Here is a 43,436-nt window from a genome sequence, read left to right as displayed (position 1 = left end):
TCATGGAATCGGTCGTCTAGCCCGATATCTCGCGCCAGAGGATCGGGCGCGCATGCAGCTGAGCCTCGCCGGGCTCAACGTCACCTCTCAGGAGCCGCGCGAACTCGCGCCGATAAAGCCGCAGCCAGCCGGTTTTCAGGCTGGCGAGGAAATCGAGCTCCCGTTGCGTCAATGTGCACATCATGAACCCGGTCAGGTTGCGAGAAGCGCCGTCAGCCGACGAGGCTCCCCATCGTTTTGACGTCCGCGCTACCAGGGAAGACCATCTCGGCGAGAACCTTCTCTTCGACGCGCAGATGATCCCTCAGCAAGCCTTTCAGCACCGCGCGCAGATCCGTGGTCGGCTTGAGGTCGCGATCCTCGAAGAGCTGAGCGGGCTTCAGTCCCGGCCAGTCCGCGATCACGCGGCCGCCAGCGAGCGCACCACCGATGAGGAAGGCGACCGTACCCGTGCCGTGGTCCGTGCCTTGCGTTCCGTTGATACGCGCAGTGCGGCCAAACTCGGTTACGACGGCAACCACAGTCTCGTGCCAGACCTCGCTCAGGTTGCTCTCGATCGCGGCAAAAGCACCGTCGAGAGCTCCGAGCAAATTGTAGAGCTGGCCCGAGGCCGCGCCTTCCGCGATATGCGTGTCCCAGCCGACGAAACCCATGGCGCCGACCCGCGGGCCGTCGGGCTTGGCGAGATAGCGGGCGGCGGTGCCGGCAGCCTCAGCGAAGTAGGCGCGTACGCGCGCGATGCCGGGCGGCGGCAGCGTTGGATCGTCCGACATAGGATCCCCGCTAGCCATCGCGCCGTCGAGCGAGGCGAGCTTCATCCGCGCCTGAAGCACGGTCGCGAGCTTCGGATCGGTGTGCTGGTAGAGATCGAGCAGGCGGCTCTGCGTGTCCGCGCTCGCTGGCAGCAGTTTCTGCGGCGCCCACGTCATCACCGGCGCCGAGCCGCGCACGACGAGCGGGGTGACCGAGCCGATGCCGAGCGCGCGGCTGCCGCGCGGATCGACGCGCCCGCCCGCCTCCAGCGCGACCAGCGCGCGGTTGAGCCATCCCGAACCGGTCATGCCGGGCTTGGCGAGCCCGCTCTCCAGCACGTCCTGGCCGTCGAAATGCGAGCGCTCGCGATAAGGCGTCGCGGTGGCGTGGACGATCGAAGCCTTGCCGGTCTTGTAGAGCCGGTGCAGGTTCGGCATCGCCGGATTGAGCGCGAAAAAGGAATCGAGCGGCAGCGCCGGCGTCTTGCCGTCCAGCACCAGCGCACGATCGCCGCGCAGCGAGCTCCAGTCGGGATCGCCGACCGGCGCGACTGCGCCGAGGCCGTCGAGCGCGCCGCGCAGGACGATCACGAGCAGGCGCGGATCGCGTCCTTCCGCGCGCGCGAGCCGCGGCATCTGGCTCCATGCGAACAGTGCACCGGAAGAGACCAGAAGCTCGCGCCGCGTGGGCCAATGATCGACGAGCCCCATGCTCACCTCCTCTGAAAATCAGCCGACATGAACAACAGCGCCAGCGCCTGCGGCCGGCTCTCGGCGCGACCGACCGCTTGCTTCACCTCGGGCGCGATCTCGGAGGCGAAGACGTCCTCGATGATGACTTGCGGATCGGCCATGCCCGTGATGCGCTCGGCAAAATTGTTGGCGACGTCGAGCCGCCGGCCAACACCGTCGATCCAGCTCGCCTCATCGTCCGGATAGCCCTTGGGCGCGGGCGGACGCCAGAGCGCCTCGCCGAGCAGCTCCTGGCCTCCGGTGTAGCGCACGGGATCAACCTGCGTGATGCCGGTCGCACGCGCCATGCCGACGACCCATTCGCCGGGACGCTTGAGCTTCGAAGGTGGTCCGCGCCACGCCTCGTCCGACGACACCATCGCGATCGCAACCTGCTTGAGATCGCCCTCCGTGTCGCGGAAGGTCTTCGCCATTTGCTCGACAAGGACCGGCGGCGGCTCGTCGGCAACGAAATGGCGCGCGAGCTTGGTCGCGACATGGGTCGCGGTCGCCGGATGCGCCGCGAGGTCGCGCAACACGGCGCGTCCCTGCTCGACGTCCTCCTGCTCGTAGCGCTTGCCGAGCACGGTCTGCCCGCCGGGCTCGTGCAGCCGCGGATTGAAGGTGAACTCGCCGCCATGCTGGGGATCGGCCCCCGGCGGCACCAGCGTCCAGCCGGTCAGGACGTTGGCGAAGCTGATGACGTCATCCTGGGTGTAGCCGGTGCGCACACCGAGCGTGTGCAGCTCCATGATCTCGCGCGCGAAATTCTCGTTGAGACCGCGGCTGCGGTTGATGCCGGCCGTCGAGTTGGCGCCCATCGACTCCAGATTGTCGAGATAGAACAGAATCGCAGGATGGCCTTCGACGGCCAGCAGGAGATCGACGAAGTGGCCGAGCGCGTGAGCGCGAACGGCTTCGCGCTCATAGGCACCGGACATGCTCTGAATCCTGTTGGCCGAGACGCAGAAATGGTTGGACCAGAACCAGACCAGCCGCTCGGCGAAGCCGATATCGGCGGCGAGCGCGGCTTCCGTGCGCAGCTTGGCCTCCTGCAGGTAGATCGGGCGTCCGGGATCGGGTACCGCTTCGGCGGCCTGCTTGGCCGCCATCTCGACTGCGTCCTTCTCGGCGCCCTGGCCCTCCGCTTGCCCTTGTGCCTGCCCTTGCGCCTGGTCATTCGACGCAGCGGGAACGGCGGCCATCTGCTGCTTCTTCGCCTGCTGCTGCGCCTGCCTGGCGCGTGCCGTGCGCCGCGCGTTGGCATCGGCCACGGTGCGATAGGCTTTTGCACTGGAAGGAAGGCTGGCAGCAGCAGTCAACGCGAGCGGCCGGTCGAGTTCGGCGATCAGCGCGCCGCGCGGATCAGTCCCGACCACGGCGATAGATCCCGGTCGCGGCCCCATCCCGAAACGATGAAGCGCCAGCACGGCCTCGGCCCTTGCGGAATTGCTCATGACGAACGCCCAACTCTCCAAGCCCGCCCGACACGCCGCAATGCGCGGTGGCAAGTTACGAATTGTAATGCTACGTAGCGTAACATTAGAGGTGAGCTGGTGCAAGCTGAGATTGAGCGCCGCCGCGCTCTAGCGACGGGGCGAGCACACACCCGCCAGACAGCGGACCCGGGCGAGGAGTCTAGAAATTCGGCCCAAGCGCGATCTTGGTGATCGTGCCATTCCTGACGCCGATGCGCCATTCCGCCGAACCATTGGCGAACTGGGCGATGTAGATGTCGCTGTCGAGCGCGGTGACGCCGCGGAACGAGACCGCGCGTAACGCGCCGAGCCGCGCCAGGATCGCCTGATCGAATGCAAGCTGCTGGCGCGTGATGTCAGCGACCTCTGACGTCATGCGGTCGTAGTCCGGCTGCCCCTTGCCGACACTTTCGATATAGCGGCGCAGCATCTCCTCGCCATTGGCGATCGGAACGGCGCGGCGAGCGGCGCGCCCGGGCCGCGCGCCGAGGTTCGAAGCCTCGACATTATGAAAGCGCGTCTGCCGGCCCGGCACCAGGATCTCGAGACACCGTCCCGACTTGTCGGCGATCATCCAGGGATTGTTCACGGTGGTCGTGGAGGCCCACGTTATGTTGGGTCTGACGAGGCTCTGCGTCTTGCGGCTGCCATCGGCCTCGATATTGAAGACTTGGATGTCGTCGGCCAGCTCATTGTAGACCATGATCCTGATCGGCGAGGTGCCGGCATGGCCGCGCACACTCGCCTCCTCTGAACAAGGCACGATGCCGCCGAGTTCGTCGTTGCCGTCGGGCCGGAACAGCACGTCGCCGGCCTTGCCGTCGGGCTCGAGCATCAGGCGGAATTCGGCCGTGCCGTTCTCGAACTTCGCGCCATAGATGTCATAGCCGCCGGGGCCGACGCCACGGAAGAAGAGCGATTCCACCGCACCGAGCGCCACGAACGACGCGCGCATTTCATTGAGCTGCCTGTGGACCTTGGCCGCCAGCGGCGCGCTCATGCGCTCGTAGTTGGGCGTGCCGCGGCGCAGATCTTCGATCCCGCGCAGGATCATCTCCTTGCCGCCGTCAGCCGGCACCTGCTCCCTGAATCGGTCAGGCACTTCCGCGAGGCGGCGCGCGAAGTCGGCCTCGACCGCCTGCGCCACTGCCGCGTCGATCCGCGGCGCCAGGCGCGCGCCGAAAACTGCGTTCTGGACCAGAACGCGCGCGACTTTGGCCTGCTCGTCACGCAGGAAGATCAGCAGATTCTCGCCATGGATCGAGAAGACGTCGGCACCTTCGGCGAGAAGCGTCGCCCGGCCCTGCACGGTTTCCTGTACCTGGAGCCGATCGCCATCGCGCCGCACCGCCAGCACACGGTTCGGCGCAATCCGGTACCAGCCGACATACTGATCGAGCGAGGCGGGTTCGGCAGCCGCCATTGGCATCTCGGCGACGCGAAGGGCACGCACGTCGCGGCCGTTCATGCGCAGGATCAGCTCGGAAGAGCGGCGCTCGGGATCAAGCGGGAACGTGATCTCGCCGGACGAGGCCACGTAGGACGCGGTGCCGTCATTGCCAACCGTCAGGCGCAGCCTGCGCTGCCCGGTGAGCTGGCCGTAGAGGTCGTCGCCCTCGCGGAAGACCGCGAACACCGAGGCCGGGCCCATGGCATAGAAATTGACGAAGGGGTGATAGTGCGGGGCCGGCGCCTCGCCGAGGTCTGCAGCGAAAGGCGCAGGGTCCGGCGTCCGATAGGCGATCATGCCCGCCGATACGATCACGGCCGGCACAATTGCAGCCGCGATCCACAGCCGTTTGCGCCAGCCGACCGCAACGGGCATGGCTGCAGCTGCGATGATGCGCTCGACACGGGCACGGACGGTGGAGACCCGCGCCATCGCGAGCTCCATTGGCCGCGGGTTTACAGAGGTCGCGACGTCCAGCAGGATCTCCGCATAGGACAGCCGGTCGTCGATGACTTCGATCGCCTGGGCGTCGCTGATGATCTCGGCAAGCTCGGCAAGGCGCGCCAGCTGCCACCACGAAAACGGGCTGAACCAGAACACCGCGCGGTTGAGGGAAGCAAGCAGCAGGACGTAGAAGTCGCGATTGGCGACATGGGCGCCCTCATGCGCGAGCACTGCGAGGCGCTTCTTCGCGTCCCAGCCCGCGAATTGCGGCGGCACCAGAATGGTTGAGCCGAAGGTGACGGGACCGCCGACGTCGCGGCTGATGCGCACGTCGGCATCGATCATTATTGAGTCGCGCATCGGCTGCGCGGCCCGCACAAGGCGCCAGGTCAGGCAGAGGCCGATGGCGAGCCGCAACAGCAGCAGGCCGGCGACGCCAGCATAGACGATCGTGATCGCCAGCCGCCAATCGATCGACACAGTACTCACGGCCGGCGACTCGATGGTAGCGCCGGGCGTGATCGGCAAAGCCGGCTGCGGCGTCTCGAGCATCGAGATATCGGCCGGCCAAAGCTCGTCCGGCACTGGCACGGAGAGAGGCAGCCGGGCGATGGTGAGCGTCGGCCAATGCATCACGAAGGGCATCGCCAGCGATACCAGCAGTACGATGACCCAGGCCGTCATGTGGACGTGCGGATTGCGCACGCGAAACAGGTTGAGACCGAACCAGACGACGCCTCCCAGCACAAAGGAGCGTAGCGCCGCCTCCGCCAGAGTTGCGATCATTCTTTCTTCACTCCCCTCGCCTTCTTTGCCTTGGCCACCTGATCCGCCAGCGTGCGCAGCTGCTGCTGGTCGAGCATCGCATTGTCCACCATGCCGACGAGGACTTCCTCCATCGAGCCGTTGCAGAACCAATCGACGATGCGCTGCACCGCCTTGGCCGCGACGCGAGCGCGGGGCTCGGCGGCGTGGTAGACGTAGGTTCGTCCGTCCACCGTGTGGTTGGCGTAGCCCTTTTCTTCCAGCCGACGCAGCACCGTGCGTACCGTCGATTCCTTCAGACGCCGCGACAGCCGTTCGCGCACGACTTCGGCCGTCACCGGACCATGGGCCCAAACCAATTGCATGACCTCATGCTCGAGGTCGCCCAATTCGGGCAAACGATCGTCCATGGCATCTGACCTTGCGACTTGAGAGCTTGTAACGCTACAGAACGTCGCATATACGGCCGCGCCGCGCAACGGCGATTCTACCTGAAATGGTGTCGCCGAGCTGGCCTAACCGCCATCGGGCTGGAGTCTCGGCTCAGTACCGCGGCTCGTACATCTGCGATTGGACCAGCGCTTTCACGTCGTTGGGCGCGGGTCCATCCGCCAGCCCGCGCTGATAGGCGACGTCTGCGACCGCGGCAGCGATACGGACCGAGACCTCGCGGATGCGGGGCAGCGCCGGATAGAGGCTGCCCTGCCCCAGGTCCTCCTTGCCGACGCAATCGGCGAGCGTATGGGCCGCCGCCATGAACATCTCGTTCGTCACGAGGCGCGAGCAGCTGGCAATGACACCAAGACCGACGCCGGGGAAGATGTAGGAGTTGTTGCCCTGGCGCGGCACAAAGGTGCGTCCGTTGAGCGTGACCGGGTCATAGGGGCTGCCGCAAGCGAACAGCGCGCGACCCCCGGTGTAGCGGTAGGCATCTTCCGCCGAGCATTCGGCCTTCGAGGTCGGGTTGGAGAGCGCGAACACGATCGGATGCTCGTTGAGCGCGGCCATCGCCTTGAGCACGTCGGGCGTGAAGGCGCCGCCGACCGCGGCGACGCCGATGATCGCCGTCGGCTTCAACGTGTTGATCGCGGTCAGGAAATCGGCAATCGGCGCCTGATCGTTATGAGCATAACGGAGCTTGTGGCCGGAGAGACTCGCCCGGCCACCAACGACGAGGCCGCGGGAATCCACCAGCCAGTTGCGGCGGAGCGCTTCGGCCTCGGAGGCGCCCTCCGCCATCATGGCGGAGACCACCAGATCGGCAATGCCGGTCGCCGCCTCGCCGGCGCCCAGGAACAGGATGCGTTGATCCCGGAGCTTGCCGCCGCTGATGCGCAGCGCCGAGAACAGGCCGGCAAGCGCCACCGCCGCCGTGCCCTGGATGTCGTCGTTGAAGACGCAGGCCTCGTCGCGATATTTGTGCAGCAGCTTGAACGCCGAGTGATTGGCGAAATCCTCGAACTGGATCAGCACACCCGGAAACGTCTTTCGCGCGGCGACCATGAATTCGTCGACGAAGCCGTCATAGGCCTCACCCGTGAGCCGCCGTTCGCGCAGACCGAGGTAATAGGGATCGTTCAAGAGCTCTTCATTGTTGGTGCCAACGTCGAGCAGGATCGGCAGGCACAGCTCGGGATGCACGCCGGCACAGGCCGAATAGAGCGAGAGCTTTCCGACCGGAATGCCCATGCCGTTGGCGCCGAGATCGCCGAGGCCGAGGATGCGTTCACCGTCGGTGACAACAATGAGTTTTGCAGGATAAGGCCAGTTCTTCAAAATTTCCGCGATCTGGCCGCGGTCACGCGAGGAGATGAACATGCCGCGCGGCCGCTGGAAGATCAGCCCGTATTTCTGGCAGGCGAGTCCGACGGTCGGGGTGTAGATGATCGGCTGGATCTCGTCGATATTGTCGACAACGACGCGAAAGAACAGCGCCTCGTTGCGATCATGCAGCGCATTCAGCGCGACATATTTTTCGAGGTCCGTCGGCAGCATCCGCAGATTGGTGAGCACGCGCTCGACCTGCGTCTCCATCGTCAGCAGGCAAGGCGGCAACAGGCCGCGCAAGCCGAGCGTGTCACGCTCCGCTTCCGTGAAGGCAGTACCTTTGTTGAGCAAGGGATCGCGCAGCAGCGTCATGCCATGCTGCGGATTCGACGATGTCGATTGGGCAACGACGCGGGCAGGTCTATTCACGAATCCCCCAAGGAATTTCTTTTTGAACCGACAAACATTGTCGGCCAGCGCTCCCTGGAGATCAAGGACGTAGAGCTCGTACTTCGATTGTGATCTCGCACCGCAGCGAGATTGTCGGGCAGATCGCAGGCCGCGCGCGGCGCAAAAGTTAACGGCGGCAACGTTATTCCGGCTTGATATCGGCGGCCTTCACGATTGGCCATCTACCCAGCTGCACGTCGCGGCGCCGTATTGGCGGTGTCATCAGCCGGCGGCGCGATCTGCATCAAGATGGTCTGGACGGGGGATGCGACCTCGATCCCGCTCTGCTGGAAGCGCAGCTTCATACGCCGGTTGAATTCGCGCTGCACCGGCCAGCGACCTGCCTCGGTACAGCGGATCTGGCCGACGATCGACACCATGGCGCCGTCGACCTTGTCGATACCCCAGAGCTCGAGGTCCCCCCGGATCACGCCACGGAATTCGGGCTCGCGGCGCATCTCCTCGACGATGTCCTTGAGGATCTGACCTGCGCGGTCGGTATCTTCCTTGTAGGCGACGCTGACGCTGACGGAGGCGTTGCCGGCGCCGCGGCTGGAATTGGTAATGGTCGTCACCGCGCTGAACGGCACGATGTGCACCGCGCCGTCGCCGGCGCGCAGGCGGATGGTCCGGATCGAGACGTTCTCGACAACCCCGGAGAGTCCCGAGACGCTGACGTTGTCGCCAACCTGCACCGTGTTCTCCAAAAGCAGGAACAGGCCGGTGATGAGATCCTGCACCAGCTTCTGCGAGCCGAAGCCGATGGCGATGCCGACGATGCCCGCGCCAGCCAGCAGCGGCGCGACATTGACGCCGATCTCGCTCAGCGCCGTGAGGCCGACGATGGTGGCGATCAGGCACAGCAGCGCCGTCCGCAGCATCGGCTGGAAGGTGCGCAGCCGCGCGGCACGGGCATAGTGTCCGTCCCGCGACAGCGTATTGATCTGGCGATCCAGCAGCGCGTTGCTGGCTTCCCAGATCGCGGCAGCGATGCCTGCGGCGAGCGCGATCGTCACCACGGCCGAAAGCAGGCGGCTACCGATCTGGCCGCCATAGAACCAGACGATGGCGTCGACACCCCAGACTTCGAGCACGGCCACGAAACCGACGAAGGCAATGACGCCCGAGACGATTTTGCGCAGCAGCGGCAGATAGCGGTTCGCACGGATTTCTAGGCCCGGAAAGCGCTGCAGGATCTCCGGCTTGATACGGAAACCGCGGTCGATCAAGCTCAGCGTCACCATGATGGCGACGCGCGTAATCAGCACCACCACGATGGTGCCGACGAAATATTGCAGCAGCAGCGAATAGCCGTTGCGGATGTTCAGCGCCCAGACCGCCCACAGCGCGACGACGAGGGCGATTGCAAGATAGTGCCAGCCGCCCGCGATGCGGGTGCGCAGGCGCGCCGCAATCCCCTGCTGGCCAGCAGGCGCGCGAATGGCCTCGGCGACCTGGCGGCGGCATTGCAGGATGATGACCGCGATGAAGAGGTGCACCACCAGCATTACCATGCGCAGCAACGCCGCATACCCGGCGCGATGCAGGCCGAGCAGCAGCGCCACATTGGCGAAGGCGATGCCTGTTACGCCGACGCCGACGATACGGCGCGCCCAGATCTCGATATAGGCCGCTGTCTCAGCGCGCACCGGAATCAGGCCGAACGGCCCCGCCAGCGCGCGGACGACGCAGATCAGCCCGCGCGAGAACACATAGGCGTTGACGACAGCGAGGATCACGAGGCGGACGGTGACGGGATCGCCGATCTCCGTTCCGAGCAGCGCCATCGCCGCGCCGACGAAGGCGAACACGGGCAGAAGTTCGAGTACGAGACGACCGAGCACGAAGGGCAGCCGGAGCAACATCTGCCAAGCCCGCGCCAGGCTCTTGCGGCGTTTGTGCAATTCCGGCTCGGGGGTGACATCGGCCACGGATAATGGCGGGTCGGCAACGGGCAGCGCCTGCGGCGGTAGGCCCGCAGTCTGCGGCACGCGCGCTTCAAGGAACAGGACCGGACGCCGGATCAGCCGGAAGATCACCCACTCCGCGCAGAGCGCGCAGCCAAACACCAGCGCCAGCTTCCAGGCAATCTCGATCAGGAGATTGTAGGCCGCGGGATCATTGGCGGTCCGCACAAACCAGTAATAGAAGGCCGGAAAGTGCGTGAGCGTCCGCGCCATGCCCGCGATCTCGCGCGAGATCTCGCCAATCTCCTCCGACACGGTAAGCAGAAGCTGCGCGCCGAGCCCGTCGGCCGAGAGCGGGATGGGCGATTTCTGCTCTGGCGGCGGCGTAGGCTGCTGACCAGACGCATTTGCGATCGCGCGCAACGTGTCGATCATCTGCGCGCGCTTCTGATCGTCCTGGAGGGTTTCGAGCGCGCGCCTTGCCTCGTCCGGGGACAGCGCGGCAGCATGGCTGGTGGCCGGCGCAGGCGGCTCGGCACGGGCGCCGCAGAGAGATGAGATTGCGAGGAAGATGGCAGCGAGAAGCGCCGGGGCAAGCTTATGCGACACGAGGATTCCTTGGAAAAAGAAGATGCGCCGGCGGAATCGGAATCGTCACCACCGAAACGCATGCGTCATGTCGGATGCGGCTATTCGCCCGGGTGCTGTGTCGGAAGTTTGCCGATGCGGCGACATTCTCTTGGCATTTGCCGCGCGATGCGGATCGGGAACTGGGAGGATGTTCAGTCAAAGTGTTATGGAGAAGAGCGAATTGGGTTGCGGTGCGCGCACAGACATCTCCGTCACTCCTGGAGTCGGTCCGGAATGACGGCGATGAGGAGCAGAGGGAAAGCGGATATCACGGCATTCATGCCCCCGTCAGGGCATCCCGGACGATAAGCGCGTTGCAAAAAAACAGCGCCGGGCAGGTAGGGGCTCTGCCTGACTGATGCAGCCCTCTAAACCTTGACCCGGCGTGCCGTTCGCGGTTTTTTGCCGCTATGCGATAGTCCGAACGAGCTCCATCGCAATTAACGCGGCTGGATTTGCGGAGGTGGCGTCATAGACCTCCCCTTGCTCATGAAGTGGACGTTGCGCGTCGCTTAGTTGCGACCACCCGGATGGTCCTCCCGTGACACAAAACTGTCAAGCGGGATCAATGGCGCCGAAATCACATTTGAACATTCCATCCCTCCAGCGACAGATTGGCCATCGCGGAAGGTTCCCCTCACCCGGATGCTTCGCAATCCTATCTCCCCGCAAGTGGGGCGAAGTGAAGCGCCGGCGATCAAGCCAATGCACCGTCCCGCCTCATCACCGCTTTCCGCTCGCCTTCCCTTCCCGCTCCAGCGCCTTGCGCACTTCCTTGAACTCCTCCAGCGAGGCGTTGTCCGCGCGCGGAAAGCGCAGATCGAGCCGCTCGAGCGCCGCGACAATCACCGAGCCGATTACGACGCGCGCGAACCATTTGTGGTCGGCGGGCACGACATACCACGGTGCCTGAGGCGTGGCTGTGTGGCGCACGATGTCCTGGTACACCGCCTGATAGCGCGGCCACAGCGCGCGCTCCTTGATGTCGCCCAGGGAGAACTTCCACTGCTTGGACGGATCTTCCAGCCGGCCGAGGAAACGCTCGCGCTGCTCCTCCTTGGAGAGATTGAGGAAGAACTTCAGCACCACGGTGCCGTTGCGCGCGAGATAGCGCTCGAACGCGGAGATGTCCTCGAACCGCTCTTTCCAGATGTTCTTTGTCACGAGCTTTTGCGGCAGCTTCTCTTTGGCGAGGATCTCCGGGTGCACGCGCGTCACCAGGCATTCCTCGTAATGGGAGCGGTTGAAGATGCCGATATGGCCGCGCTCGGGCAGTGCGAGCACATGGCGCCAGAGGAAATCGTGATCGAGCTCCTTGCTGCTCGGCTGCTTGAATGCGTGGACCTCGCATCCCTGCGGGTTGATGCCCTCGAAGATCGCTTTGATCGCGGAGTCCTTGCCGCCCGCATCCATGCCCTGGAGCACGATCAGCAGCGACCAGCGATCCTGGGCGTACAGCTTCTCCTGAAACTCCGCGAGGCGCTTCTTGTTGGCCTCGAGAATCTCCTGCGCCTCTTCCTTGTCGAGATCGCCCTTCGCGTCGGTCTTGTGCGCCTTGAGATGAAACTTGCCGGATCCATCGTAGCGGAATGGCGTGATGTAACGGTCAAGCTCCTGGGCGAGCGATTTGGACGGCTTCTTGCTCATGAGCGCGGGGCACCTTGCGTTGCGGCTTCAATCGGTCGAGCACGCTACCAAGGATGCCCTTGGGAAGGAATATGATGAAAAGGACGAGCAACACGCCATAGACGAGGTTGTCCCAGCCGACCGCCCTGGTGCCGAAGCCGATCCGCAAGGTCTCAGCCAGCAAGATGGTGATGACCGCCCCAACAGTCGGCCCCAGCGAAACGAACAGGCCGCCGACAATGGCGGCGAACACCATCTGAAGCGACACGGCGATGCCGCTGACGGTGTCCGGCGTGATGAACATCTGGTACTGGCAGTAGATCGCGCCCGCCAGCGCCGTCATCAGCGCGCTGATCAGCGTGATCTTCAGCTTCTCCGCGGTGACGTTGACGCCGGCGGCCGCCGCAGCGTCCTCATCCTCCGAGATCGCTTCCAGCGCGTAACGGCTCATGCTGCGGTCGATCAAGTGCCAGACAATGATGCCCACGAGCCATACACCAAGCGCGATCAGGTACCAGGTCGTCTTGTCGTCGAATTGCAGCGCTAGCAGCTTGTTGCCCAACGTGCGGCTTGGCGTGTAGCCGAGCGAGCCGCCGGTATAGTCGCGCGTCGCCGTGATGACCTGGAGCACGATGCCGGAGAGCGCCAGCGTCACCAGCACGAAATAGTGCCCGGTGATGCGGAAGCGGAAGCAGGGATAGCCGACGATCAGCGCCAGCACGCCGGCGGCAGCCATGCTGATCGGGATGCCGATCCAGGGCGACAAGCCCACGTGGTTCCACAGCAGCGCGGTGACATAGGCACCGATCCCCATGAAGCCGCCATGGCCGAGCGAGACGAGGCCGAACCGTCCCATCATCGACCACGATGTATAGGCGAACGACCAGATCAGGATCAGCACCAGGATGTGCAGGTGATAGGGGTCGCGATAAACGAAAGGCAGCGCGACGAGTGCCGCCAATCCCACCGTCCACGCCGCAAGCCGGCCCTGCCCCATCATCGGCGCCTCGCAAACAGGCCCGCGGGCCGGATGAACATCATGACGATGAAGAAGGCGAAGGCGAGCACGTAGCCCCATTCGAGGTCGGAGAACAGGCCGCCGAGCGAGATGATCTCGGCAAAGACGAACGCGGCGATGAAGCCGCCGATGAAATTGCCGAGCCCGCCGAGCACACAAATCAGGAAGGTGATCGGGCCAAAGGAGAGGCCGACGAAGGGATGCACGTCATATTGCAGCACGAGCAGGCACGCTGCGAGCCCGGCGAGCGCGCCGCCGAGCGCGGACGTGACGAGATAAATGCGCCTGGTGTCGACGCCCATCAGCGCCATGATCTGCCGGTCCTGAGAAATGGCGCGGATCGCGGTGCCGGTGAAGGTGCGGGTCATGAACAGATAGACCGCGATCATGCCGACCAGCGCGGCCAGAAAGGACAGCAGCCGTGCGTAGCTGAAATTCATCTCGCCGAAGGCCAGCACCGGCAGGCGGATGCCGAGATTGCGGAAGTCGATGCCGAAGGCGACGGTGGCAAAGCTCTGGAGCACGAACAGCACCCCACCCGTCGCGAGCAACTGATTGATCGGCGGCGCGGTCAGCAATGGTGCGATCACGAGGTAGTGCAGCGCGGCGCCGAGGATCGCGACGAGCATGATGGTGAACGGCGCCGCAATGAAATAGCTGAGGCCGTAATACTGCACCATGAAATACATGGCGTACATGCCGATCATGACGAGCTCGGCATAGCAGATCCAGGTCACGTCGATGACGCCGAAGATCAGATTGAGCCCGAGCGCGAGCAGCGCCAGCACGCCGCCGAGCAGGATGCCGTTGATCACGGCCTCCAGCAAGTAGACGTCGAAAATGTCCAGGAATGCCTGCATGCTCGCGTCCGTTCCCTCACACCCCGAGATAAGCTTCCTTGACGGTGTCGCTTGCCAGCATCTCGGCCGAGGTGCCGGTCGCCCTGATCGTGCCGGCCTCGATCAGATAGGCGCGATCAACGACGCGCAGCACCTGCTGCACGTTCTGCTCGACGATCAGCACCGTCAGCCCGCGCGCGCGGATCCGCTTGACGAGCTCGAACACCTGCTGCACCACCACCGGCGCCAGCCCTGCGGATGGCTCGTCGAGCAGCAAGAGCTTTGGATTCGACATCAGGGCACGGCCGATCGCGCACATCTGCTGCTCGCCCCCGGACATGGTGCCGGCCATCTGCTGGCGGCGCTCCTTCAGGCGCGGGAACAGATCGAACACGACCTCCAGCCGCTCGACATAGTGGTCGCGCGCCTCCTTCATGAAGGCGCCCATCTTCAGATTGTCGTCGACGGAGAGCTTCGGAAACAACCGGCGGTTCTCCGGCACATGCGCGATGCCCAGGCTGACGATCTTGTGCGGTGGTGCTGCGACGACGTCGACGCCTTCCATGGCGATCGACCCGCGCGATGGACGAATCAGGCCGGAAATGACGCGCATCAGGGTTGTCTTGCCGGCGCCGTTCGGACCGATGACGCCAACGGCCTCGCCGGCCTTCACGTCGAGATCGACGTTGAACAGCGCCTGGAATGTGCCGTAACCGGCGTTGATGGACCGAAGCTCCAGCATCGCTAGCCTCCGGCGCGGCGGCGCGCTTCGGCGGCCGCGGCCTGGGTGGTCTCGGCATCGGTGCCGAGATAAACCTCGATGACGCGCGGATCGCCGGCGACCACGCTCGGCAGCCCCTCGGAGATCTTCTCGCCGTGATCGAGCACCATGACGCGATCGACGACGCGCATCAACACGCCCATGATGTGCTCGACCCAGATGATGGTAATGCCGAGCTGGTCGCGGATGTTACGCAGCATGTCGGCCGCCTGGTCCATTTCGGCGTCGTCGAGGCCGCCTAGGCTCTCGTCGGCGAGCAATAGTTTCGGCGCGGTCGCAAGCGCCTTTGCCAGTTCGAGCTTCTTCAGGCCGGCCGCGCCCAGGCCATCGACGCTGGCATGGCGATCTGTCGGCAAGCCCACCATCGCCAGCGACCGCTCGGCGGCCTCCTCGGCTTTGGCGCGGCTGTGGCGGCCCTGACCGTAGAATCCGGCGAGCGCGACGTTCTCGAAGATGGTCAGGCGGCGGAACGGCCGCGGAATCTGGAAGGTGCGGCCGATGCCGCGGTTGATGATTCGGTGCGGCCCGAGACCCGCGATCTCGTGCCCGGCGAACAGGATCGATCCGGACGTCGGCACCAGCGTGCCGGAGAGCATGTTGAAGATCGTGCTCTTGCCCGAACCATTCGGCCCGATCAGGCCGAGGATCTCACCCTGATCGACCTTGAACGACACATTGTTGACGGCGGTGAAGCCGCCGAATCGCTTCACCAGACCGCTGACTTCCAACACCAAAGCTCTCCGCCGCTACTGGTTGCTGTAAGTGGTGCCCTTCGGCAGCGGCAGCACGGCCTCGCGCTGCGCCTGGCTCTTGGGCCACACCACATGGGACTTGTCATCGAGATACTGGATCACCACCGGGAACGAGCGCTCGTTCTGGCCCGCCATCGGCGTGCCCTCGCCGTAGAACTTGACGCCGAAGCCGAGCATGGTGCCGCCCTCGGGAATGTCGGTGTCGAGCGCGGCCTTGCGCAGCGCGTCGGGATCGACCCCGCCATATTTCTTGATCGCGCGCGGCAGTACGTCGGCCATGAAGACGTAGGTATTGGACGCGCCGATGCCGACATGGGCCGAGCGGATGGCGACACCCGGTCTGATCTTGTCGAACTCCTCGCCGACCATCTTGATCACGGCCGGAAGCTTCGGATCCATGGTCTTCTGGTTGGCGAGCCAGATCGAGATCGGGTCGGCGTTAAAGATGTAGGTAGCGTCCGCGCCCATGCCCTCCTTCAGCTTCTCGTAGACACCGTAACCCGCGCCATGCCCCATCAGTGCGCCGAACTTCAGTCCCTGCTCGCGGGCTTGGCGCAACAATAGCGTGATGTCGGGATTGTAACCGGTGTGGAAGATCACGTCGGGCTTGGCGCGCTTCAGCTTGGTGACCAGCGCCGATAGATCCGGCGCGGTGGCCGAATAGCCTTCCTTCATCACCACATTGAAGCCAGCCTTCTTCGCGCCGGCCTCGTTGCCCTTAGAGACGTCGACTCCATAGGCGCCGTCCTCGTGGATGATGGCGACGCGCAGATCCTTCGGCTCCTTGCCGAACTTCGCCTTGGCGTTCTGCGCGATGAAATCCATCGTCATCATGCCGAATTGGTCGCCGCTCGCCTGCGGTCGGAACACGTATTTGTAACCCTTCTCGTTGAACACGGCCGACGAGATGCAGGTCGTCATCCACATGAACTTCTTGAGCTGCTCGACGCGGGCCGCGACCGGCACGCATTGCGCCGAGGAGAAGAAGCCGAGCACCATGTCGACCTTCTCCTGTTCGAGCAGGCGGACGGATTCGTTGATGGCGATGTCGGGCTTGCTCTGCGCATCGGCGTAGACCGCCTCGATCTTGTAGCCCTCGACGCCGGTCTTGGCGAAATGGTCGAGGATGATCTTTGCACCGACATAGTTGAGCTCGGACCCGCCGCCTGCGAGCGGTCCGGTCAGGTCGAACACCACGCCAATCTTGATCTTCTTCTCCTGAGCCTGTGCCGAAGCCATCAAGCCCGTCGCGGCAATCGCGACCAACAGCCCACGTACCAATCGGGCAGCCATGCGCAGGCGCATCAAAACCTCCCTGGACGATTGTGCATTGCATTCGTCTTGCTTTTGGTTTTTGCCCATCACATGGGCTGAGCGAAGCGATGTCAAGCCTCGCGCGTCAGCGCGAGTCGAACTGCTGTGCGACGAAGGCCGTGACAAATCGCGGCATGGACGGCGTCAGATCATTCATCTCGCGCACGAGATGAATGGCCGACAGTTCCGGCTCGGCCTCGCGCGCGAGACTGGCTTCGATCCGGGCCCGAGCGGCCTCGCCCGGCACATCCAGGTTGAGAACCTGGATCATTGCAATCGTGGGGCCGGTAACCACGCAGTGCCAGTCCGGTTGAGCCCGGTAGTCGCCGGCGGTCAGGCCGGTCTCCTCCGTGATCTCGCGGACGACGCTGCCGGGAATGTCGAGCGCGTCGTTCTTGACGTCGTCGAGATCCGGCGTGCCAGAGGGGAAGTAGATGCGGCCCGCGTTGGCGGTGTGCTGCCCCATCTCGCCCATCACGAAGGCGCCGTCCGAGGCAAGCAGCGCGCCCATGCCAAAGCCGTTGAACACGGCAGGATCAGGAAAGCCCCAGTCGCGCCAGGCAAGAAAACTCGCGAAATCGGTCTCGAAATAGGTCGCGGAAAGATGGCCGCTCGTGAAAACGGCATCGCGCCCGAGCAGGATGCGGCCGTTCCATATCTTCGGCCGCTCGCGCTGCTTCTCGGCGAAATGCGCCGCGATCTCGGCCCGACGCTCCTCGGCGAACGGCCAGACGATCGGCCTCACGGCAAGATCAAGCGTCGTGACGCGATGGATGACCGGTGACGTCATGACGCCTGGCTACAATGCCAAAGCGTCGGTTATTTGGCGCTCCCCGTGGTCTTCTTGGCCTGCTCGACATATTTGTTGGTGAAGGTCTTGCTGACGTCGATCTTGGCGTTCGCGACCTCCGGCGAGCCGACGCTGAACACCGCGAGCACGGCGTCGGCGCCCTTCGGGTCCATCTTGCCGGTTTCGGAGTACATCGGGATCGTGTTCTTCAGCGCGGCCAGATAGAGATCCTTGTTCTTGCCGACCGTCTCCTCCGGCATCTTCGCCATGATCTCCTCGGGCGAGTGCGAGTGGATCCAGGCGAGCGTGCCCAGGATCGCATTGGTGAGCGCCTGCACCTCTTTCTCGTGGCCGTTGACCCAGGCCGCGGTCGAGTACAGTGCACCGCCCGGATATTCGCCGCCGAACGTCTCGAGCGTGTCCTTCTGCGTGCGGGTGTCGCTGAGGATGCGCAGGTCCTTGTGGCTGCCCTGGAGCACGGTGACGGAGGGGTCGAGCATGACGGCTGCGTCGATCTGCCCCTGCTCCATCGCGGCGACCGCAGTGGCGCCGAGGCCGACGCCGATCACCGCAGTGCCGGCGGGATCAAGGCCGTTCTTCTTGAGCATGTATTTGAGGAAGAAGTCGGTGGAGGAGCCGGGCGCACTGACACCGACCTTCTTGCCGGCAAGGTCCTTGATCGACTTGATTTCGTTGGTGTGCGCCGGCGAGACCACCAACACGAGGCCGGGATAGCGGTCATAGACCACGAAGGCCTGGAGCTCCTGCTTCTTGGCGGCCAGATTGACGCAATGATCGAAATAGCCGGAGACGACGTCAGCGCTGCCGCCGAGCACGGCCTTCAGCGCATCCGAGCCGCCCTTGAGGTCGACCAATTCGACACTGAGGCCGGCCTTGTCGTACTCGCCGAGCTGCTTGGCCAGCACCGTCGGCAGATAGCACAGGCAGGAGCCGCCGCCGACTGCGATGGTGATCTTGCTTTGCGCTGCGGCAAGGCTGGCGGTGAGCGTCAGCGCGAGCAGCGCGCCGGCGAGCCTGGCAAACGTGTTCTTCATTGGTTTCCTCCGTTCGGCTGGCGGCACCATAGAGCAGCGGGACTGGGTTGAGAAGCATGGCTTAAGGCACCGGCCATCGGCCCTTCGGCGCAATAGCATGGGGGCACCACAACAATTCTCGATAGAGAGGGGGAGGGAGCGCACCTTGCGTGTGGCTCGCAATCAGAAGCCAATTTCATCGTGCTCAGCCGCGTCCATCCGGCGCGGTCGGCCGCCACACCAGCAAACGCCGCTCCACCAGCGTGACCCCGAAATCGATCAGGATGACGAAGGCCGACAGCACGAACATGCCGGCGAACACGCCGGCGACGTCGAACACGCCTTCGGCCTGCTGGATCAGATAGCCGAGACCTGCGGCCGATCCCAGATACTCGCCGACGACCGCGCCGACCACGGCAAACCCGACCGAGGTATGCAGCGAGGAGAACATCCACGACAGCGCCGAGGGCCAATAGACGTGCTGCATCAGCTGCCGCTCGCTCATCCCGAGCATGCGGCCATTATCCAGGATGGTGCGGCTGACCTCCTTGACGCCCTGATAGACGTTGAAGAACACGATGAAGAAGACCAGCGTCACGCCGAGCGCGACCTTGGACCAGATGCCGAGGCCCAGCCACAGCGCGAAGATCGGCGCCAGCACGACCCGCGGCAGCGCGTTGACCATCTTCACGTAGGGATCGAACACCGCAGCGACCAGCGGCTGGCGTGCGAACCAGAAGCCGATCAGCACGCCGCCGAGCGATCCGATCACGAAGGCCAAAATCGATTCCACCAAGGTGATCCACAGGTGCTTCCAGATCACGCCGGAAGAAAACCATTTGACGATCTGGCTGAATACGTCGACCGGGTTCGAGAAGAAGAACGGCGGCAGCAAGACCTTGCCGAACACCGGGACGGTGGAAAGCAATTGCCACAGCACGAGACAGACGACCGCGACCAGCACTTGCAGCGAGAGCAACGTCACGCGCGTCATCAGACCACCTCTGCCGCTTGCGTGGATTGCGCGTAGCCCTTCATCACCTCATCCTTGAGCACACTCCAGATCTCGCGATGGAGCGAATGGAATTCCCTGTCGAGCCGCACCTCGAAGATGTCGCGCGGGCGCGGCAGCATCACGGACCAGTCGCCGATGATGCGCGAGGAGGGTCCCGCCGACATGATCACGACGCGGTCGGCGAGCGCGATTGCCTCTTCCAGATCATGGGTCACGAACAGCACGGCCTTGCGGTCGGCGTTCCAGAGATCGAGCAGCAGATTGCCCATCACCTGACGCGTCTGCGCATCGAGCGGCCCGAACGGCTCGTCCATCAAGAGGATCTTTGGATCGCGGATCAGCACCTGCGCCAGCGCTACGCGCTTGCGCTGGCCGCCCGAGAGCATGTGCGGATAGCGATTGGCAAACGCCCCGAGACCCACCGAAGTCAGCCATTTCTGCGCGCGCGGAAGCGCCTCGGCGCGCGGGGTGCCCCTGACTTCCAGCCCGATCGCGACGTTGTCGAGCGCAGTTTTCCAGGGGAACAGTGCATCCGCCTGGAATAGATAGCCGGCATCCCGGTTCAACTCTGCGAGCGGCCGGTCGAACACCTTGACGCTGCCGGCGGCGGGCCTCAATAGGCCGGCCGCAACGTTGAGCAGCGTCGATTTTCCACAGCCGGTCGGCCCGACGATGGCGACGAACTCGCCCTGCGCCACCGTGAGATGGGCCTTCTCCACCGCGGTGTAGACCCGCCCGTCCCCCAGCCGGAACGCGACTTTGGCATCTTCAAGGGCCACTGCCGTGGGCATTGTCATGTGTTTCCTCCGAACCCGGATGATGCCTTAGCCTCTGGCGCGGGCAAGTTCAATCAACCGGCCAAGCGTGCTATGCATGGGGTCTTGCCATCCCCGCCCTCCATAGGCGGATCAGCGAAGTGAGCCCCGCCCGATGCATTCCAGGCCGATGATTGGCTATGCGCGTGTCAGCAAGAGCTTCGGCCCCACCAAGGCTGTGGACGACGTGTCGCTGGACATCGCCGAGGGCGAGTTTGTGGCCGTCGTCGGCAGCTCGGGCTCGGGGAAGACGACACTGCTGCGGCTCGCCAATCGGCTGATCGAGGTCGATGGGGGCACGATCACGGTCGAGGGCGAGGACGTGCACAACATCGATCCTGTCGCGCTGCGGCGGCGGATCGGTTACGTCTTCCAGAGCGGCGGACTATTCCCGCATCTGAGCGTCGCCGACAATATCGGGATCACGCCAAAGCTGCTCGGCGCGCCCGCGGCCGACATCGTGACGCGCGTCGACGAGCTGCTCGAGCTCGTGCAGCTCGACCGCAGCGCGCATCGCGACCGTCTGCCCGAGACACTCTCCGGCGGCCAGCGCCAGCGCGTCGGCGTCGCGCGGGCGCTTGCGGCACGCCCCCGCATCGTGCTGATGGACGAGCCATTCGGCGCGCTGGATCCCCTCACCCGCGACGCGCTCGGCGAAGATTTTCGCGAACTGCATCGCAAGCTCGGTCTGACCACCGTGATGATCACCCATGACATGACGGAAGCCATTTTGCTTGCCGACCGAATCGCCGTGATGCGCAGCGGGACGCTGCTTGCGCAGGGCACCCCGGCGGAACTCACGGAGAGCGGCGACGATTACGTGCTGGAGCTGTTGCGGACGCCACGGCGCCAGGTCGAGCGATTGAATGCTCTGTTGCCACGGAGCGGTGCGGCATGAGCTTCATCGGCGATCCGCGTTGGGGCGAGGCGCTGTCGCATCTGCCCGACTATCTCGGCAACCACGTGCGCGTGAGTCTCGCCGCGCTCGCACTCGGCTTGATCGTCAGCCTGCCGCTAGCAATCCTGACGCGCAACCGCCCCGCGCCGCGGGGCATCCTGCTCGCACTCGCCAGCATCGTGCAGACCGTGCCGGGACTGGCGCTGCTCGCGCTGTTCTACCCGCTGCTGCTGGCGGCGGCGTCCGTGTCGCTCGCCTTGTTCGGCGCCTCCTTCTCGGCGTTCGGCTTCCTGCCCGCGATGCTGGCGCTCGCGCTCTATTCGATGCTGCCGGTGCTGCGCAACGGCATCACCGGCTTGAACGGCATCGACCCGGCGCTGATCGAAGCCACCAAAGGCGTCGGCATGACCGCACGACAATCTCTGGTCATGGTCGAGCTGCCGCTGGCGCTGCCGGTGATGATGGCCGGCATCCGCACCGCCGCGGTCTGGGTGATCGGCACCGCGACACTGTCGACACCGATCGGGCAGACCAGCCTCGGCAACTACATCTTCGCCGGGCTCCAGACCCAGAACTGGGTGTTCGTGCTGTCCGGCTGCGTCGCCTCGGCGCTGCTGGCGCTCGCCGTCGATCAACTGCTCGGCCTGATCGAGAATGGACTGCGCCTGCGCAGCCGCCTGCGCTCCGGGCTCGGTGCCGCGGGCATCCTGGCGTTGGTAGCAGCAACGCTGGTGCCGTGGATGGCACGTTCATCGCCGGGATACGTGGTCGGCGCCAAGACCTTTGCCGAGCAATATGTGCTCTCGGCCCTGCTCAGGGAGCGCCTGCAGGCGTCCGGTCTCCCCGCCACTGCGCGCTCCGGCCTCGGTTCGAGCGTCATCTTCCAGGCGCTGAAGGCCGGCGACATCGATCTTTACGTCGATTATTCCGGCACGCTCTGGGCCAACCAGCTGCACCGCACGGATATCAAGCCACGCGCGGAGCTGCTCGCGGAGCTGAAGGCCTCACTCGCCAAGGAAAACGTCACCTTGCTCGGTGAGCTCGGTTTCGAGAATGCCTATGCGCTGGTGATGCCGAAGCAGCGCGCCGAGGCACTCGGCATCCATAGCATTGCCGACCTCGTCGGGCATGCATCGACGATGTCGATCGCCGGGGACTACGAGTTCTTCTCGCGGCCCGAATGGGCGGCGCTGCAGAAGGCTTATGGCCTTCAGTTCCGCGCCCAGCGCCAAATGCAGCCGGACTTCATGTATGCAGCGGTCGCCAGCGGCGAAATCGACGTGATCGCCGGCTACACCAGCGACGGGCTGATCGCGAAATACGATCTCGTGGTGCTCGACGATCCCAGGAACGCCATTCCGCCTTACGATGCAATCCTGTTACTGGCGCCGAAGCGCACCGGGGACGAGCAATTGCAAGCGGCACTCAAGCCGCTGCTCGGCAAGATCGACATCGCCACGATGCGCGAGGCGAATCTGCGCGCGGCCGGCAATGACGCGACTTCATCGCCGGATGTGGTGGCGAAGTGGCTGTGGGAGAAAATCGGCAAGCGGTAGGGACGTGCCGTTCATTCAGTGTCGTCCTGGCGAAGCGCGTCAGTGCGCTAAAGTCCCCGGATCATCCCCGCATTGATCAGCAGCCGGTTGAGCCGCTTCGCCTCGGCGCCGTCCTTGCAGCCGTAGAAAATACCCCTGCAGCGGAGCATGATCTCCTTCTGCTCGGCGAAGGACGGGTCGAGCGGGATGCCGGCGGCTTCCTGGATCACCAGCGGCAGATAGGGACCGTCGACCGTGTCCATCACCGCATCGCTTCTGACCGGCTCGAAATTGACGGCATCGATCGCGTAATAAGTCCCATAGAGGCGCGGATCGTATGCATCGAGCTTCCTGCCGAGGCCGCCTTCGTCGAGCCCGGGCTCGAGGATCTGCGGCGCGAACTCCGGCTGATGGTCGCCGTAGCGCACGATCAGGAAGGGCTCCCCTGGAAAGGTCTTTTTCAGGCCGGCGATGAAGGTCCTGTACTGCTCCGCGCTCATGGCTTGCCGGCGCAGATATTCGTCGATGGAGGGCGTATTTCCGGGCGCGCGCCAGTTCGGCATCAGCTCGGGGCGGAAGCGCGTTTCCCAAGGAAAATGATTGGCGCCGAGATAGATGAAGGTGAACAGCGGCTTGTTCGGCGACCGCGTTCCCATCAACTGCAGCGCTTTGTCGTAGAAGAAGCCGTCGGGCTCGACATCCTTTGCGCCGAGATCCTTGGCGTCATAGAAGCGCTCGATGCCGGTGGTGAGCTGAAAACTGCGTGCGCTCATGAAGGCGCCGTAGGCGGGATAGAGCGACATGGTGTCATAGCCGCAGCGGCGTAGCGCCAGCGGCAGGCCGCGCTCGACGCGGCCCGTCGCGATGCGCGTCACGAAATAGGCGAAGCGGCCGAACGAGCGCGACGAGAGGCCGGCGAGCACGTTGTACTCGGTGAACCAGCTCGGCCCGCCATTGCTCTCGGCCAAGAACGTGCGCTGCTTGCCGTCATAGGATTTGAAATGGCTGCCATAGCCCGGCGGCACCTTGATGCCTTGAGCAGCGCGGATGTCGAAACTCGACTCATCATGGATCATGATGATGTTCGGCCGACGGCCCGCGGGATGACAGGCATCAACCAGCGGCATGTTGAGCCGCTCGTTGGTCGGCGCCGCCGATTCCATGAAGCCATATTGCGCGAAGTCGGAGACCGCACTGACACCGGAGCGGAAGAACTTCGAGAGATAGCCGTCGTCGTAATAGCCGCGCCAGGCCTCGTCCGGATGGTAGAGCGAATAGCCAACCAGTGCAGCGACACAGGCGAGCATGGAGGCAAGCGCCGGCAGGCGACGGATGCGGAACGGATCGAGCCACCACAGCGCATACATCAGCGGCAGCGTGACGAGGCCGGTCAGGATCACCGACCAGCGCAGGTTCGGGAAGATCGTGAACAGGAATGCAACGGTGTCGCGGTCGATCATCATCAGGTCGATGAAGTTGACCGTCATCTGCACGACGTCGTGTTTGAGGCGCGACAGCAGCACCAGCACCACGACCATGGTCAGCGACAGCGCGCCCGAAAGCGCAGGCCGCCGCAGCAGCGTGATCCAGAAGAAGTTGAGGATGCCCCAGGCCAGCACGAAGGACAGCCGCGCGCCGAAATCGGTCTCGGTCTCGTACATCAGGGCCAGGGCTGCGAGATGCGGCGCGGCAACCGCAAGCAGGCGCCAGATGCCGAGCGCGGCAACGCTCGCCAGAACGGCGGTGGCGGCAGAGGGACCTGGATTGGGCGCGGACGCCATCGACAACACGCAACAGCTGGTCCGGCGGGGTAATGCCGAGCCTGTCAGACCGGCCTGGGCGTTCGGCGCAGCCGGAAGCCTGCACCGTGTCATAAAACTGTAATTGAACGGTCATCGACAAGCAACGCAGGTCGCGGTCCGACCTTCGCTTAATGTTAGTGACGAGCGAATGGGCCGTACAGGCACGGCCTCTAGCGCTTGGTGATCCCCGCAATGAACAGATCGATCACCCCTTCCGCCATCCGCTCGATCTCGCCCTCCTCCACGCCCCAGCGCTGAAAGTGGCCATCGAGCTTCATCCTAGCAAAACCGTACACCAGGGCACGGCCGGCAATCTGGATGCGCTTGAGGTCGTCCGACCGCAGCAGGCCCTGCTCCGCCGCGTCAGTCAGCATTCGCTCCGTCAGCGCGATCAATTCGGAATTGTCGCGCGTCAGTTCGGCCGAACTGCCATGGGCGAAGTAGCTCCCGGTCGAGATGATCTCGAAATGCGCGGGATTGCGCATCGCCCAGCGCAAGTATGCGAGGCCGAAGGCGCGGAAGCGAGCCAGTGGCTCTGCCGGCGACGCCTGGCCCAGCGCCGCCTCGATCTCGGTGCGGAAGCGCCTCTGCGCTTCCTCGGCCGCCGCCGCCATTAGCGCATCGCGGGTGGGGAAGTGCCGGAACGGCGCCCCAGGCGACACCGCAGCGCGGCGCGCCGCCTCGCGGACCGAGACCTTGGCGCCCTCGGCCGCCAGTTGCAGCGCAGCGTCGATCAGGACGCGGCGGAGGTCTCCGTGGTGGTAGGGCCGGGCCTCGGCCGCGCTGCGGCCGCGGGGAAGCTTGGGTGTGGGGCCGGTGGGCATAAAGCTTTCTAGCATCACCCGAACGTGAATGTAATCAGCGATTACACCGTTGACGACCACACGACCCCGTTATGTAATCGATGATTACATAACGGGGAGACATCGCCATGCCGCAACGTCAAAGCTGGTTCGAGGGCTGGCGGCTGCTTGCCGCCCTCGCCTTGAGCCTCATCGCCTTGAGCCTGTGGATTGCATCGATGCGGCAGTTCGAGATCGACGGCGTGCGCATGGTGATCCGGTTTACGGCACGAAGCTCGCTCATTCTGTTCTGCCTCGCCTTCGGCGCCGCTTCGCTGGCGCGGCTTTGGCCCAATGGCTGGACACGCTGGCAGTGCCGCAACCGCCGCTATCTGGGCCTGAGCTTCGCGGCCTCCCATGCCATCCACGCGGTTGCGATCGTCGCATTCGCCAAAATGGATCCTGCTGGCTTCGCGGAGGCCACCTCGGCCGCCTCCTACATCTTCGGCGGCATCGGCTATGCCTTCATCATCGCCATGAGCACGACCTCATTCGACCGCACGGCCGCACTGATCGGGCCACGCGCCTGGCGCGCGCTGCATCTTGCAGGCGGCTACTATCTCTGGTTCCAGTTCATGGTGTCGTTCGGCAAGCGCGTCCCGGCGATGCCGCTCTATGCCGCGTTCCTCATTCCGCTGCTCGCCGTGATGGCCCTGCGCCTGATCGCGATGGCCGCCCATCCGCGCGGACGGACGGCCGAGGCAAGCTGAGCGCCAGGCTCAGCCCTGCGGCAGCAGCCCGAGCCGCTTGGCGATGATGCGGTCCAGCGTCCGCTTCGGCAACACAGCCCCGATCAGATAGCGCAGCCGGTCCGGCGTGATCTGGTAGCGCACCTTGGGACTCGAGGCCGTCAACGCCTCGAACACGATTTCGGCGATCCGCTCGGCGGGCAGGCCCTTTGCGCCGAGCTCCATCATGAAGGCCATGACCTTGTTGAGGGCAGGCAGATAGGGCGAGTTCTGGTAGACCGAGAGATCGATCTGCTCGGCCTTGCTCCAGATCGGCGTCTTCACCGCTCCGGGGGCGACGATGATGACGTCGATACCGAACAGCATCAGCTCGCGCCGCAGGCTCTCCGACAATCCCTCGATGGCATGCTTGGAGGTGCAGTAGGGCGCCGACAGCGGGTTGCCGTTCTTGCCCGCGACCGAGCTGATCATCACGATCCGCCCCTTCGGTCCGTTCAGCGACGGGTCGGCGCCGAGCAGCGGCCCGAACGCCTGCGTGGCGATGACGGGGCCGATGACGTTGATGTCCATCTGGCGGCGGAAATCGTCGGCCGATAGTTCGAGGACGGGACCGGCGACTGCGATGCCGGCATTGTTGACGAGACCGGCCAGCGTCTCGCCACCCAGCGCCTCACGCACCTGGCGCGCAGCGGCCAGCACGGCCGCCTCGTCGGTGACGTCGAACAGCAACGGCGTGAAATTGGTGCCGAACTCCTCGTTGAGCCGATCGGCGTCGACCTGTTGGCGGACGCTGCCGAAGACACGATAGCCGCGCCCGATCAGGAATTTTGCAGTGGCCCAGCCAATGCCGGTGGACGCGCCGGTGATAACGACAGATCGCATGTTTCTTCCCCCAACAGTTCCCGTGATCATGTAGGAGGAAGGCGCTGTCGCGCAATGCTGTCCAATTCTCAGGCCGCGCAACCAGGACGATTTCTGCGTAGCTGACGCAATGCAAGAACGCGCAGCCCGTGTCGATTCTTAGGATGAAGCGGCACGTGAACGTCACGCGGCTTGCCTGATCGCGCGATGAGATTACGGATGAAGAGCAGAATCCTTGACTTTGAAGACGCTGATGTTTTGGAGTTTGGAAGTTTGCAGAAAATTCTGAGAAACGACGCGAGAATCAAGAATGTGGTTTAAGCGTCAGTTCTTCGTGCTCAGATTGCACTTCAGCTCGCGAAGAATTTGAATGAAGCAGCAATGCTTCGCGCGAGATGGAAAAAGCGAGACCGCTGTTCGCGATCCCGCTCAGATATAGTCGCGAAGGCTTAAGATTTGGTTTGGCGAGCGAAGCTTTGCTTCCGCCATCATTCCGGGGCGAGCACAAGCGCCGCCCCGGAATGAGAGGGCTTAGTTTTTCGACTTGTCGACCAGCGCGCCCTTCTTGATCCAGGGCATCATGTCGCGCAGCTTGGCACCGACTTCCTCGATCGGGTGCTCGGCGAGCTTGGCGCGGGTCGCCTTGAACGAGGTCTGGTTGACCTTGTTCTCGAGCATCCAATCACGGGCGAACTTGCCGGACTGGATGTCGTTCAGAACCCGCTTCATCTCCTTCTTGGTCTCGTCGGTGACGATGCGCGGGCCGGTGACGTACTCGCCGTACTCCGCGGTGTTGGAGATCGAGTAATTCATGTTGGCGATGCCGCCTTCATAGATCAGGTCGACGATCAGCTTCACCTCGTGCAGGCATTCGAAATAGGCCATCTCCGGCGCATAGCCGGCCTCGACCAGCGTCTCGTAGCCGCCCTTGATCAGCTCGACCAGGCCGCCGCAGAGCACGACCTGCTCGCCGAACAGGTCGGTCTCGCACTCTTCCTTGAAGGTGGTCTCGATGATGCCGGCGCGGCCGCCGCCGACAGCGGAGGCGTAGGAAAGGCCGAGGTCATGGGCGTTGCCAGAGACGTCCTTGGCGATCGCGATCAGGCAGGGCACGCCGCCGCCGCGCTGATACTCGGAGCGCACGGTGTGGCCGGGCCCCTTCGGCGCGATCATCAGCACGTCGAGGTCGGCGCGCGGGTCGAGCAGGTTGAAGTGGACGTTGAGGCCGTGCGCGAAGACGAGGGCTGCGCCTTTCTTCATGTTGTCATGCAGGTGCTCGCGGTAGATGTCGCCCTGGAGCTCGTCCGGGGTCAGCATCATGACGAGGTCGGCCCATTTGGCGGCTTCGGCGACTTCCATCACCTTGAAGCCGGCGGCTTCCGCCTTCTTGGCCGAGGCCGAACCCTTGCGGAGCGCGATCGCGACTTCCTTGACGCCGGAATCCTTCAGGTTCAGCGCGTGGGCGTGGCCCTGGCTGCCATAGCCGACGATGACGACCTTCTTGCCCTTGATCAGGTTCAGGTCGGCGTCGCGATCGTAATAAACACGCATGGTCATTTCCTCATTCAGGGGCCGGAATCGGCCGTTGGTCAGATCTCGGAGAGTGAAATTTGCGGATTTCGGGGGCTGTCTAGAGCATTTTCGGTCCCCTGGGAAACCCGTTTCTGCATGAAAAACTGCGGCATCATGCATCCATGAAAACAGGGTAGAGCGATGCCAGCAGCAGGATCGCCATCAAGATATTGAAGACGCGTACCAGCCGCTCGGAGGTCAGGACCGGCCGCAGCGCGGTACCGAAGAGGGCCCAGACCACGGTCGAAACCGCGCCCACGAGCAGGCTGACCAGGGTCTGGATCGCGATGTTGAGCGGGAATTGGGCGATGGCCGCATAGGCGGTGATGGTGCCGATCACGATCACCCACCCCTTTGCGTTGATCCACTGGAACATGGCCGCGCCCCAGAAGGTCATTGGCCCGCGGCCGCTTGCCTCGCCCGGCGTGGCCGGGCCCGACAAGGCGATCACGGCGGCGAGGTAAACCAGGTAGGCGGCGCCGGCATATTTCAAGATGGCCTGGAGGATCGGATAGGCCAGAAACACGGTGCCAAGCCCAAGGCCGACCGCGGCAATCATGAACGCGAAGCCGAGGACTATGCCGACGATGTGGGGGACTGTGCGCCGGAAGCCATAAGTCAGCCCCGAAGACAGCAGCATGATGTTGTTCGGCCCGGGCGTGAAGTACATCACCGCCATGAAGGCGAGGAAGGCATAGAGCAGCGAGTGGGACATATTCACCTCACACAGCTTTCGGCAGCGCCTGAGGACGCCCCACCAAGACCATCACTGCGATGCCGCCGATCACGGTGAGCATGCCGGCGAGTCGCAGAGGCCCGAACCTCTCACCGAACACGATGCTGGAGGCGGCCGAGCCGACGAACGGCACCAGCAATGCGAACGGCACCACCTGCGCAGCGCGATAATCGCGCAAAAGCCGGCCCCACAGCCAATAGGCGATGCTGGTCGAGATGCCGCCAAGCGCCAGCATGCAGAGACCGGCGGTCAGCGACATATGAGTCAGCGATGCCCAGGTCGGCGCCGGGCCATTGGCGATCAGCGCCAGCACGAACAGCGGCATGGCTGATGCAAGGCACAGCCAGGCGAACAGATCGAACATCGGCACACCGCGGGCGCCGCGGAGCAAGAGATTGCCGACGGCGAAGCTGACCGGCGCGACCATCAGAACCGCGAAGGCGCCGACGCTGAAATCATAACCGACGGTGCCGCAGATCATCAGAAGGCCGATTGCTGCGATGACGATGCCCAGCGTCTGCGCTGGTGTCGGACGTTCGCCGAATGCGATCGCGGCAAAGCCGATGGTGAACAGCGCCTGGCTCTGCACGACGACGCTGGTGAGCCCCACCGGTACGCCACGGGCGATGCCATAGGCCTGGCTCAGGAACTGGCCGAGGAACAGCGTGAAGCTGATCGCGATCAGCAGCGGCCAGGCGATCTTCGGCTTGCGGATGAACAGGCACGGCGCCGCCGCGATCATGAAGCGCAGCGCCGTCATCAATTCCGGTGAAAGCTCGTCGAGCGCGATCCGGCTCGCCACGAAGGCAAGGCCCCAGGTGATCGCCACCATGAGGGCGATGAGAATGTCGGCCGGCTTCATTGTTGTTCTCGGTTCTGCTTTGTCGTGCAGCCCTGTTTGTTGTTCTGGTCTAGCCTTGCTCGCCGGCTTTCGGTTTTCGCAGCAGATACGTGCCGTGCATGGGCGCGTGGTAGTCGGCCGAGACCAGGGTGAAACCGACGTCGGTCAGCAACCGCTCCATCACCCAGCCGAAGGTGGAATATTCATCACGCATATGTGTGACCACGCTCTCGCGCGAGAAATCGTGGTTCTTGATCTGGTAGTCGGCCCATTGCTCGACGTCCCGCTCGGAGGTATCAGGCATCGAGACGTAGACGATGTCGCGCAGGTAAAAGCTCGCACCCGGCTTCAGCGCGCGATAGATCCGCGACATTGCCACCGCCTTCCAAAAATCCGGCAGGTGGTGCAGCGTGAACTCGCTGACGATCAGGTCGTAGGATTCCGGCTGGTAGGCGAAGCTGAGCAGGCCGGCGGACTGCGTCGCGACCTTTGCCTTGCGGTCTTGCGCATAGATCTCGGCAAGCGCCAGCATCGCCGGCGAGATGTCGACGGCGTCGACCTGCGCACCCATCAGCGCCGCTTCCGTCGCCAGCACGCCATTGCCGCAGCCGATGTCGGCGATCCGCCAGCCACGCTGCACCCCGAGCATCTTCAGCGCGGCGCGCGCGCGCAGATCGGCGTCATCGTGACTGTCGTAAATAGAGGCGACCGCGGGCCCGATGCCCATCCGGTTCCGCTCGTTGTAGTACCAGTCGCGCGCCAGCATGGTTCACATTCCTTCGGGCCCGCGGCCGATCGCGGCAACGCCGGTGCGCGACACCTCGACGAGGCCGATCGGGCGCATCAGGTCGATAAACTGGTTGATCTTGTCGGTATTGCCTGTGATCTCGAACACAAAGCTCTCGGTGGTGGCGTCGATCACCCGGGCGCGGAACGCGTCCGCCAGGCGCAGCGCCTCGACGCGGTGCTCGCCCTGCCCGCGCACCTTCACCATCGCAAGCTCGCGCTCGATCGAGCGCTTGGTCAGTGTCATGTCGACGACGCGGTAGACCGGGATCATGCGATCGAGCTGATGCTTGATCTGCTCGATCACCATCGGGGTGCCAGTGGTGACGATGGTGATGCGCGACAGATGTTTCTGGCTCTCGGTCTCGGAGACGGTGAGGCTCTCGATATTGTAGCCGCGCCCGGAGAACAGGCCGATGACGCGCGCGAGCACGCCGGGCTCGTTCTGCACGAGCGCCGAGAGCGTGTGCGTCTCGTTGGGATCGTGACGGTCCTCGATGAAATAGGCGGATGCGGGCTGGTTCATTGTCGTCCCCTCTATTCTCTCGTCACGCCGTCGCCCGCTGATGGGAAGACGGCTCGTCGCTGCTGGATCATCGCTCTATCGGCTCACACCAGCGCCTTGCCGCCGGCAAATGCCTTTGCGGTGGCCTCGTCGTTCGCCTGTTCCGGCAACAGCATCTCGTTGTGCGCCTTGCCGGACGGGATCATCGGGAAGCAGTTTTCGAGTGCGGCGACGCGGCAGTCGAACAGCACCGGGCGCTTGACCGAGATCATCTCCTGGATGGCGCCGTCGAGATCGGCAGGCTTGTGCACCTGGATGCCGACGCCGCCATAGGCTTCCGCGAGCTTGACGAAATCCGGCAGCGCCTCGGAGTAGGAATGCGACAGCCGGTTGCCGTGGAGCAGCTGCTGCCACTGCCGCACCATGCCCATATACTGGTTGTTCAGGATGAATATCTTGATCGGCAACTCGTACTGAACCGCTGTCGACATCTCCTGCATCGTCATCTGCACCGAGGCGTCGCCCGCGATATCGATGACGAGGCTGTCGGGATGGGCGACCTGCACGCCGACCGCGGCCGGCAGGCCATAGCCCATGGTACCGAGACCGCCCGACGTCATCCAGCGGTGCGGCTCCTCGAAGCCGAAGAACTGCGCGGCCCACATCTGGTGCTGCCCGACCTCGGTCGTGATGTACGTATCCTTGCCGCGCGTTGCCTCAAACAGGCTCTGGATCGCATGCTGCGGCAGGATGACGTCGTTGCTCTTCTTGTAATAGAGCGAGTTGCGGGCGCGCCACTGCGCGATCTGCTGCCACCACGCCTTGACGTCGGGCTTCTTCGCCTCCGCCTTGAACACCTGCAGGATGTCGCCGAGGATGTTGCCGCAGTCGCCGATGATCGGCACGTCGACGCGGATGTTCTTGTTGATCGAGGACGGATCGATGTCGATGTGGATCTTCTTCGAGCCCGGCGAGAACGCATCGACGCGGCCGGTGATACGGTCGTCGAAGCGCGCGCCAACGCACAGCATGACGTCGCAATCATGCATGGTCATGTTGGCTTCGTAGGTGCCGTGCATGCCGAGCATGCCGAGCCAGTTCTTGCCCGACGCCGGATAGGCGCCCAGGCCCATCAGCGTGGAGGTGATCGGAAAGCCAGTAACCTCGACCAGCTCGCGCAGCAGCTTGGTCGCCTCGGGACCGGAATTGATGACGCCGCCGCCGCTGTAGATCACGGGGCGCTTGGCGCCTGCGAGCAGCGCCACGGCCTTGCGGATTTGCGTCGCGTCGCCCTTCACGCGCGGCGCATAGGACCGGTGCACGTCGGACTTGCGCGGCGGATGATAGGTGCCGGTCGCGAATTGCACGTCCTTGGGCACATCGACGAGCACCGGGCCCGGACGGCCGGAAGTCGCGACGTAGAAGGCCTCGTGCAGCACTTTTGCGAGATCGTTGACGTCGCGCACCAGCCAGTTGTGCTTGGTGCAGGGGCGCGTGATGCCGACGGTGTCGCATTCCTGGAATGCATCGTTGCCGATCAGGTGCGTCGGCACCTGGCCGGAGATGCAGACCAGGGGGATCGAGTCCATCAGCGCGTCGGTCAGCGGCGTCACCATGTTGGTGGCGCCAGGGCCGGAGGTCACCAGCGCCACGCCCGGCTTGCCGGTCGAACGCGCATAGCCCTCGGCGGCATGGCCCGCGCCCTGTTCGTGGCGGACCAGGATGTGCTGGACCTCGCTCTGCTGGAAGATCTCGTCATAGATCGGAAGCACCGCGCCGCCGGGATAGCCGAAAATGTCGGTCACGCCATGATCGATGAGCGCGCGAACGATCATCGCGGCGCCGGTCATCTGGTTCGGATCGTGGCTCTTGTCGCTCATTGGCTTGCTCCGGATGCGCTGTTGTCAGCGGCTTCGTTCGTGTCTGGTTCGGCAAATAAAAAAGGCCCCGAAAAGGGCCCATGCACACCGCCTGTCAGGTGGATGGCAGCTAGCCACCCCCGGCGGTGTGCCTGGGTACGACGGCGATAAGGAGTTTGGTAATAATGTTACGCATGGCAGGTGCCCGGCTTCCCAAAGGTTGCGCGAAACATAGCGGCCAAAGCCCGGATGTCAAGGCAATGCGGCCGTTCCCGCGCGATTTCGATAGTGTAGCGGGGTTCCTGCAGTTCGGCGAGAGGTAAATTCGGCGCCGCCGCCACAATGGCACGTCAATCGGGGGCGCGCGCAGCGTTCACGATGGCTGCAAGCCACCCCCTCGCCTCCTCCGGCTTCACCCATTCGAACGCGGGCAGCTGGTGCCTGAACCAGGTGAACTGGCGCTTGGCGTAATGGCGGGTGTCGGCGCGGCCGATGCTGGCCGCCTCCTCCAGGCTGAGCTCGCCGCGCAGATGCCGGATCAGCGCCGGCACGCCATGGGCTTTCATGGCCGGCAGCAGCGGGTCGAGATTCCGAGCCGCCAGCCGCTCGACTTCCTTCAGCGCGCCGGCGCCCAGCATGGCGTCGAAGCGGGCATCGATGCGGGCGTAGAGGTCGTCGCGCTCGGGGCTCAGAAACACCGCGCGGAAACTGTCCTTGGGCAACAGCGGCGGCTCGCCCTCGCGGTGCCAGTCGAGCAGCGAGCGGCCGGTCGCCTCGATCACTTCGAGCGCGCGCGCAATCCGGCTGCGATCGCGCAGGTTCAATCGCTCGGCGGCGCGGGCATCACGACGCGCGAGTTCCGCATGCAGAGCCTCGACGCCGTTCCGCTCCAGCCGCGTACGCACGTCCTCGCGCACGTCGGCAGGAATCGGCGGCACCACCGAGAGCCCCGCCGTCAGCGCCTTGAAATACAGCCCGGTGCCGCCAATGAAGATCGGCAGGCGGCCCTGCGCTTGCGCCTCTTCGAGCGCCTTCGCCGCGTCGCTCACCCAGGCGCCGGTCGAGAAATTCACGGCGGCATCGACATGACCGTAGAGGCGGTGCGGCACCCGCGCCTCGTCGCCATGCGTCGGGCGCGCCGTGATGATACGCAGGTCACGGTAGACCTGCATGGAATCGGCATTGATGACGACGCCGCCCGTCGTCAGCGCAAGCTCGAGCGCCAGCGCCGACTTGCCGCTGGCGGTCGGGCCTGCGATAAGCACGGCCTTGCCAACACGCCTTCTGCTGACTTGCCCCTCGCTCACGAAAACCTCAAATGTCCCTCGTCGCCACGCTGATCTGCCATCCCGCCAATCCCGCGCTCGACAGCACCATCGTCGATGGTGCCCGCGCCGTGCTGCCCCAGGCGGCACCTGCGCATTGGCTGTTCGATGGAGTTGCCGTCGACATCCCCTTCGGCGCCGACAGTAACCTCGGAGGCGACCGTCACGCCATCGAGCAGCGGTTGCGCGAGCTTCGCGGCGACCTGCCGATCGACATCGTGGTGCAGCCGTCCGGCTTCCGGCGCAAGAAGCTTTTTCTCGCCGACATGGATTCCACCATGATCGGCCAGGAATGCATCGATGAGCTCGCCGATTTTGCCGGGCTGAAGGCGCATGTGGCCGGGATCACCGAACGCGCCATGCGCGGCGAGATCGAGTTCGAGCCCGCCTTGCGCGAGCGCGTCGCCCTCCTGAAGGACCTGCCCGCCGCCGTGGTCGACGAGGTCCTTGCAAAACGCATCACGCCGACACCGGGCGGCGGCACGCTGGTCGCGACCATGCGCGCGCACGGCGCCTATGCCTGCCTGATCTCCGGCGGCTTCACGCTGTTCACGCGCGCTGTGGCCGCCAGGATCGGCTTCCAGGAAAACCGCGCCAACGAGCTCGTCGTGCGCGACGGCAAGTTCACCGGCGAGGTGAAGGAGCCGATTTTGGGCCGTGCGGCAAAGCTCGCGACGCTTGTCGACCTGATGGAGTCGCGCGATCTCGACGACATCGACTCGCTGGTGGTCGGCGACGGTGCCAATGACCTTGCGATGATCCAGGCCGCGGGGTTGGGCGTGGCGTATCATGCGAAGCCTGCCGTGGCGGCCGCAGCGGCGGCGCGGATCGACCACGGCGATCTCACCGCGCTGCTCTATGCGCAGGGGTATCGGCGCGAGGAGTTTGTGGAGGGCTAGCCTCTACAGTCGTCAGCTCTTGCTGCACTCTCAGCAGCAGTAGGGTGGGCAAAGGCGCACTTGCGCCGTGCCCACCACTCTTGCTGCGATGGTGGAGAGATGGTGGGCACACTTCGCTTTGCCCACCCTACTGGATTGCGCCCTACTGCACGCTCAGCGCAACAAACCGCAGCTCGCCGTCGCCATTCGAGACCAGCAGCAGCACGGACTTCTTGCCGTCCTTCTTGAGCTGGTCGACGCGCTTCTGGATGTCGGCGCCGCTCGACACGGCTTCCTGCGCCACCTCGACGATGACGTCGCCGGCGGAGAGCCGCTTCTCCGCGGCATCCGAATTCCCGTCGACATTGGTGACGACCACGCCCTTGACGCTGTCCTTGATCTTGTAGCGCGCGCGCAAATCCTTGCTCAGCACCGCGAGATCGAGGCCGAGCGCCTTCTGCGTCACGGTCTTTTCAGGCGCGGGCTCGTCGGTCTTCACCGCGGCCTGCACTTTCTCGGGATCCTGCAAGCGGCCGAGCGTGACCTTCTTGGTCTCCTCCTGGCCTTTGCGGATGATGACGACATCGACCTCCTTGCCGACAGCCGTGTCGGCGACGACGCGGGAAAGGTCCTTCGGGTCCTTGACGTCCTTGCCGTCGAACTTGACGACGACGTCGCCGGGCTCGATGCCGGCGGGCTTGGCGGGCCCCTTGTCGTCGATGCCGGCAACCAGCGCGCCGCGCGGCGGCTTGATGTTGAGGCTCTCGGCGATCTCGTCGGTGACGCCCTGGATGCGTACGCCGAGCCAGCCGCGGCGGAGCTCGCCGAACTGACGGAGCTGGTCGACGACCCCCGCAACGGTCTTCGACGGCACGGCGAAGCCGATGCCGATCGAGCCGCCGGAGGGGGAGATGATCAGCGTGTTGACGCCGATCACGTCGCCATCGAGGTTGAACAGCGGACCGCCGGAATTGCCGCGGTTGATAGAGGCGTCGGTCTGGATATAGCTGTCATAGGGACCTGAGGAGATATCGCGGTTCTTGGCCGAGACGATGCCGGCCGTGACCGTGCCGCCGAGGCTGAAGGGGTTGCCGATCGCGACCACCCAGTCGCCGAGGCGCAGCTTGTCGGAGTCGCCGAACTTCACCGACACCAGCGGCTTGATCGGCTTGAACTTCAACACGGCCAGATCGGTCTTCTTGTCGACGCCGACGAGCTCGGCCTTGATCTTGGTGCCATCGTTGAGAATGACGTTGATCTCGTCGGCATCGGCGATGACGTGATTGTTGGTGACGACGACGCCGGAGGTGTCGATGATGAAGCCGGAGCCGAGCGAATTGGTCTTACGGGGCTGCGGGCCGCTGTCGCCGCGCTCGCCGCCCTTGCTGCCGCCGCCGGGACCACGGCGGTTCTTGAAGAAGTCGTCGAAGAATTCCTCGAACGGCGAGCCGGGCGGCAGCTGCGGCATGGCGTTGCTGCCGCCGCCGCCCTTGGCTTCGACGGTCTGCGAGGTCGAGATGTTGACGACCGCGTCGATCACTTTCTCGGCGACGTCGGCGATGCCATCCGGTCCGCGCGCATGAGCGGGCGAGCCGAAGAGAGAGCCGATGGCGAGCGCAGCCAGCCCAAGGCGCACGCAATGGCGCAAGCGGGCCGGGGCAATGGTGGCAGCGTTCATTGTGATCTCCAGAGAGAATAAGGGATTCGGCATCAGACTGCGCTCGAACGGGTCGAGGGCGCAAGCACGGAGGTCAACGGACCTCAAGATGCGGATAATACGGCGAAAAACTGCTCCTCGCCTTCACTTTGGCGTTGGCACGGCCGCTAAATGGGCCGCCGCATGACCCAGATCAGGATCAGGCCGGCGACCGCCGACGCGATCCCCACCGCCCGCAGGATGTGGTCGGGCGTGGCGAGCGCGCTCTTCATGGCCCGGCGCATCCAGGCCGGACTTGCCGCGAACATCAAGCCTTCCAGCACGAACAGGATGCCCAAACCGATGAGGAAGTCGGTGAACGCAATGGACCTCATCGGATTGGAACCTCCCGTTGTGTTGTTCTTATCTGGACCAAGGGCGGCAAAAGTTCCGCCCTTCGTCTCGCTTACGGCTTCGCCGGTGTCTGGGTCGCCGTTTTGCCGCTCGGGTTACTGAAATACCGGAAGAAATCCGAGTCGGGGCGGAGCAGGAAGCGGGTGTCATTCGAGCGCAGGCCGTTCTCATACGCCGTCATTGACCGGTAGAAGGCGAAGAAGTCTGCGTCCTTGCCGTAGGACTCCGCGAATAAGCGGTTGCGCTCGGCGTCACCGACGCCGCGCGTCTGCTCGGCGGTCGAGTTGGCTTCGGCGATGATCACCGTCGCCTCACGATCGGCCTTGGAGCGGATCTCCTGCGCCTTCTGACCGCCCTGCGCGCGGAACTCGGCCGCTTCACGCTGACGTTCGGTCTGCATGCGCTGATAGACCGCCTGGCTGTTCTGCTCCGGCAGGTCGGCGCGGCGGATGCGGACGTCGACCACCTCGATGCCGTAGCCGTCGGCCTCGTGGTCGAGCTGCTCGCGGATGCGCCCCATCAGTTTCTCACGCTCGTCACGCACGACCGTGATGAAGTTGACCTCGCCGAGAACGCGGCGCAGCGCCGCATTCAGCAGCGACGTCAGCTGGAGGTTGGCGGCCTGGATCGAGCCGACACTCTGATAGAAACGCAACGCGTCCTTGATCCGATAACGCGCGAAGGCGTCGACCACGAGGCGCTTCTGGTCGGAGGCGATGACCTCCTGGGACGGATTCTCGAGGTCGAGGATCCGCTTGTCGATGTTGATCACGGAGTTCCACGGCGCCTTGAAGTGCAGCCCGGGGTCTGTGACGACGTCCACCGGCTTACCGAACTGCAGCACGATGGTCTGCTCGGTCTGTTGCACCGTGAACAGCGACATGTAGGCGACAATCAGGACCAGGAGAAGTCCGAGAAGTCCGACGATACCTGTAACGGGGGACCTCATCGGCTGCCTCCGCTCGACTGCTGGCCGGTCGTGGCGGGTCGCTTGGTCGTCAATTCGTTGAGCGGTAGATAGGGCACGACGCCCTGACCGGAGGAGGAACCTCCATCATAGATCAGCTTTTCCGAGCCCCCGAGCACGCGCTCCATCGTCTCCAGATAAATTCGTTCACGCGTCACGTCGGGCGCCTTCTTGTATTCTTCGTACACCTTCAGGAAGCGCGAGCTTTGGCCCTTGGCTTCGGCAACCGCCTGCTCCTTGTAGCCTTCGGCCGCCTGCATAATCTGCGCCGCGCGGCCGCGCGCTTCGGGCACGACCTTGTTGGCATAGGTCTGCGCCTCATTCTGCAACTGCTCGAGATTGGCGCGCGCCGCCTGCACATCACGGAACGCGTCGATTACCTGTGCCGGCGGGTCGACCTTTTGCATCTGCACCTGGGCGATCTGGATGCCGGCGCCGTAATTGTCGAGCGTCTTCTGCATCAAGTCCTGCACGGTGGTTTCGGTCTGCGTCCGCGCTCCCGTCAGGATCGGCTGGATGTTGGAGCGGCCGATCACCTCGCGCATCGCGCTCTCGGCGACCGCCTTCACGGTGCCTTCGGGGTTCTGGATGTTGAACAGGAAATTGCCGACGCCGTTCGGCTTGATGCGCCAGAGTACGGTGAAGTCGACGTCGACGATGTTCTCGTCGCCGGTCAGCATCAGGCTTTCTTCCGGCACGTCGCGGATGGAGCGGCCGCGCCGGGCCGGATCCTCGATCAGCGTCATGCCGATGGAAATGGTGGAGACGCGCAACGCCTTCGGCAGCAGCACCGTTTCGATCGGATAGGGCAGGTGATAGTTCAGGCCCGGATCCACGGTCCGCACGTGCTTGCCGAAGCGCAACACGACGCCTTGTTCTTCAGACTGCACGCGGAAGAAGCCCGACAACAGCCACAGCGCGACGATGATGAGCAGGATCAGCGTGATGCCGACGCCGGAGAAATAGCCACCCGGCATGATCTGCTGGAGGCGGTCCTGGCCGCGCCGCAGAAGGTCTTCCAGATCCGGCGGCCTCGGTCCGACCGGTTGCGGGCCTGAGCCCCATGGTCCTTTCGGACCCGAGCCCCATGGGCCACCGCCCTGATTCTTCCACGGCATTCGACAGTCTCCTCGGCAGACCAGAACTAGAACTTGCCCGGCCCGCATTGTCCGGTCCGGCTTTATAGGGGACCGGCAGGTCCCTTACAACGCAGCCTTGTCCGTCTTTCGAGCTATGCTCGGGCAGGAAAAAGTCAATGTAAACATTGACGAATGCGGTTAATGGCGCGGTCGCCGACGATATGTCACATAGGAGAAGTCGGCGCTGTCGTCAGGACCGGCGGGATGACGGAGGCGGCTGATTTCCTCCCATCGCGCCCTATCGATCTCGAAATGGGCGTCACCTTCGGGCCGCGCGTGCACTTCGGTGATTTCGAGGCGATCGGCGCGATCGATCCATTGGCGATAGATCTCGGCGCCGCCGATCACGGCAATCTCGGCGGCCGAACGCCGCAGGGCGTCACCACGCGCAACCGCGCCCGCATCCTCCGCCGAGGTCGCGACGACGGCGCCGGCGGCACGGTAGGCGGCATCGCGCGTGACGACGATGTTGGTGCGGCCGGGCAGCGGCCGGCGCAGCGACTCGAAGGTCTTGCGACCCATGATCACGGGCTTGCCGACCGTAAGTGCCTTGAAACGCTGCATGTCGGCTTTCAATCGCCACGGAATCGCTCCAGCAGCGCCGATGACGCCGTTCTCTGCGATTGCGACGACGAAGACGATCTCCATCACGCCCCTCTCCCGGCAAGGCGTGCCAACGCGAGTCCGGTGACGCGACACAACGTCCAGTCGTCCATCATGACGGCGCCTAGCGACTTGTAGAACGCGATCGACGGCGCGTTCCAGTCGAGCACCGCCCATTGCAGGCGCGACCAGCCGTTCTCGACGCATTCGTTGGCCAGATAAACCAGCAGTGCCTTGCCGAGGCCCCGGCCCCGATGCGACGGCCGCACATAGAGGTCCTCAAGATAGATGCCGTGGCGGCCGCTGAAGGTGGAGAAATTGACGAGCCACACCGCGAAACCGACCGGCTCGCCGTTCCACTCGGCGATCGCGCAATACAGCCGCGGATCGCTGCCGAACAGCGCGTCGGCGATCATCGCCTCGGTTGCCTCAACCTCATGCGAAAGCTTTTCGTACGCGGCGAGCTCGCGGATGAAAGAGAGAACGAGCCCGGCTTCGCCGGGGCGCGCGCGGCGGATGTTGAGCGACATCTGCGTCAGACCGCGACCGCCGCCTTGATGTGCGGGTGCGGATCGTAGCCAACCAGCTCGAAATCCTCGTAGCGGAAGGAGAAGATGTCCTTCACGTCAGGGTTGATCCGCATCATCGGCAGCGCGCGCGGCGTGCGCGTGAGCTGGAGCCGCGCCTGTTCCAGGTGGTTGGAATAAAGATGGGTATCGCCGAACGAATGCACGAAATCGCCCGGTTTCAGGCCGGTGACCTGCGCGACCATCATGGTGAGCAGCGCGTAGGAGGCGATGTTGAAGGGCACGCCGAGGAACACGTCGGCCGAGCGCTGATAGAGCTGGCACGACAGCTTTCCGTTCGCGACGTAGAACTGGAACAGGCAGTGGCACGGCGGCAGCGCCATCTTGTCGACTTCGGCCGGATTCCAGGCCGAGACGATCAGGCGGCGCGAGTCCGGGTTGCGCTTGATCATGTCGACGACATTCGCGATCTGGTCGATGCTGCGCCCGTCCGGCGCAGGCCAGGACCGCCATTGATGGCCGTAGACCGGGCCGAGATCGCCGTTCGCGTCCGCCCACTCGTCCCAGATGGTGACGCCGTTGTCGCGCAGATATTTGATGTTGGTGTCGCCCTTCAGGAACCACAGAAGCTCATGCACGATCGCCTTCAGCGGCAGTCGCTTGGTAGTCAGCATCGGAAAGCCAGCGGACAGGTTGAAGCGCATCTGATGGCCGAATATCGACAGCGTGCCGGTGCCGGTCCGATCGGTCTTCTCGGCGCCGTCTGAAAGAATCCGCTCGAGCAGGTCCTGATACTGGTGCATGTGCCAAAAACCTTAGCAAAAACCTTTAAGAAGACGGCAGCCTTTGGGGAGAACGGCCAACTTAGCGGCCGCCCACGCGCTGCGACAGCAGCGATTCGCCGGCCGGCATAGATTATACCCGAAAAAGTGAGCGTTCCCGACCGCAACGACAAGGGGCGGAACTCGCGTTCCACCCCCCGCCTATGAGCTTGATCCTGCAGGCTAACTTTTCGCGTTGCACGCCGCTTCTGCTCAATTCTCGGATTCGGTGAACACCTCGTCGCGCTTGGCGCGCAACGCGGGCAGCACGGTGAGTACCAGGAGGAACGCCGCGATCGCCAGCAACACGGCGGACAGCGGGCGCGTCAGGAACACGCTCCAGTCGCCGCGCGAAATCAGAAGCGCACGGCGCAGGTTCTCTTCCATCAGCGGTCCCAGCACCATGCCGAGCAGCAGCGGCGCCGGCTCGAAATCGTGCTTGATCAGCCAGTAGCCGACGAGGCCGAACACGCCCGCGAGGATGACGTCGACCGGTGCGTTGTTCACCGAGTAGATGCCGATCGCGCAGAAGATCACGATCGAGGGGAACATCAGCCGGTAAGGCACGCGCAACAGCCGCACCCAGATTCCGACCAGCGGCAGGTTGATGATGATCAGCATCAGATTGCCGATCCACATCGAGGCGATCATGCCCCAGACGAGGTCCGGCTGCTTCTGCATCACCTGCGGGCCCGGCACGATGCCGTGAATGGTCATCGCGCCGACCATCAGCGCCATCACCGCGTTCGGCGGGATGCCGAGCGTCAGCAACGGAATGAACGAGGTCTGCGCCGCCGCGTTGTTGGCGCTTTCCGGCGCCGCCACGCCCTCGATTGCGCCGCGGCCGAACCGCGACGGGTTCTTGGCGATCTTCTTCTCGAGCGTATAGGACGCAAAGGACGCGATGACAGCGCCGCCACCCGGCAGGATGCCGAGGATGGAGCCCAGCACGGTGCCGCGCAGAATCGCAGGCGTCGAGTCGACCAGGTCTTTCCTGGTCGGCATCAGGCCGCTGATCTTCTGCTGCACGAGATCGCGGTTCATTTCGGCGCCGGCGTCGAGATTGCGGATGATCTCGGCGAAGCCAAAGACGCCCATCGCCACCGTCGCGAAGCCCAGGCCGTCGGCCAGTTCCGGAATGTTGAACGCCATGCGCGAGGCGCCGGTCTCGATATCCGAGCCAACCATCGACAACAGCAGGCCGAACACGATCATCGCGATCGCCTTCAACACCGAGCCCTTGGCCAGCACCACCGCGAAAATCAGGCCGAGCACCATCAGCGAGAAATATTCGGCCGGACCGAACGCCAGCGCGAGTTTTGTGAGTGGCGCGCCGAGGACTGCGATCAAAACGGTCGCGACGCAGCCGGCGAAGAACGAGCCGATCGCCGCGATCGCCAGCGCCGGACCGGCGCGGCCTTGCTTCGCCATCTGGTGGCCGTCGATGGCGGTGACGACCGATGTCGCCTCACCGGGAATATTGACCAGGATCGAGGTCGTCGAGCCGCCGTACTGGGCACCGTAATAGATGCCGGCGAGCATGATCAGCGCGCCAACGGGCGGCAATCCGAACGTGATCGGCAGGAGCATCGCCACAGTTGCGACGGTGCCGATGCCGGGAAGCACGCCGACAAGCGTGCCAACCAATGCGCCAATCAGGCACATCAGAATATTGATCGAGATCGGGAGAGACAGGCCATAGAGCCACCAGGGTGACCACCAGGAGACCTGAAACACCACACCGAAACCGAGGCCCAGATTGTGGAAGAGATCGAACATCACATCCTCACTGAGCCAGGAAGCGCGGGAACATCGGCATCGGCAGCCCGAGCACGTACGGG

40 protein-coding genes (1 of these 40 running past the window's edge) are annotated in these 43,436 nt (G+C 64.3%); 4 read left to right on the top strand and 36 right to left on the bottom strand.

Features of this window, described 5'->3' with window-relative positions:
* Positions 1–16: 16 nt before the first annotated feature.
* From FXV83_RS42805 to FXV83_RS17460, 17 genes are all read right to left on the bottom strand, one after another.
* Positions 17–184: a hypothetical protein gene (locus FXV83_RS42805; protein WP_187435974.1), complete on the bottom strand. Its 168-nt coding sequence runs from the start codon at positions 182–184 to the stop codon at positions 17–19.
* A 28-nt stretch (positions 185–212) separates the two neighbouring features.
* Entirely contained in the window at positions 213–1,463 is a 1,251-nt protein-coding gene (locus tag FXV83_RS17535) for a DUF1501 domain-containing protein (protein ID WP_148740650.1), read from the bottom strand.
* 2 nt (positions 1,464–1,465) lie between these two features.
* Positions 1,466–2,941 carry a DUF1800 domain-containing protein gene (locus tag FXV83_RS17530; RefSeq protein ID WP_148740649.1) on the bottom strand — a complete coding sequence of 492 codons (1,476 nt, stop codon included), beginning with the start codon at positions 2,939–2,941 and terminating at the stop codon, positions 1,466–1,468.
* A gap of 181 nt (positions 2,942–3,122) precedes the next feature.
* Positions 3,123–5,642, bottom strand: a complete 2,520-nt coding sequence (locus tag FXV83_RS17525; RefSeq protein WP_148740648.1) for a M56 family metallopeptidase — start codon at positions 5,640–5,642, stop codon at positions 3,123–3,125.
* Entirely contained in the window at positions 5,639–6,031 is a 393-nt protein-coding gene (locus FXV83_RS17520; protein WP_148740647.1) for a BlaI/MecI/CopY family transcriptional regulator, read from the bottom strand. The genes FXV83_RS17525 and FXV83_RS17520 overlap by 4 nt, the downstream gene beginning before the upstream one ends.
* Positions 6,032–6,164: 133 nt before the next feature.
* A complete protein-coding gene (locus FXV83_RS17515; RefSeq protein ID WP_283811714.1) occupies positions 6,165–7,817 on the bottom strand; it encodes an NAD-dependent malic enzyme in 1,653 nt (550 codons plus the stop codon).
* Between the two features lie 203 nt (positions 7,818–8,020).
* Positions 8,021–10,354, bottom strand: coding sequence for a mechanosensitive ion channel domain-containing protein (locus FXV83_RS17510; RefSeq protein WP_148740646.1), 2,334 nt, complete (start codon positions 10,352–10,354; stop codon positions 8,021–8,023).
* A 744-nt stretch (positions 10,355–11,098) separates the two neighbouring features.
* Positions 11,099–12,022, bottom strand: a complete 924-nt coding sequence (locus FXV83_RS17505) for a polyphosphate kinase 2 family protein (protein WP_148740645.1) — start codon at positions 12,020–12,022, stop codon at positions 11,099–11,101.
* A complete protein-coding gene (locus tag FXV83_RS17500) occupies positions 11,982–13,001 on the bottom strand; it encodes a branched-chain amino acid ABC transporter permease (RefSeq protein ID WP_148740644.1) in 1,020 nt (339 codons plus the stop codon). The genes FXV83_RS17505 and FXV83_RS17500 overlap by 41 nt, the downstream gene beginning before the upstream one ends.
* Positions 12,998–13,879, bottom strand: a complete 882-nt coding sequence (locus FXV83_RS17495; protein WP_148740643.1) for a branched-chain amino acid ABC transporter permease — start codon at positions 13,877–13,879, stop codon at positions 12,998–13,000. The genes FXV83_RS17500 and FXV83_RS17495 overlap by 4 nt, the downstream gene beginning before the upstream one ends.
* Before the next feature lie 16 nt (positions 13,880–13,895).
* Positions 13,896–14,600, bottom strand: coding sequence for an ABC transporter ATP-binding protein (locus tag FXV83_RS17490; RefSeq protein ID WP_148740642.1), 705 nt, complete (start codon positions 14,598–14,600; stop codon positions 13,896–13,898).
* 2 nt (positions 14,601–14,602) lie between these two features.
* Positions 14,603–15,370 (bottom strand): ABC transporter ATP-binding protein, encoded by a 768-nt coding sequence (locus FXV83_RS17485; protein ID WP_148740641.1) that lies wholly within the window; start codon positions 15,368–15,370, stop codon positions 14,603–14,605.
* 15 nt (positions 15,371–15,385) lie between these two features.
* On the bottom strand, positions 15,386–16,696 hold the full coding sequence (locus tag FXV83_RS17480; protein ID WP_148740640.1) for an ABC transporter substrate-binding protein: 1,311 nt from the start codon (positions 16,694–16,696) through the stop codon (positions 15,386–15,388).
* A gap of 94 nt (positions 16,697–16,790) precedes the next feature.
* On the bottom strand, positions 16,791–17,495 hold the full coding sequence (locus FXV83_RS17475) for an NUDIX hydrolase (RefSeq protein WP_148740639.1): 705 nt from the start codon (positions 17,493–17,495) through the stop codon (positions 16,791–16,793).
* Positions 17,496–17,524: 29 nt separating this feature from the next.
* Positions 17,525–18,550, bottom strand: coding sequence for an ABC transporter substrate-binding protein (locus tag FXV83_RS17470; RefSeq protein WP_187435973.1), 1,026 nt, complete (start codon positions 18,548–18,550; stop codon positions 17,525–17,527).
* 184 nt (positions 18,551–18,734) lie between these two features.
* Complete coding sequence (locus tag FXV83_RS17465; protein ID WP_148740637.1) at positions 18,735–19,523, bottom strand: ABC transporter permease; 789 nt, start codon at positions 19,521–19,523, stop codon at positions 18,735–18,737.
* Positions 19,523–20,341: an ABC transporter ATP-binding protein gene (locus FXV83_RS17460; RefSeq protein ID WP_148740636.1), complete on the bottom strand. Its 819-nt coding sequence runs from the start codon at positions 20,339–20,341 to the stop codon at positions 19,523–19,525. Before FXV83_RS17460 ends, FXV83_RS17465 begins: the two co-directional genes overlap by 1 nt.
* A 133-nt stretch (positions 20,342–20,474) precedes the next feature.
* Between FXV83_RS17460 and FXV83_RS17455 the strand changes: the two genes are divergently transcribed.
* Together FXV83_RS17455 and FXV83_RS17450 are read left to right on the top strand one after the other, a co-directional pair.
* Entirely contained in the window at positions 20,475–21,257 is a 783-nt protein-coding gene (locus FXV83_RS17455) for an ATP-binding cassette domain-containing protein (RefSeq protein WP_148740635.1), read from the top strand.
* Complete coding sequence (locus tag FXV83_RS17450; protein ID WP_148740634.1) at positions 21,254–22,813, top strand: glycine betaine ABC transporter substrate-binding protein; 1,560 nt, start codon at positions 21,254–21,256, stop codon at positions 22,811–22,813. Before FXV83_RS17455 ends, FXV83_RS17450 begins: the two co-directional genes overlap by 4 nt.
* Positions 22,814–22,860: 47 nt before the next feature.
* On the opposite strand, the gene FXV83_RS17445 is transcribed toward FXV83_RS17450, so the two are convergent.
* A complete protein-coding gene (locus tag FXV83_RS17445; protein ID WP_187435972.1) occupies positions 22,861–24,573 on the bottom strand; it encodes a sulfatase-like hydrolase/transferase in 1,713 nt (570 codons plus the stop codon).
* 191 nt (positions 24,574–24,764) lie between these two features.
* Positions 24,765–25,418, bottom strand: a complete 654-nt coding sequence (locus FXV83_RS17440) for a TetR/AcrR family transcriptional regulator (RefSeq protein ID WP_235939779.1) — start codon at positions 25,416–25,418, stop codon at positions 24,765–24,767.
* Positions 25,419–25,525: 107 nt separating this feature from the next.
* Between FXV83_RS17440 and FXV83_RS17435 the strand changes: the two genes are divergently transcribed.
* Complete coding sequence (locus FXV83_RS17435) at positions 25,526–26,146, top strand: hypothetical protein (RefSeq protein ID WP_148740632.1); 621 nt, start codon at positions 25,526–25,528, stop codon at positions 26,144–26,146.
* A 9-nt stretch (positions 26,147–26,155) separates the two neighbouring features.
* Here FXV83_RS17435 and FXV83_RS17430 read toward each other — a convergent pair whose 3' ends face one another.
* The 8 genes from FXV83_RS17430 to miaA all read right to left on the bottom strand — a co-directional run bounded on the left by FXV83_RS17430 (position 26,156) and on the right by miaA (position 34,592).
* On the bottom strand, positions 26,156–27,007 hold the full coding sequence (locus FXV83_RS17430) for an SDR family oxidoreductase (protein ID WP_148740631.1): 852 nt from the start codon (positions 27,005–27,007) through the stop codon (positions 26,156–26,158).
* 510 nt (positions 27,008–27,517) lie between these two features.
* Positions 27,518–28,537 carry a ketol-acid reductoisomerase gene (gene ilvC, locus FXV83_RS17425; protein WP_148740630.1) on the bottom strand — a complete coding sequence of 340 codons (1,020 nt, stop codon included), beginning with the start codon at positions 28,535–28,537 and terminating at the stop codon, positions 27,518–27,520.
* Positions 28,538–28,670: 133 nt separating this feature from the next.
* The gene (locus tag FXV83_RS17420) at positions 28,671–29,273 is read right to left on the bottom strand and encodes a LysE family translocator (protein WP_187435971.1); all 603 of its coding nucleotides are present in this window, start codon (positions 29,271–29,273) and stop codon (positions 28,671–28,673) included.
* A 7-nt stretch (positions 29,274–29,280) separates the two neighbouring features.
* Positions 29,281–30,156, bottom strand: a complete 876-nt coding sequence (locus FXV83_RS17415; protein WP_148740628.1) for an EamA family transporter — start codon at positions 30,154–30,156, stop codon at positions 29,281–29,283.
* 49 nt (positions 30,157–30,205) lie between these two features.
* A complete protein-coding gene (locus FXV83_RS17410; RefSeq protein ID WP_148740627.1) occupies positions 30,206–30,901 on the bottom strand; it encodes a class I SAM-dependent methyltransferase in 696 nt (231 codons plus the stop codon).
* A gap of 3 nt (positions 30,902–30,904) precedes the next feature.
* Positions 30,905–31,447, bottom strand: coding sequence for an acetolactate synthase small subunit (ilvN, locus tag FXV83_RS17405; RefSeq protein WP_148740626.1), 543 nt, complete (start codon positions 31,445–31,447; stop codon positions 30,905–30,907).
* Between the two features lie 83 nt (positions 31,448–31,530).
* Positions 31,531–33,306: an acetolactate synthase 3 large subunit gene (locus FXV83_RS17400; RefSeq protein ID WP_148740625.1), complete on the bottom strand. Its 1,776-nt coding sequence runs from the start codon at positions 33,304–33,306 to the stop codon at positions 31,531–31,533.
* Between the two features lie 329 nt (positions 33,307–33,635).
* The gene (miaA, locus tag FXV83_RS17395) at positions 33,636–34,592 is read right to left on the bottom strand and encodes a tRNA (adenosine(37)-N6)-dimethylallyltransferase MiaA (protein ID WP_148740624.1); all 957 of its coding nucleotides are present in this window, start codon (positions 34,590–34,592) and stop codon (positions 33,636–33,638) included.
* An 11-nt stretch (positions 34,593–34,603) separates the two neighbouring features.
* Between miaA and serB the strand changes: the two genes are divergently transcribed.
* Entirely contained in the window at positions 34,604–35,509 is a 906-nt protein-coding gene (serB, locus tag FXV83_RS17390) for a phosphoserine phosphatase SerB (protein ID WP_148740623.1), read from the top strand.
* 142 nt (positions 35,510–35,651) lie between these two features.
* Here serB and FXV83_RS17385 read toward each other — a convergent pair whose 3' ends face one another.
* The 9 genes from FXV83_RS17385 to FXV83_RS17345 all read right to left on the bottom strand — a co-directional run.
* Positions 35,652–37,166 (bottom strand): Do family serine endopeptidase, encoded by a 1,515-nt coding sequence (locus tag FXV83_RS17385; protein ID WP_148740622.1) that lies wholly within the window; start codon positions 37,164–37,166, stop codon positions 35,652–35,654.
* Between the two features lie 146 nt (positions 37,167–37,312).
* On the bottom strand, positions 37,313–37,519 hold the full coding sequence (locus tag FXV83_RS17380) for a DUF2065 domain-containing protein (RefSeq protein ID WP_148740621.1): 207 nt from the start codon (positions 37,517–37,519) through the stop codon (positions 37,313–37,315).
* A gap of 71 nt (positions 37,520–37,590) precedes the next feature.
* Positions 37,591–38,487 carry a protease modulator HflC gene (gene hflC, locus FXV83_RS17375; RefSeq protein ID WP_148740620.1) on the bottom strand — a complete coding sequence of 299 codons (897 nt, stop codon included), beginning with the start codon at positions 38,485–38,487 and terminating at the stop codon, positions 37,591–37,593.
* Positions 38,484–39,623, bottom strand: a complete 1,140-nt coding sequence (gene hflK / locus FXV83_RS17370) for an FtsH protease activity modulator HflK (RefSeq protein ID WP_148740619.1) — start codon at positions 39,621–39,623, stop codon at positions 38,484–38,486. The genes hflC and hflK overlap by 4 nt, the downstream gene beginning before the upstream one ends.
* Positions 39,624–39,782: 159 nt before the next feature.
* Entirely contained in the window at positions 39,783–40,292 is a 510-nt protein-coding gene (locus FXV83_RS17365) for a dihydrofolate reductase (RefSeq protein ID WP_148740655.1), read from the bottom strand.
* The gene (locus tag FXV83_RS17360; protein WP_148740618.1) at positions 40,292–40,777 is read right to left on the bottom strand and encodes a GNAT family N-acetyltransferase; all 486 of its coding nucleotides are present in this window, start codon (positions 40,775–40,777) and stop codon (positions 40,292–40,294) included. The genes FXV83_RS17365 and FXV83_RS17360 overlap by 1 nt, the downstream gene beginning before the upstream one ends.
* A 5-nt stretch (positions 40,778–40,782) precedes the next feature.
* On the bottom strand, positions 40,783–41,577 hold the full coding sequence (locus FXV83_RS17355; RefSeq protein WP_148740617.1) for a thymidylate synthase: 795 nt from the start codon (positions 41,575–41,577) through the stop codon (positions 40,783–40,785).
* A gap of 231 nt (positions 41,578–41,808) precedes the next feature.
* The gene (locus FXV83_RS17350) at positions 41,809–43,374 is read right to left on the bottom strand and encodes a tripartite tricarboxylate transporter permease (protein ID WP_148740616.1); all 1,566 of its coding nucleotides are present in this window, start codon (positions 43,372–43,374) and stop codon (positions 41,809–41,811) included.
* A 7-nt stretch (positions 43,375–43,381) separates the two neighbouring features.
* On the bottom strand, positions 43,382–43,436 hold the end of the coding sequence (locus FXV83_RS17345) for a tripartite tricarboxylate transporter TctB family protein (RefSeq protein WP_148740615.1). 707 nt of this gene lie beyond the right edge of the window; the window shows 55 of its 762 coding nt (coding positions 708–762); its start codon lies off the right edge, out of view; it ends in the stop codon at positions 43,382–43,384.

It is taken from the genome of Bradyrhizobium hipponense (assembly GCF_008123965.1).
GTDB lineage: Bacteria > Pseudomonadota > Alphaproteobacteria > Rhizobiales > Xanthobacteraceae > Bradyrhizobium > Bradyrhizobium hipponense.
This window is presented reverse-complemented; position numbering and strand designations above follow the sequence as displayed.

What these genes read in the sequence shown, in the direction of transcription:
- FXV83_RS42805 (WP_187435974.1), bottom strand. Translation starts at nt 184, where the DNA reads ATGATGTGCACATTGACGCAACGGGAGCTCGATTTCCTCGCCAGCCTG.
- FXV83_RS17535 (WP_148740650.1), bottom strand. Translation starts at nt 1,463, where the DNA reads ATGGGGCTCGTCGATCATTGGCCCACGCGGCGCGAGCTTCTGGTCTCT.
- FXV83_RS17530 (WP_148740649.1), bottom strand. Translation starts at nt 2,941, where the DNA reads ATGAGCAATTCCGCAAGGGCCGAGGCCGTGCTGGCGCTTCATCGTTTC.
- FXV83_RS17525 (WP_148740648.1), bottom strand. Translation starts at nt 5,642, where the DNA reads ATGATCGCAACTCTGGCGGAGGCGGCGCTACGCTCCTTTGTGCTGGGA.
- FXV83_RS17520 (WP_148740647.1), bottom strand. Translation starts at nt 6,031, where the DNA reads ATGGACGATCGTTTGCCCGAATTGGGCGACCTCGAGCATGAGGTCATG.
- FXV83_RS17505 (WP_148740645.1), bottom strand. Translation starts at nt 12,022, where the DNA reads ATGAGCAAGAAGCCGTCCAAATCGCTCGCCCAGGAGCTTGACCGTTAC.
- FXV83_RS17500 (WP_148740644.1), bottom strand. Translation starts at nt 13,001, where the DNA reads ATGATGGGGCAGGGCCGGCTTGCGGCGTGGACGGTGGGATTGGCGGCA.
- FXV83_RS17495 (WP_148740643.1), bottom strand. Translation starts at nt 13,879, where the DNA reads ATGCAGGCATTCCTGGACATTTTCGACGTCTACTTGCTGGAGGCCGTG.
- FXV83_RS17490 (WP_148740642.1), bottom strand. Translation starts at nt 14,600, where the DNA reads ATGCTGGAGCTTCGGTCCATCAACGCCGGTTACGGCACATTCCAGGCG.
- FXV83_RS17480 (WP_148740640.1), bottom strand. Translation starts at nt 16,696, where the DNA reads ATGCGCCTGCGCATGGCTGCCCGATTGGTACGTGGGCTGTTGGTCGCG.
- FXV83_RS17475 (WP_148740639.1), bottom strand. Translation starts at nt 17,495, where the DNA reads ATGACGTCACCGGTCATCCATCGCGTCACGACGCTTGATCTTGCCGTG.
- FXV83_RS17470 (WP_187435973.1), bottom strand. Translation starts at nt 18,550, where the DNA reads ATGAAGAACACGTTTGCCAGGCTCGCCGGCGCGCTGCTCGCGCTGACG.
- FXV83_RS17465 (WP_148740637.1), bottom strand. Translation starts at nt 19,523, where the DNA reads ATGACGCGCGTGACGTTGCTCTCGCTGCAAGTGCTGGTCGCGGTCGTC.
- FXV83_RS17460 (WP_148740636.1), bottom strand. Translation starts at nt 20,341, where the DNA reads ATGACAATGCCCACGGCAGTGGCCCTTGAAGATGCCAAAGTCGCGTTC.
- FXV83_RS17455 (WP_148740635.1), top strand. Translation starts at nt 20,475, where the DNA reads ATGCATTCCAGGCCGATGATTGGCTATGCGCGTGTCAGCAAGAGCTTC.
- FXV83_RS17450 (WP_148740634.1), top strand. Translation starts at nt 21,254, where the DNA reads ATGAGCTTCATCGGCGATCCGCGTTGGGGCGAGGCGCTGTCGCATCTG.
- FXV83_RS17445 (WP_187435972.1), bottom strand. Translation starts at nt 24,573, where the DNA reads ATGGCGTCCGCGCCCAATCCAGGTCCCTCTGCCGCCACCGCCGTTCTG.
- FXV83_RS17440 (WP_235939779.1), bottom strand. Translation starts at nt 25,418, where the DNA reads ATGCCCACCGGCCCCACACCCAAGCTTCCCCGCGGCCGCAGCGCGGCC.
- FXV83_RS17435 (WP_148740632.1), top strand. Translation starts at nt 25,526, where the DNA reads ATGCCGCAACGTCAAAGCTGGTTCGAGGGCTGGCGGCTGCTTGCCGCC.
- FXV83_RS17430 (WP_148740631.1), bottom strand. Translation starts at nt 27,007, where the DNA reads ATGCGATCTGTCGTTATCACCGGCGCGTCCACCGGCATTGGCTGGGCC.
- ilvC (WP_148740630.1), bottom strand. Translation starts at nt 28,537, where the DNA reads ATGCGTGTTTATTACGATCGCGACGCCGACCTGAACCTGATCAAGGGC.
- FXV83_RS17420 (WP_187435971.1), bottom strand. Translation starts at nt 29,273, where the DNA reads ATGTCCCACTCGCTGCTCTATGCCTTCCTCGCCTTCATGGCGGTGATG.
- FXV83_RS17415 (WP_148740628.1), bottom strand. Translation starts at nt 30,156, where the DNA reads ATGAAGCCGGCCGACATTCTCATCGCCCTCATGGTGGCGATCACCTGG.
- FXV83_RS17410 (WP_148740627.1), bottom strand. Translation starts at nt 30,901, where the DNA reads ATGCTGGCGCGCGACTGGTACTACAACGAGCGGAACCGGATGGGCATC.
- ilvN (WP_148740626.1), bottom strand. Translation starts at nt 31,447, where the DNA reads ATGAACCAGCCCGCATCCGCCTATTTCATCGAGGACCGTCACGATCCC.
- FXV83_RS17400 (WP_148740625.1), bottom strand. Translation starts at nt 33,306, where the DNA reads ATGAGCGACAAGAGCCACGATCCGAACCAGATGACCGGCGCCGCGATG.
- serB (WP_148740623.1), top strand. Translation starts at nt 34,604, where the DNA reads ATGTCCCTCGTCGCCACGCTGATCTGCCATCCCGCCAATCCCGCGCTC.
- FXV83_RS17385 (WP_148740622.1), bottom strand. Translation starts at nt 37,166, where the DNA reads ATGAACGCTGCCACCATTGCCCCGGCCCGCTTGCGCCATTGCGTGCGC.
- FXV83_RS17380 (WP_148740621.1), bottom strand. Translation starts at nt 37,519, where the DNA reads ATGAGGTCCATTGCGTTCACCGACTTCCTCATCGGTTTGGGCATCCTG.
- hflC (WP_148740620.1), bottom strand. Translation starts at nt 38,487, where the DNA reads ATGAGGTCCCCCGTTACAGGTATCGTCGGACTTCTCGGACTTCTCCTG.
- hflK (WP_148740619.1), bottom strand. Translation starts at nt 39,623, where the DNA reads ATGCCGTGGAAGAATCAGGGCGGTGGCCCATGGGGCTCGGGTCCGAAA.
- FXV83_RS17365 (WP_148740655.1), bottom strand. Translation starts at nt 40,292, where the DNA reads ATGGAGATCGTCTTCGTCGTCGCAATCGCAGAGAACGGCGTCATCGGC.
- FXV83_RS17360 (WP_148740618.1), bottom strand. Translation starts at nt 40,777, where the DNA reads ATGTCGCTCAACATCCGCCGCGCGCGCCCCGGCGAAGCCGGGCTCGTT.
- FXV83_RS17355 (WP_148740617.1), bottom strand. Translation starts at nt 41,577, where the DNA reads ATGCACCAGTATCAGGACCTGCTCGAGCGGATTCTTTCAGACGGCGCC.
- FXV83_RS17350 (WP_148740616.1), bottom strand. Translation starts at nt 43,374, where the DNA reads ATGTTCGATCTCTTCCACAATCTGGGCCTCGGTTTCGGTGTGGTGTTT.